Origin of the sequence: Providencia rustigianii (assembly GCF_900637755.1) — a bacterium.
Lineage (GTDB): Bacteria > Pseudomonadota > Gammaproteobacteria > Enterobacterales > Enterobacteriaceae > Providencia > Providencia rustigianii.
The window spans coordinates 922,744-980,414 of sequence record NZ_LR134396.1; the positions used below are offsets into that span (position 1 = coordinate 922,744).

The following is a 57,671-nucleotide window of genomic DNA, read 5'->3' on the forward strand; positions in this document are numbered from 1 at the left end:
CAGCTCAAAGTGTTGGTATTTCCAATGGAGCAACTTATGGGAGTACTATGTTTGCAGATAAGACTAAAAAATTAGCTTGGGCAACAGCGGCGAGCACTTTAAAAGCTGGACAAGTATTTACTGCAGATTTGGATGTTAGGCCAACTCTCAGTGCTGCACTAAAAACTAGTTCAGGTGATGCTCATTTAGATGGTTATGCAACGTTAGCATTCGCATTCTCTCTTTAAAATAAATGTGAAATGAATAGGTATAATTTTATATCTATTCATTATGGATGATTATAATGATTCAAAAAATAAAATTACTAATATTATCATCGATATTTGTATCGCCATGGATAATGGCAAATACCTCTGCAAATATAAAAATTATTGGCGATATTAAGCAACCAACCTGTTTAGTTAACGGTAATAAACAGTCTGATATTATCTTTGAGATTGCAGATATATCACCAAAAGATTTGAACCAAACTTCATATTTTGTGTTGAAAACAAATGTCAGTAAAAATGTCACGGTTTCATGTGATGCGGAAACCTATTTAACATATAAAGCAATCGATACATATATGAATACACCGTGGGCAACATTTACAAGCCCTGACTATTTTAATATGGTTTCATCAGATAATCCGGATAAATCAGTAGGTGTCGTTCTGTTCACTACATCGGATGTCACTATTGATTCAAAGTCAGCATTTATTGCTAGGGATGGATTAACGACGGACAATACAGTTATTAGAAAAGATATCTTAAATGGCTGGGCAACTAAAAGTTCAACAGTATTTGCCAACAGGTTAACTGCAGGAAAAATATTTTCAGCTAATTTTACTGCAGCTAGTGGCTATCTAAGTTCTATTAATCAATTTAATACGGATGGTATTGATTTATCTTCTAAAGTTAATTATCAGGCAGAGGTTGTGCTAGCTTTTAACTTTGGTATTTGATTTTTAAATATAGTTATTGATTGAGGGATGTATGCGTTTATCTACTGTAGCAATAACTAAAAAAATAATTTACTTTATTTTTTATGGTTTAGTTTTTAGTGGGTCGGTGTATTCGCGTACATTTCAAGATAGAAGTCTCGTTGATGTTATCGAATCACCTCCTACATGTGAGATAATTACTCCAGATGGTGGGCAATATCAATTTAATCAGTTACATGCTCGTCAATTTGATTTTATTAAAAAAATAGATATTCCTGAAATAGTAAAAACATGGCAAGTCTCATGCAATGTACCAACGCAGTTACTTGTACAATTTTCTGATAATCGAAGTGATACTTCATTAATAGGAAATGAAAGTTACTTTGGATTAGGGCGTGTTAACAATCAAGGGTTATTAGGTAATTATCAATTAATTCTCGATCAAACTAAGGTAGACGGTCAATCTGCTGAACTTGGATTGATAGAGAGTTCCTCATTATCTAAAAATGTGCAACGTATTTCGGTGCTAAAAAATAAGCGATATGGATGGCTAACAAATGGACAAACCTTATCGAGTGGGCGATTTTTTTCAGTAAACATTGCTGTTAAACCAATACTAAACAGTCTGAAAGAAACAAATGGCCCTATTATTGAAGCTACTGAATTAGATGGAAGCGCAGATATTATATTTTCATTTGGAATATAGTTTTATTTTTTTTGTTATTTACCTTGGAAATAAAAACAATAATGAATAAGAAAAATAAATTTTATTATTGTCAGTCATTTCTATTTTTTGCTGTGATACATGCTAATAGTTCTGTTGCGTCAGAAGGAATAAAAAGTAAAGAGAATACTTCACCTGCTTCGATTAACTTTGATATAGATTCATTGAAGTCACTTGGATATGGGGCTGAGGTCGCTGAATTTTTTATGAAGGGTAATCAGTTTCTACCTGGGCGTCACGATGTCACAATAAAATTAAATGGCAGCAATGAATATACTGAAAATGTTGAAATTAATGACACCGGAGAACTTTGTCTTACTAGTGAATTAATGAATAAATTCAAACTCAAAAAAGTGAATTTAAGTGAAGGATGCAATACATTTCAGCGGGTTTATCCAGAAGGGAAAATAACGCTACATCCGAATTCATATAAGATGGATATAGTGGTATCTGAAACTCACTTAGATCCTAAATTACAAGGAAATGAATTAACCTATGGTGGATTCGGCCTCTTAAGTAACTATCAATTATATGGGATGTATATTAGTGGCAATTATGGACAGCAATTTACCCAAGGTGAGTTTGAAACAGGGATCAATTGGAAAAATTGGATATTAAGAAATAATAGCAGTATGTCTGCTGGTGAATCAAAATCACAATACCAATTTAATGAAACTGTTTTGTCAAAGAGTATTGAACCTCTTCAATCGAAACTAGATATAGGTCAGCTAAATACTCAAGGTGTATTTTTTGGGGGAACTCCGATTGATGGTATTCAAATCTATTCGGATAGCTCTTTGCAATCAGCCAATGCTTTAGTGGTGCCAGTAACGGGATTTGCGAGTTCTCCATCAACCGTTGAAATACAGCAAAATGGTCGATTGTTATACCGAACGATGGTATCAGCCGGTGCTTTTGAACTAAATAGAATTAATAACGTTGTTATCGGAAGCCCCTTAGATGTCACGGTGATACAGGATAATGGTGAGCAGCAGAAATTTCAGGTAGTGACTGCAAACCAATTGAGCCAAGCTTCATCATCAACATCTTATTCGTTGGTTTCTGGGCGGTACCGTAGCCGAGATAATCAACAAACTGAAAAACCGATGATGACCAGTGCAGAGCTCAGTCATCAATATGGTGACTCAAACTACGCAGCAGGTGCTCTTTATTCAGATAAATTCCAAGCTGTCAGTGGGCGTATGAGTTCATATTTTAATGTGTTAACGCCTGTTTCTACTGGGGTCGGTATACAAAGCGCTCGAAACAGTGAGAAACGTGGAGAGCAAATTGATTTTAATACCAATATTAATTTTGACAAAATCTCGGTTGGGGCTTCTGTTTTGTACCGTACTAACCAGTTTCCTACATTGGACAGTTCGCTATTAAAAAATGATTTTACCCAAGATACGCAAGAAAAATTGAATGGGTGGTATAGCGGTGAAATACAAACATCCTCATCACTGTTCGCCAGTTGGGGAGATATTAAATGGGGGCGTTTTAGTGGGAATATTAACCACACCCATTTTTATGGAAATAAATCAGATACCATTTTTTACTCTGCGAGTTATGGCAGAAAAATAGCAGATATTTCTTTAACGGTGAACTATCAAACGGGTGATGACCAAGATAGCCGTTTTTTTATTAATGCATCGATGCCATTAGGTAAGAAAAAGAATATCAGCATGCAAAGCCAGCATGGCCAAGATAAAACCATGGTAATGGCGAATTTTAATCAGCAAGTGAGTGATAATTTAAGATATTCAGTGGGCGCTGGTCGTAACGATGATACGAGTGTGTTAAATGGAAGTATCAACAACACGAATGCTTATAGCAATATTTCTGTCAGTGGTTCGATGTCACAGAATAATACACGTTCAGTGATGGTCGCAGCTTCAGGAGGCTTAGCTTATTCCGATGGCTTATTGGCGACATCATCAGTACCGTTAGGTGACACTTTTGGTATTGTTTATATTCCGGGTGAGCCGGGGGTTAGAGTCAATACATTAGGAAGTGGAACAACCATAACGAACCATTTTGGGACAGCGGCAATTTCATCTTTACCGATGAACCAAAAATCGACAGTGCAGCTGAATACTGAAAAATTACCACTGAATGTGCGTTTAGATACCACTTCATTTGATGTTGCCGCCGCAAGGGGGTCAGTGATTACTAAACGTATTAATTCAACCAAAATGAGACAGTTATTATTGAGTATTAAAATGGAGAATGGTGATGCCGTTCCTTTTGGTGCCAGCGTGTTAAATGAGAAAGGTGATTATATGGGCGTTATTATGGGAGAAGGTAATTTACTGTTAAGTAATGAACAAATCGGAAATGATATTATCTTACGGTCACCTAATTCTAATGATTGCATCATTAAATATACAGTACCGAAAGAATTCTCCGCTGAGTCACTTTATGAAGAGGCAGATGCTCTCTGTCATTAATTTTATTATATTAAATGCAATTTTGAGGTTGTAATGAAAAAATTAGGATATACACATTTTTTGTTTTTATTTTTATTAATGAGCTTTTCTGTAAAAGCGAGTTTTCAACTTGAAACTATGACTATTATTTTAGATGCAGGTGAGGAGCGAAAAGTATTTAGTGTTAAAAATACATCGCAAGAGCCAATCTTATTATCAACTAAAGTCTCAGATCTTGATGGTTCAAAACCAATGGCTAAAGATATTATGGTGTCACCACCCATTATTCGTATTGAACCCAATGAAAGCCAGCAAATTAATTTTGTCTTAAAAAAAGGTTTAGAATTAAAACAAGAAGAAATTCTTAGAGTCTCTTTTCAAGGTGTGGGAGTTGCTAAACAGAATTCTGCCAAAATGCCGATTAGGCAAGATATTGCTATGTTAATTACACCTGCAAATATGTTACTAAGCCAAACGTCATGGAAAAATATGACGGTTAATCAAAACAATAACCAACTCATATTAAAAAATACCGGTGATCAAGTTATTCGACTATCTCCATCGGTAACCGCTTTACCTAATAATGAGGCTTATTCAATTGAACAGTTTTATTTAAGACCAAATGAAAGTAAGGTGATTGATGTTAAGGGACGTGTTCAAGAATTAGTTGTTTCACCTTTGAGTCGTTATGGATTTAAAACTAAAAATGATGAAGTGATAAAAGTAACACATAACTAATTATCTTGTTAATTATGTTAGCAACTAAATTTATTTATTAAGAGTTTTATATATAGGTTCTGTAAAATGAAGAATTCAGATGAAAATGGCCATTTTGGCGATAATTTTTATTCTTCCATAGCTGGAAGGGAGTTAAGAAGAATTAGAAAAATGAAAGGTTTTTCAGGTGCTAAAATTGCGAAGCAACTTGGAGTTTCACAGCAACATTATTCTCGATATGAATGTGGGAAATGTCGAATATCCATTGATACCCTTTTGATTTCTTTAGCTATATTGGATTTTGATTTTAGTGATTTTTTTAATGAAATGAAATTTATCATAAAAAATGATAAAAGAGAATATCCTATAGATATCAAGTTAAACGATACACATAAAGATATTGAAAAATATTTTGAAAAACAAAACTAGCCCCAATTATGGTTTGTTATTATATATCCATAAATAAACTTCAAAAATTTAATTTTTTATAATGTTATCTTTTTCGTTATTAACTTGGTCAATTAATCCGCCAATTAGGCGGATTTTTGTTAACTATTAGCAATGGATAATTAAAGGTGATAAGGAGATTCAATCAGTGCTATTGAATGGTGGTAATGTACTCGGCATTCCAAACATATTCTCCTGCTTTATTTGGGCATAGTCCTTGCAAACGAGTTTCAATTTTCTTCTCTTTTTGTCCCATTGGCATTTGAATAGTTTTGGGAGTGGTATTAAGAATATTTTGGTTATCGAGGTAAATACTAAAACTATCAGGTAGATCATTAGATTTTACCGTTAACTCCATTCTTTTACTTTGCCCCATATATCCCACAAAGCCTACAGTCAATGGAATAACGGCTTCCAGATTGTCATTGGGTGAGCAGGATTTTAAATCAACAATTGCAGGTGCGCTGATATAGGGAAATGCTATGCTCGATGCATGTAATTTAATAATGGTATAGGTGACATTTGTAGGTCTAAATAGTACTTGGCTAGCGGAGTTTGTCACTATAGAACAATAAAAAAGCCATGTTTCATTGTCAAATCCTGACAGGCTGTTTATATATGCAATTCCACTAATTGAATTATTACCGCCAAAGAAATTTTTTACGCTAGCACTTCCATTAAGTTTAATTTTTCCATCATTAAAAGTTTCTGCATAGATTCCTAACCCTTCACTATAGAAATCATTTTTCATTTCCTCAATGCTTGACCAGCATGCTGTTCGTAATGGGCCTGATGTTCCATTAGGATTACTGTAATCTACCATAAACGAGAGTGAGTTATTTCTCCCTTGAACTTGAATATCTTCAATATATTCATCTTTAGTTTCTTTTAGAATAAATGTCGTCTCCGCATAAAAAGACAATGGGAATAACGAAATAATAAAAATAAATAACTGGCGCAATGTTTTTGACCTTACTGGTTAATCCGCAATTTACATCGGCTCGATAGTGACCGTAATCTGTCCATTAACATCACCAACAGGATTACTTGAGGTGGAAGCCACCTGCGGAACGACGGTGATTGTTGTCACATTCCCATCTTTGGTGTTATCCCTTTCCAAGGTTGCAGTTGTAGACGATAAATCAAGATAATCATCATTGAATTTTAAGCAGTAGCGCATAAAGTCAGCATCAGTTTTAATACAGGATGCATCAGCCTCTTTGACTTGAAAGGTGTATTTATATTTATCGGTTCCAGAACATGTAGCGGTCAAATTAAAGGTTTTAGAGTAAGCCGTTAGGTCTTCCCCAGTTAATTTTCCGTTAAATGCAGAACTCGGAATATCATTTAAAGAAACGGTATCGGGTGCATCAAGTGAGCAGCCTGCCAAAACAGTCGCTTTTATTTTAACTAACGCACTTGCACTTTCAGCGATGGCTAAATTGATATTTGCGCCACCAACAAAGGTGACTGCCAAAATTAAATTAAAGAGTTTATTGGTAATTAAATTCATATTAAGCCTTTTATTTGAACGAATATTTAAAATAGTTTTGTTATTTACCAATGGTTATTGGCAATTAACATCGAATCGAATGAATGATTGCAGATCTGCATTCTCAGGTAGAGAGTAGGTCGCTTGGCACTGATTCTCATTATCATGCCCCCATTTAGCGTTTAACTTGCCAGAGGATTCGAGCCCAGATAAATAAACCTGACCATCATCATTCACAATTGCGGTTTGGTGCCCAATTGAAACTAAGGTACCGAAAGGCAGATTTTTGCCATTTTTGACAATGTGAACCAGTGCACGAGCACCTTGACGAGTCACAAAGTTTGCTTTGACGATAGCACCACGAGTGGGCACAGTCGTAAGAACGCTGTTTTCAATTTCCGTTTGTTCATCTAACTCACTGCTATCTAATGCAATGCGGTTTAAACGATAGGGGGTAGCGTATGGTTTGACGGTGTAACCGAACCAGTCGGTTTTAACACCGCTAGTATGTTCTACGGGAATATCGCTTGCACCCGGTGCGGAAATTAGAATATTGGTTTCGCCAAGAGGTTGGCTAAAGATGACACCATCAGAATGTAAGGTCACCCCTCCAGAAATACCCGTTGATATTTTGCGGTAGTCCTTACCGTAGCTATAACCGACTTGTGTATTTCCATAACCACCTTGGTAGGCCAAATTAAGATTTCCATCATTCCCATTACTTGAGGAATAACCTTGAGCGACGTTCCAATTAAGATTTTGTTGAGCTAGCAAGCTCCCACTTAAACTGGTCTGCTGGATTAACTCTCCTTGGTTATCGTGGTTAGCGCTATAAGAGGCATACATTGGAGGTGCTCCTTGAGGTAACCATTTTTGCAATGGGAGGGACACTGTTAAGAAAATATTCCTATCAGTCGTTTTAACGTCGTATTGATCAATATTTTTATTTAACCCATATGAAAGCGTGTAATTAATATCGCCAATTTGGCTACTCAACCCTGATTGTATGGAAACTGAACTGCCATTTCGTTCCCAAAAACTTTGCCTGACCCCAGTTAAATAAATGGAACCAACGCCAGTTATCTTTTGTGAGATATTGGTCTGTATTTTCTCACGCTTATTATCGTAAAGATTAAAATAGTCGGTATTGTTGGTTTTCAGCTCCCCGTCAGTGCCAAGGGTTTCATTCTGTGATAGCCAACCGGACATCCGATTTAGCGATGTTTCTTGTAGGGTATAGTAGCCTCGGGTTGAATATCGATATCCCGTGAGTTGAAGATTAGTACCGGTTTTAGGGAATGCTCGTGCATATAGAAATCGCAATGATTGCCCTTGATAGCGGCTTCCATCCGTTAATTGGCTATTTGCATGTGTGATATCTGCTGAAAATGCGCCCCATGCACCAAAGTTAAAACCTGTACCGAATGCACCAGACAGATAATTTTTGGCATATTGAACTCCGCCATAGAGCGTAGTTAATGAAGAAGCACCCCAGATGATCGTGGTTTCTCCAAATTGGGTTGTATCATACTGGTCGTTGTCGGAGCGAAATTCACCTGCGGTCAGGCTATAACTTATTCTACCGTCTCGTAATAACACAGGAACAGAAGCATAAGGCACGATAAATGATTGAATATCACCACTCGCTTCAATAATACTGACTTGCAAGTCACCACTTGAGCTCATTGCGTTTAAGTCAGTAATAGCAAATTCTCCAGGTGCAATGTTTGCTTGGTAGATTAAATAATCGTTTTGGCGAATTTCAATGGTCGCATTACTGTTTGCCACTCCGCGGATAATCGGTGAAAACCCTTGTTGACTTGAAGGATACATCGTTTCATCAGTTCTTAATTGCGCCCCACGAAAAGTCAGTGAATCGAAGACGGTGTTATTGGTAGAACTATCCCCTATGACTAAACGGCTTCGCCAAGGAATGATCCCGCGTTCGACATAGCTGTTGAGGTATTGCCAGTGATTTTCTTGATTGTGTTTGCTTTTATAGCTGGTCCATGTGCGGTTATCACGGTATCTCCAGCTCCCTAAATTGACGCCATTTCTTAGATTCAAGTAGATATTTTTACTGAAATCGTGCTGATATTGGTTATCAGTGATACCTAATGTATAGCTGGTAAATAATGCATTAATACCGTCATCCCATTGGTTAGTCGGGATTTCATCTTTGGCTAAATTATTTAACGCAATCTGTGGAATACTGATTTCTAACTTCATTTTCGGGAAGTCAAATTCCGTACTCGCATTAGGGATCAATTGTGCCAGAGGAATACATTGAGGGTTGTTAGACTGTAGCAATGAAACGCTATCGATATTGACCCCAAGCTCAGCCAAATCATGCTTAGTTAACACGGGAACTAATCCTGTTTGGTCTGCTGTGAACTTGGGCAACTGGCTATCTGGTTTTTGGCAATCTTGGGCTTTGACAAAGGTAATATTTCTTCTGTACTTGAGATTGCCATTCAATGAAACATCAACATCATAGGTTCCTGGTAATTGTGAGCCTTGGCTTTCAAAAGTGCTTAAATCAGCGATATGCTCTGAATCGATAGATATCAACGAGGGCGGAAAATAGTAATTAGCTCCATCTTGAGCATAAGTATTTTGCATTATAAAAAGGCAGATAAATAAGCATGAGGGTCTCAAATGGTTATTCATGATTTTTTTGTTTTTTTTGAGTGAAACGAACATAGAAAACCTTATTTCCATTTGAAATAAAATAAATTGGCTCTTAATTGAAAATGGCTGGTTTTGGTGATGTGATTCCACCAAAATCATTGATTGAGCTAAATGTCAGTTTACTGGCATCAAATCCTGCTGGTGCATTAACATCAATATGACTAAATGGTGCAATCATGGTTGATGGTAATTCATGATTTCCTGAGCGAAGGTCAGTTAACGTCATATAGTAAGGTGATGGATTAGATATTTTAATTTTTTTATTATCAATCTTACTAAATCGAATTAAGTCAACCGCTTCTTTAGATGTGATTTTTAATCCTTTAGGTCTGGCGAAAAGTTTAACTCGGGTTACAGCTGCGAGAATTAATGCATTTTTATCGGCCAGCTCATTTCGATCAATAGAAGGAATTGCTTTTACATTAAAATAGAATAAGGATTCTTTATCTGTAGGTAATTTTTCACCTGCATAAACTAGGCGTATGTGGTTTTCATTCCTTGGTGCACTAGTAAATAATGGCGGAGTGGAAATGAAGTCATTTATTTTATTTCCGTTTGCATCTTCAATCCATGTTTGAATTAAAAATGCTGATTTATCTGAGGTATTACGAATGCTAGTGGTAATTTGTTTACTTTCTTGAGGATAAATAATTCGGGTACTATCAAGTGTAATTCCACCAGCAAAACAAAAAGAAGAGATACCAAAATAGAATAGCGAAACCAGCCATTTATAAAAATGACTTGTTTTAGGTAATGAAAACATAAAAACTCCGGAAATAAATGATGCGCACCCGCTATGATACGGGTGCTAAGACGGAAGTATTACTGATAAGTGATAGTGAAGTCGGCAGATGCATTAGCTGAACCCGCAGTGACTTTATCCGCTAATGCGATGTATTGCGCTTGGAAGCGTAATGTACTATCACCTTCATTCAGCTTAATAACATCCGTTGCTTTTAAACCATCAACATTGACTAATTTACTGTTCTGTAAAATTTGGATACCCACGCCAGTTGCAGTTGTTTGTCCACTTTGAGACGCGACAGGTGCAAGGATTTTTTCTTCGTCGGGGACAGTAATACCAGTAAAGGTCAGAGCGACATTTTTGAATGTTTCAGTTGCACAGCCCGTTAACTTAATATCAAAACCAACAGGTGATGAAACCGAAGATTTTCCAGTAAAGGCATCTTGGCGGTATTGACCTAAATTCACAGTTTGTGAAGCGTCATCATTATCAATAACGCAAGGGGTATTCACAATGGTACCTGCAAAAGTAACAATACCACCACCAACCGTTACAGGGGCTAATTCCTCTGGAATGACCGGCTCACCATCTGCAAATACATTTGCAGATAAAGCGAAAGAAATAGGTAATGCGATAGCGATTAACTTAAGTTTCATTATATTAATTTCCATTAGATAAAATTTAAAAGAGATTTGATTACTTTTTTGGTACCTGCATTAAAAATGACGCATGCACTCCGAAAAATACATTTATATATTTTTGAGATTGCCTACATGAATTACACCGTCAGTTTCTAACTCATCAATAAGTAAATAGAAAAGCCTATTTTGTTCTGGTTTTATTATCTTGTTACTAAATTCATCAAAAGGGATATTTAGCGCATTTAAAATTATTAAAATATTTTCAATACTTAATGTTGATATTCCTCTTTCATATCTTGATATTTGTTGTTGGCTGACTGATATTAAAGATGCTAATTCCTTTTCAGATAATCCTTTGCTTACCCTTGCATTCCTAATAAAGTTTCCTATTTTTTCGTTTAGTTTCATTATATTGATAATTAGTTAATTACCTAAATTGGTTAAATAAGGTTTGTATAATTGAGTGATTTCAAAGCGAGGCGAATTGTAGATAGGTTAAATAATGATGTAAATACTCTAAATGTGATGAAATATAATGTTACATTAACTTGAAATAAAATCTCTATAATATGGGGGATCTTTTTACTCTTTTTGTGAGTTATTTTGATGGTAAAAGAAAATAATTATTGGGTAATGAACCAGATTAATAAATGAAATCTATTTACTGATCCCTAAATGAAATAAAATGATACAATATATAATATTTATTTTCATTTTACGCTTTTATTTACTCATCATAAGAGTATTTTGGTTTAGGGATATTAAAATACACCCTATTTTTTCAATGATGAAATCTTGTAAATATCAATAAATACAATTAGTTAGTTGGTTGATGTCAATTGTGATTGAATATTTATAGATCATTTAATGAAAATAAAATCCCCACCGATTAAATAATTTAGAGTGAGGATTTATTCTATTATAATGCTTAATGCTTAATGCTTAATGCTTAATGCTTAATGCTTAATGATGAATGAGATACATTAATTGTTGTTGAGCTTTAGCAAGTCCAGCCTCATAGCCTTCGGGTTTCATATCCAGTCCTTCTGCATAGATAAATTGCACGTTATCAATGCCCATTAATCCTAAAACAGATTTCAAATAAGGTGTAATTGCATCGGTTTCTTGCCCATAGTGGATCCCACCTCGCGCGCTAAATACCAGAGCTTTAACATTTTCAACTAAGCCTAGAGGGTATGTTGCTGTATAGCGGAAAGTTTCTCTGGCTCTCACCACCAAATCAAACCAATTTTTTAATTCGGTGGGCACATTGAGGTTATACATGGGTGCGCCAAGGATCAGTAAATCACTTTCTTTGAGTTCTGCAATGAGTTGGTCAGAAAGCTCAGATGTATTTTTTAAATCATGATTGCTAATTTCTGCACCTCTTAAGGCCGCAAAACGGGCTTGATTCAGAACGGGTAATGGGTTTTCTGCTACATCATGCTCGATAATACAGTCTTGGTAGCCTTGGGCTTTACGTTCATCAATATATTGTTGAATTAAGGTGTTTGTTTGTGATTGAGCACCGTTAATACTGGATTTGATGACTAAAATTTTCATGGAATTCTTCCTTATCAATTTAAGATGTAGCCAGTATATCTGGCTTGATAAGTTGACAATGAGTGATATTATTTCCCTATATTGTTTCCATTTGAGCACCAATATGAACAAATTAGATCTAAACTGCTTACCTATCTTCATTGCTGTAGTTGAAAGCGGAAATTTTACCGCAGCATCTGAGTTGCTACATGTAACGCGTTCGGCTGTGAGCAAAAGTATTTCACGTTTGGAAAATAGCCTGGGTGTTGCACTGTTTCAGCGTACGACTCGTCAGCAAGTATTAACGGATGATGGAATGGTGCTTTATGAATATGCGAGTAAGGCATTAAATTCACTACAAGAAGCTTCAAATTTCTTAGAAAGTGGTAAACGTCATGTAGAGGGGAAAGTCTGCATCACAGCACCTCGATTATTGGGAAACTTATATGTTATCCCGCTACTGATTGAGTTAATGAACCTTTATCCTAAGCTAGAAATTGAAACGTTATTGAATGACCGAAAGATGGATTTACAGCAAGAAGGGATTCATATTGCTGTACGAGTGGGAAAACTTCCGGATTCAAATCAATTAATTGCCCATGAAATTGGTCATCATAAAATGATCCTTTGTGCTTCTCCTAACTACCTCACTAAAAATGGAATTCCGCAAAAAATCTCTGAATTAAATTCTCACCAACTCATTGCTTATACACAGGTAGGGCAAGTTTTACCTTGGCAACTTTATGATGACCAACAGCAGGAATATCTGTATTTACCTACCAGTAAATTTATGATGGATGATATGCAAGCGATTATGTCTGCGGTGTTGCAAGGGGGAGGAATTGCATATTTGCCACAATGGTTAGTGCAAACGCACATTCAATCAGGATCATTAAAAACAGTTTTATCTGAGTACCAAAGTGCAAGTTATCCTATTTCAGTTGTTTGGCTCACAACGCCTTTTTTACCTTTAAAGATCAGAGTCATTATCGATACTATTCGTGAAAAATTACCCTTGATTTTGATGTCTGGATGATATTTTTTTCATCATCATAAACAGTGAGCCTCCTCACAGAGTGATGGTTTTTATTTGAACAGATCTTGCATGGTGTGAAATTTTAATTCTATATTCGATATATGATATGAAATTTAATTTCTTAATCAGGTGCAACTATTCAGCTATAAACAACACATCATTCAGCGATCAACACATTATAAAATCGATAAAGTGAGGCAAGGTATGAAATTAGCAACTTTACTCGCGACAATGGCGATGTTAGTCACAGCCAGTGTTGCAGCAAAAGAGTACCAAATACACCATACACAGCAGATTAAATCCTTGGAGGATGCCCAAAAATCAGCGAGTTGGGAACAGGCAGAAGTGCTAACTGATTTTATTTATCCATGGGAAAAAGAGACGCCGCCAAAAACAGATTTTCGTGCACTCTGGAATGATGATGCCCTTTATTTTCGTTTTATCGTGGATGATAACGACATTCAACTGGGGGATAATCCCGATAAAGATCAGGCTGTATTAGATTCAGATCGTGTGGAATTATTCTTTGCCACTAGCCCTGAACTAAAACCTTATTACACCGCAGAAATGGATCCGCAAGGGCGCACATTCGATGCAAAAGCTAATTTCTATCGTGAGGTTGACCCAAGTTGGAACTGGGAAACCTTGAAGACGGTAGGAAAAATTACCCCTGAAGGTTATGTATTAACGGGTAAAATTGACCTTAATGAATTGACTCAGCTGGGTTTGTGGCAAGACGCGGATCAGAAAACATTAATGTGTGCCATTCTTCGCGGTGAATTTAGTGCCGGCGAACCTAAGCAGGTACGCAAATGGATTAGCTGGATTAAGCCAGATTCCGTGAAACCTGATTTTCATATTCCTTCCGCTTTTGGTAGCTGCAAACTCGTCAAATAAATTTCATCCGGTGGTGTAATCCACCGGTTTTTCACTCTCTTTTACATCGTTGTTGTGAAACCAGTCACGTAAATCGTCACAGGTGAACAACTTATTATGATTAAGATTGAAATTAAAATTCATAAATAGTAATTTTTAATGAAATATTATTTCAGTCAGGAGTGAGTTGATGACAGTCATCGAAAATACGCTCAGTAATTGTTTACAAAACGAACTCAATCAGGACACGTTACAGTTTTCTCGTTTAGATACGTTGTCCATGTTGACAGTGATTAACCAGGCAGATAGGACTGTTGCAACTTCACTGCAATCGGTACTGCCGGAGCTGGCTCAGGTTGTTGATGTGATTGCCGAACGTTTAAAGCAAGGAGGCAGAATATTTTATGTCGGCGCGGGTACTAGCGGACGACTCGCTGTTCTGGATAGTGCAGAATGCCCTCCAACCTTTGGAACATCGCCCGATATGGTGCAATCGATTATCGCTGGTGGACATTCAGCCATGCTAAAAGCGGTTGAAAATATTGAAGATTCAACTGAAGCCTCTATTCACGAGCTACAACAACGTGGTGCGACGGAAAAAGATGTGATTATTGGCATTGCCGCCAGTGGGAGAACGCCGTTTACCTTAGCTGCGATCGAATATGGTAACCAAATTGGTGCATTAACGGTGGCAATCACTACGCGGGGACATGGTTTACTCAGTGATTTAGCCCAATATGCGATTGCACCAGATGTAGGAGCTGAAGTGCTTTCTGGCTCAACGAGAATGAAAAGTGGCACGGCACAGAAAATGATATTAGGCATGCTGAGCACTTGTGTGATGGGGCGTTTAGGGCGAATACATACCAACTTAATGGTTGATGTGGTGGCGAGTAATATCAAGTTACTGCGCCGTGCAGAACGTATTGTTGGCGAAGTTTGTGGGATTGATATGCCAACGGCGGCGGCGCTATTAACACAGGTTGATTACCATCCTCGTCGCGCAATTTTAATGCATGAACTCAATATTAGTGCCCAACAAGCGACAGAAATTGTTCAGCGAAACCCCAATACCAGTTTGGATTCGATGCTAAATACCCACGGTAAATAGCCTAAAAATAACATAAACAGCGTCATGACTCAGTCAACACCGGGGAAATACTATGGCCAATAAAATAGAGCATCTGGAAGTACTCGCAAAAGAAATAGAAAAATATGCGGGTGGATTCGATAACATCGCAACACTAACCCATTGCATGACTCGTATTCGTTTGGTTTTAAAAGATAATAGTAAGTTTAATTCAGAAGCCTTGAAGCAAATTGAAGGCGTAAAAGGTGTCGTTTTCAATGGTGAACAACAGCAAGTGATTGTGGGTATGGGAACCGCGGCAAAAGTTTTTTCAGTGATGAATAAGCGAATGCAAGGCCAAGGTCTTGCCAGTGAGAATAATGCGGAATCTCTACCGGAGAAAAAACCGTTTTCGATTCGTCGTATGCTCAACACTCTCGCGGCTATCTTTGTTCCCACGATCCCCGCATTGATAGGGTGTGGTCTCATCATGGGAATGATTAATATTGTTCGCCTTGTGGCTCCGGGTGTAGTGGAGCAATTCCCTGAATTATTTAAATTGTTAAAACTGATTGGTAGCGCGGTCTTTACGTATTTATCCATCATGATTGGTGTGAATACGGCGAAAGAGTTAGGCGCATCCACATCAATTGGCGCCGTGATGGCTGGATTACTGGCAATGCCGGGATTGGCGGATATCACGCTATTCGGTGAAAAACTTCAGCCAAACAGCGGCGGCATATTTGCGGTTCTGATGGTGGTTGTATTTTCGTCTAAATTTGAGGTGTGGTTTAGAAGTATCATTAAAGAAAGCTTGGATCTCATTGTGACGCCATTTGTGACTATTTTAGTGTCAGCGATGGTTGCATTAGTGGTCTTCCAACCGGCAGGGCATTACCTAAACCAAGTGTTAGCGCAAGGTGTCTCTGTCGCACTGCTTAACAGTGGTGGGGGGGCAGTGGCAACAGGGGGAATATTAGGCGGAAGTTTCTTATTCTTACTTTTGACTGGCTTACATCAAGGTTTGATCCCAATCCATGCTGAAATTTTACAAACTTTTGGTTTGAACTATTTATTTCCAATCTTAGCGATGGGCGGTATGGGGCAAGTCGGTTCCTGTTTCTGGGTATTCTTAAAAACTAAAAATCCACGCTTGAAGAAAACATTAGTGGGTGCATTACCCGTTGGTATCTTTGGGGTGGGGGAGCCATTATTATTTGGTGTTTCATTACCTCTCGGTAAGCCATTCATTGCTGGATGTATTGGTGGGGCTGCGGGTGGGGCGCTAATGGCGTTCTTCCATGTGGGCATTATTATTCCATTTGGTACTGCGGGATTATCATTAATTCCATTGGTTGGAGATGGGCAAATACTTGATTTTCTGATTGCGGTTGTAGGCGCATGGATTGTCGGTTTCATTGCCAGTATGATAATAGGCTTCAACGATCCAGAAAAATAATAAGAAGGAATAGTCATGTCAGCTCTGACGGTAAAATTGGAAAGCTTATTGACGAGAGGCAAAGGGACTGAGCAGCGTATCGCCAAGTTTTTGCTTGAATGTCGTGACAGTCTTGTCGCGATGAATGCCGCTGAACTTGCTCAAGCCGCAGGCGTCAGCAGCGCTTCAGTCATTCGCTTCGCTCGCCAAATGGGCTACCGTGGCTATCCTGAATTCAAAGTAGATTACTTATCTGATGAAAAACAGCATAAAGCTGAAACGCTGTATGGCAATTTGAGCCGTAATGATGGTACGGCTCAAATTATCGCGAAATCAGGGCAAATGTTTATTTCTGCTATTGAAAAATCATTGGAATTACTCGAGCCTGTCGCTGTGGACACCATTGCTCAAAAACTGGTAGAAGCAAAGCGTATTGTGGTGTTTGGGATCGGCTCTTCGGCAATTGTCGCCAATGATATTTTTCATAAGCTCATTCGTGTTAATAAACCGGTTTTATTTAGCACGGATTTACACGTACAGCTCAGCTATTCTGCCAATTTAAATGACGGTGATTTGGCGATCGCGGTTACTGCCAGAGGCAATACCCCTGAAATTAATCGCATGCTGAAATCGGCACAGGAAAGTGGTTGCACCACGGTTGCCTTAACCCGCTTCGGGCAAGACGAATCGGCGCGTATCGCAGATTTAATCTTGCCTTATTACTATGATGAGCAGCATACCCAGCTTGGGGTGATTACGCCGCAAGTGTTACAGATGGTAATTTTCGACACGCTATTTTTTAAGTATTTAACACTCGCCAATGAAGATACGGATATCGCCTTACAAAAAGGTCGACAAGCCGTGACACAGGCAGGATAACTATGATTGTCACTGAATTAGCCATCGGCGCATTGATTGGCTTAATTATTAGCACCACAGGGGTAGGCGGTGGTGTGATTGTTTTACCCATACTCACTTACTTTTTTGGGCTTAATGCCTTAGCCGCAGTAGCAACTGCAAATTTTTTATCGATGTTGATGAAAATATCTTCGTCATATATGCACTTTCGGCTGGGTAATATTCCAATGAAAGGCGCATTGATTGTGCTGGCCATTATGCTACCAAGTACCTTTTTATCGAGCCTATTTGTGACTTGGCTGGGAAGTATCCCTGAATATACACAACAGGTTGAGTGGGGAATTAATTTACTGGTTGCTACGGCGATTATTTTTTCTCTGTATCTGTTTATCCAACGGATGTTTTTTCTTAATCCACTCAAAAAATTAGCGGTGAAAGAAAATCAACTTCGGGCGATGGCATTTCCTGCGGTGATGGCAGGGATTGTATTAGGAGCGACAGGTGTTGGGGGCGGAGTCGTGGTATTGCCGATGTTACTGCGTTATATGAATTTAAACATTAAGCAGGCGATTGGGACATCCATCATTGTCACGACTGTTTTATCAGGATCTTCAGCATTGGCCTATGCACAAGATGGCTACACTGATTTAAAACTGGCACTAATCTTATGTGCAGGTGCGTTATTGGTGATGCCTTTAGCTAAATATCTGTTAGTGAAGTTATCTGAGCGTACTTTCCAATACATGACATTATTACTGATTTTGTGCAGTGCCGTGATGATGACATGGAAAGTGATAATGCCGTAAAAATAGCCCCTCTGGTGCTGTTGAGGGGGCTTTTATCTATTCTACTTTTTTACTCTTTAAGCGACACATAAAATATTTCTATCATTATTATTAAATAAAATAGAATACTATTTATATATTTTTAGAGCCTAATTTTTATTGATAAATAATTTTTATGGAATTTACCCTCTGATTTTTTCTAAATGATTTTTTAAATAAAAAGAGGGTTAATTAATCAAAGTGTGCTTTTTCGATATCTCCCCGGGGTAATTTTTAATTCTCTTTTAAATGCTCTATTCAGCTCCTGTTGGCTATCAAAACCATATCGAAAAGCAATGTCGATAATATTGTCATTCGTCTTTTTTAAATCAGCCATTACGTTTAATAACCTACTTATCAACATATATTGACCTAGACTGACACCCACGATGTCTTTAAAAACCCGTTGAAAATGCCACTTGGAATAACCCGCTTTATTCGCAATATCAGATATATGTAGTTGCCTTTCTGTATTTAAACTAATCCATATTAAAATATCATGGACAACATTTTTATTTATCGTTTGATTACTCATAATAAACCTTAAATTGGTGATTTTTTAATTTAAAAGTAATTATTCACTATATTTAACTGAAAAAAATAAATTTCAAGTGTATTTAAAACCTTGGAGTAGGTACAGAGTCAATGACTTATTTTTAATTTTTAAAGGTTATTGACATTACAATGGCGGTAACCTTTAACCTTGCCAAGAATTTATTTGTTTAAAAATAAAGTTAATAAATTAATCATTTAATTAGGCAGGGTTCATAATGAAATCGAAGATTGGAATATATGGAATTCTTATCGCGACCATGGCAATGAGTTCGCTCACCAATGCTCAAGAAGAGAATGAAAAAAGTAGTACGCTAGCGGCAGCTGCTGCATTTCCTAAAGTACCTGTTTCTGAAGTTATTCAACGAAATATAACGCCATACTCAGAATTTACTGGGTATTTGTTGTCGCCAAAAACGGTTGATTTACGTTCTCGTGTGGGAGGGCGGATTAACTCCGCCGAACTACCCGAAGGGCAGTTAGTCAAAAAAGGCGAGCTGTTATTTCAAATCGATCCTCAGCCCTTTAAATTAGCACTCTCTAAAGCTGAGGGGGAGCTTAGTCAAGCTGAGGCTTTAGCGACACAAGCCAGTCGCCATTATCAGCGTATTAAAGGGTTAGTGGATAAAGGGGCTGTTTCTCGTAAAGATTATGATGATGCACTTTCAACGCTATCAGCAAATAATGCATTGGTTAAGTCAGCAAAAGCTGCGGTGGAATCGGCTAAATTAAATTTATCGTATACAAAAATCACATCGCCTATTGATGGACGGGTTGATAGAGCGTTGGTGACAGAGGGAAACTTAATTACTGGTGGGGATACCACATCAGCAACCCGCCTAACAACTATTGTTTCAGTTGATCCAATCTACGCGTATTTTGATATTGATGAGGTGACTTACCATAAATTGCTGGGCGTAAAATCGTTATCAGCGGCGCAAGGCAACTCATCGATGCCTGTCATACAAATATTATTACCAAATGCTCAAAATGGATCCTTTTCAGGTAATTTGAATTTTATCGGTAATCAAGTTGATAGAACCACGGGGACAGTCAAAGTCCGTGCAGCTATTACTAACAAAGATGGCAAATTAATGCCGGGTTCATTTATTCGAGCCCAGCTTCCTATTGGTGAAAATTCAGAGTCTATTTTAATTGATGACCAAGCGATTGGATCGAATCAAGGGCAAAACTATGTTTTAGTTTTAGATGAAAACAACAAGGCAGAATACCGCCCAGTAGTTCTTGGGCGGATGGTGGATGGGCTAAGAGTTATTGATGATGGTCTGAAAGCGGGAGATAAAATTATTATTAAAGGTCTAGTCAGGCCTGGCATGGAAGTGACGCCTAATCAGATTCCTATGGATTCTTTAATAATTAAAACAAAGCCAAAAATATCACAGAATAGCAAGAATGAGAGTTCGAGTGAGAAGGAGGATAAATAATAATGAAATTTCCTCATTTTTTTATTCAACGACCTATTTTTGCGATTGTATTATCGATATTCATACTCATTGCAGGGATAGTAAGCTTTTATAAATTACCGTTAAGTGAATATCCATCTGTGACGCCACCGACGGTTCAGGTGATTGCCAGCTATCCCGGAGCAACACCTAAAGTGATTGCCGATACGGTAGCTTCCCCAATTGAGCAAGCCGTGAATGGCGTTGAAGGCATGTTATACATGAGTTCACAAATGTCCACTGACGGGAAGATGGTATTAACTATCTCTTTTAGGCAAGATGTCGACCCTGATATTGCTCAAATTCAGGTGCAAAACCTTGTATCCAGAGTGATCCCTCGTTTACCTCAAGAAGTGCAGCAAATCGGTGTTATTACGGAAAAAACGTCACCCGATGTTCTGATGGTTGTCCATATGTATTCCCCTAATAATGTGTATGACCCACTATTTATTTCAAACTATGCGTTGCTGAATGTGCGCGATGAAATTGCACGACTGCCGGGGGTTGCTAGCGCGGTGGTTTGGGGGGAAGGTGAATATGCCATGCGAGCATGGATAGATCCCACAAAAGTGGCATCGTTAGGATTAACGGCGAAGGATATCGTTGATGCTATTCGTGAACAAAATGTTCAAGTCGCAACAGGTTCGATTGGGCAGCAGCCCGACTCTACGGCGTCATTTCAAATTAGCGTCAACGCACAGGGACGCCTGACCACTGAAGAACAATTTGGCAATATTATTATTAAATCAGGGGAAAATGGGCAAGTCGCTTACCTCAAAGATGTCGCCAGAATGGAACTCGGATCTGATAATTATTCATTGCGTAGTTTGCTGGATGGTCAAAATGCGGTGGGTCTACAGATTGTAATGAGCCCAGGTGCAAATGCTTTAGACGTTTCTGATTCAGTTAGAAAAACCATGGCGCGTTTACAAACAAACTTTATCGAAGGAATAGACTATAAAATCGCCTATGACCCGACTGTATTTGTGAGCGCTTCACTAAAATCGGTCGCAGTGACTCTATTGGAAGCGACCATCCTCGTGGTTCTTGTGGTGGTGCTTTTTTTACAAAGCTGGCGGTCGTCGGTTATTCCGTTAGTCGCAGTGCCTGTTTCTTTGATTGGTACTTTTGCATTTATGTACCTTTTTGGCTTCTCTCTCAACACATTATCGCTATTTGGCTTAGTGATTTCGATAGGGATCGTTGTCGATGATGCGATAGTGGTGGTCGAGAACGTTGAAAGACATATCATGGATGGGTTAGCGCCAAAACAAGCCGCAATAAAAGCCATGGATGAAGTCACTGGACCGATTCTGGCGATCACCTCGGTGTTAGCCGCAGTATTTATTCCGACGGCATTTTTATCTGGTTTGCAGGGGGAATTTTATCGTCAGTTTTCATTAACCATAGTTATATCAACGATTATTTCAGCGATTAACTCACTCACACTATCGCCAGCATTAAGTGCTATTTTACTTAAACCACATACGAAAGGGATAAAACAGGACTGGCTGACACGTATTATCAATGCCATATTTGGACGCTTTTTCACCAAATTCAATGGGTTTTTTAATGCGTTATCTAATAAATATGTGCAGATAATCCGTCGCTGTATTCGCGGTAGTTTGATCGTGCTGGTTCTGTATGTGGGGTTTGTTGGTCTGACGGCGCTAGGTTTTAAAACTGTACCGAATGGGTTTGTTCCCGCCCAAGACAAATATTATCTGATTGGTGTTGCTCAGCTGCCATCAGGTATGTCTCTGGATAAAACTGAAGCCGTGGTAAAAGAGATGTCCCGTTTAGCTTTAATGGAGGAAGGGGTTGAGCATGTGGTTGCATTCCCTGGGCTGTCAGTTAATGGACCTGTAAACTTACCCAACTCTGCATTAATGTTTGCTATGTTAAAACCGTTTGATGAGCGAACCGATCCTGAATTATCCGCAGATGCAATCGCAGGGCGGTTAATGGAGAAATTCAGCCAAATACCTGATGGCTTTGTGGGGATTTTTCCACCACCGCCAGTACCGGGGTTAGGTTCTATGGGCGGCTTTAAAGTTCAAATAGAAGATCGCGCTGATCTTGGTTTTGATGCCTTAGCGAAGGTACAAGAACAAGTGTTAATGAAAGCATCGCAAACATCAGAATTAGCTGGAATGATGGCAAGCTTCCAAACTAATGCTCCACAAATCGATGTTGATATCAACCGAGAAAAAGCTAAGTCTCAAGGCGTGATGTTAACGGACATTTTTGATGCGTTGCAAATCAACTTAGGGTCACTGTATGTGAATGACTTTAACCGATTTGGGCGAACATATCGGGTGATAGTGCAGGCGGATACGCCATTTAGAATGGATCCTAAAGATATTGAACTGATCAAAGTGCGTAATAAAGAGGGCGAAATGATCCCATTAAGTGCCCTTGTCACCATCACTCGAGTTAATGGCCCAGATAGAGTTATTCATTATAATGGTTACCCGTCGGTTGATATTACGGGGAATGCGGCGCCAGGATTTACATCTGGACAAGCGACGCAGGCGATGGAAAAAATCTTGCAGGAAACGCTACCGGAAGGAATGGCGTTTGAGTGGACAGACCTCACTTATCAAGAAAAACTTGCTGGAAATTCTGCTCTTTATATTTTCCCATTGGCGGTACTGTTTGCATTCCTCATTTTAGCCGCTCAGTACAATAGTTGGTCTTTGCCTTTCTCAGTGTTATTAATTGCACCAATGGCGCTATTGTCAGCGATAGCGGGTGTGTGGTTACTTGGCGGTGATAATAATATTTTCACGCAAATCGCGTTTATTGTATTGGTCGGTTTAGCGGCTAAGAATGCGATTTTAATCGTCGAATTTGCTATCGCACAAGAAAAGCAAGGTAAAGAGATGCTTTCCGCCGTATTAGAAGCCGCATACTTGCGATTACGTCCAATTTTAATGACCTCGTTGGCATTTATTGCTGGGGTTGTCCCTTTGGTATTAGCAAGCGGAGCAGGGGCAGAAATACGACAAGCGGTTGGGATAGCGGTATTTTTTGGCATGCTAGGTGTGACATTCTTTGGCTTAATTCTGACACCTGTTTTTTATATAGTCGTGCGCAAGCTTACCAGCAAGACACTCACCAAGAATTAACGGTAATACGACAAAAGACATTAGGCAAGGAAGCCTAATGTCTCCTTCAATCAAAAATATATGAGATAAATTTAAAATAAAGCTTGACCTTCCCTCTATGGTAAACCTTAGCCTCTGACTCATGATGTTTCCTTAGAGAGAGAACCTATGACTATCCAATCGAAGTCTTCTATGAAAAAAATTAGCTTGCCAGTAGAGGGAATGACCTGTGCTTCCTGTGTTGGTCGAGTTGAACGCGCACTAAATGCAGTTCCTGATATTGAAATGGCAACTGTAAATTTAGCTACTGAACGTGCAGACATTACATTTAAAGGTGATGTTGATGCAACCGTTGCCATCAAAGCGATTGAAAGCTCAGGATATAAAGTGAGTGAGGAAGTCACTGAACTCGCAATCGAAGAGATGACGTGTGCATCTTGTGTTGGCCGCGTTGAAAAAGCATTGATGCAAATACCGGGTGTATTAGAGGCTAGTGTCAATTTAGCGACAGAGCGAGCTCGTGTTCGTCATCTTTCTGGTGTTGTCACCGTTTCTGATATAGAAGCTGCGGTTGTGCAAGCGGGGTATAAGCCTCGCCGTTTATCTGAGGGGGCATCGGATGGAAATGACCAATCGGAGATACGTCGTGAGAATGAAGAGCGCTCATTACGCCGTGCATTATTAATGGCGGCAATATTTACTTTACCAGTATTTATTATCGAAATGGGATCACACTTTATTCCGGGAGTACACCATTGGGTATCTGATGTTCTTGGTCAGCAAGTCAATTGGTATATTCAATTTGCATTAGCCACTATCGTTCTGTTTGGCCCTGGGCTGCGCTTTTTCCAAAAAGGGGTTCCCGCGTTATTACGTGGTGCGCCTGATATGAACTCACTGGTAGCGGTAGGTACTGTTGCGGCTTATGGGTACTCAGTTGTGGCGACGTTTATTCCGCAAGTGCTGCCTGTAGGAACCGCGAATGTCTACTTTGAAGCGGCCGTGGTAATAGTGACGTTGATCTTATTAGGTCGAACATTAGAAGCTCGAGCTAAAGGTAAAACGTCACAAGCAATTAAACGCCTAGTTGGCTTGCAAGCAAAAACAGCTCGCGTAGAACGTAATGGAGAAACTATTGAAATTCCTCTCAATCAAGTGATGATGGATGACATTGTGTTTGTTCGCCCCGGGGAAAAAATTCCAGTCGATGGTGAAGTCATTGAAGGAATGTCATATGTAGATGAAAGTATGATCACAGGGGAACCGGTTCCTGTATTGAAGGAAATGGGTTCTGAAGTCGTCGGTGGAACCATTAATAAAACCGGAGCATTTAGTTTCCGAGTCACTAAAATTGGTTCAAATACGGTATTAGCGCAAATCATTCGTTTGGTTGAAGAAGCTCAAGGTTCAAAATTACCAATCCAAGCATTAGTCGATAAAGTGACGATGTGGTTCGTTCCTGCGGTAATGACTGGTGCAGTGATCACCTTCTTTATTTGGTTAATTTTCGGTCCAGAACCAGCTCTGACATTTGCGTTAATCAATGCGGTTGCTGTACTCATTATTGCGTGTCCATGTGCAATGGGATTAGCAACTCCGACATCGATTATGGTAGGAACTGGGCGTGCAGCGGAATTAGGGATCCTATTTCGCAAAGGGGAAGCTCTACAAGCCTTACGTGATGTGACTGTCGTTGCATTGGATAAAACAGGCACCTTAACCAAAGGAAGACCGGAACTGACGGATCTGATCTCTGCAAATGGCTTTGAAAATGACGAAGTACTGGCGTTAGTTGCTGCCATTGAAACGCGTTCAGAACATCCAATAGCAGAAGCGATTGTTGCTGCGGCGAAGGAAAAATCACTGACACTAGCATCAATCGAAGCATTTGAAGCGATTCCTGGATTTGGTGTTTCGGCAACGGTAGGTGGACGCCGTGTTTCAGTGGGTGCTGACCGCTTTATGACGCAACTTGGCTTGGATGTGAGCGATTTCCAACAAAACGCACAGAAACTTGGTGAACAAGGAAAAAGCCCACTTTATGCAGCAATTGATGGTCAATTAGCCGCAATTATTGCGGTTGCAGATCCAATCAAAGAGAGTACTCCAGCGGCAATTAAAGCATTGCACGCGTTGGGACTGAAAGTGGCGATGATCACCGGGGATAATGCAGCAACGGCATCGGCCATTGCAAAACAGCTTGGTATTGATGAAGTGGCTGCGGAAGTACTTCCGGATGGAAAAGTGGCGGCTCTTAAACAATTCCGTAGTCGTGGTAACAAGGTTGCTTTTGTGGGGGATGGTATTAATGATGCTCCTGCATTGGCAGAAGCTGATGTTGGCCTTGCTATTGGTACGGGAACAGATGTTGCGATAGAAGCCGCTGATGTTGTCTTGATGTCTGGTGATTTACGAGGTGTTGTTAATGCGATTGCCTTGAGTCAGGCAACTATCAGAAATATCAAACAAAACCTGTTCTGGGCATTTGCATATAACGCCCTGTTAATTCCGGTCGCTGCGGGTCTGCTATATCCGATCAACGGCACGTTACTTTCACCAATTTTGGCAGCAGCAGCGATGGCTCTCTCAAGTGTGTTTGTTTTAGGTAATGCTTTACGCTTAAAACGATTCCAAGCTCCAATGAAAGAGAATGCGGCGTAATGCCTATACAAGCTAGCCCTAAGGGGCTGGCTTTTTCTAGAAAGATAGAACTGTTTTTTGTGAATTAAACGCGATGATTGGTCGAAGAGGTGAAAGATGAATATTGGTCAAGCAGCAAAACTCTCTGGTATTTCTGCCAAAATGATCCGCTACTACGAAGAAACGGGATTACTGGCAAAAGCGAAGCGTACGGATTCTGGATACCGTCACTATAATCAATCCGATATTAACAGTTTTCAACTTATTCGCCGTGCTCGTAATTTGGGATTTTCGACGGAGCAGATTTCAGTTTTACTCTCTTTATGGCAAAACAGCGAGCGAACTAGTGCCGATGTAAAAATGATGGCAACGGCTCATCTTGCTGGTTTAAAAAGAAAAATTAATGAACTGCAAGAAATGGTGGTCACGTTGGAAACACTAACTGAGCATTGCCGTGGCAACGATAACCCTGATTGCCCAATTATTGAAAGCTTGGTGAATCCAAATGAGCACCTTCCGACATCAGAAGCTCAAAATACCAAATTTAGTTCTCATGTAATGAGATAAAAAACGGTTGACCTTCCAATGTTGGGAAGCTTTATAGTTATGACTCAACCATAATAAGGAGTTAGATATGATTAGCTTTACTATCCCAAAAATGACGTGTGGTGGCTGTGCAAAATCGATTACTAAGATTATTTTGGATATCGATGCAAAGGCTCAAATTGATGCGGACCCTGCGACCAAGCAAGTGCAGATTGATAGCATCATCGATGAGCGTGTTTTCCGAACTGCGCTAAGTACAGCGGGCTATCCTGCTGATAATAAATAAAGTATAGGTCAATTACCTTCATCATATAAACAGCACAATGTGGTATCTCACCATTGTGCTTACCTGCCAGTGACGTTATCTGAAAGTACTTTCCAGTACATGACATTATTACTGATTTTAAGCAATGCCGTGATGAGGACATGGAAAGTGATAATGCCGAAAAAATAGCTCCTCTTGGTGTTTTTGAGGGGGCTTTTATCTATTTATATAATACTTGTGATTAACTCATTACTCTTCTTATGCAATGTAAAAAATGCTTAATCATGTTTTTTACTCTTTTCTATGTATGTCATTCCAACAGATATTTATCATTTTAGCTTCATTTGATCTTATCAATAGTTTCAGCTCTTAATTGACTGAATATCCTATTCTTATATGAAAATATAATTGTATAAATTACATGTGATAATCAAGTTAAATTTAATTTAATGTTTTTTCATAATGGTTGCATTTTGTCTTTTTATTGATACTTTTTAATTACTTGGTAATAAATGTTGCTAAATGTATATCTAAATACCGATCAGTAAAGAATTGATATTTTTTGTTTTTTTATATTATTTAATATCGAAGGAAGTTAATTTGTAATTAAAAATATTAAAAAATATTAATGTCAATATATAACCCTTAAATATTAGTCTAAATATGAATTTATTTGGATTATATTACCATCTATTTTTGATGCTTTAAATGTGACTATTTTGTAAACGTTTGTAATATATTAAATTTAATGATTCCATTATGCGATTAATGTTTTTTTTACATGTTAATTAAAATAGCCACTAACTTGGCTTCTATTGTCTTTACCCTAAATATGATCCAAAATTAAAAAACTGATTAATATTTTTTGATTCTTTATTCTTATTTTGGGAGTTTTTTATGTCTGTGAAAATATCAAAGAAGAATGAAAATCAAAAGATTGGATTAATAGCCTTGGTTGCTATTGTTGTTAGCTCAATGATTGGTAGTGGCGTCGATGGGCTACCACAAAATATGGCTGAAAATTCAGCTGTAGGTCCAGTGGTCATTGCTTGGCTAATTTGTGGTTTTGGGATGTTTTTTATTTCCCGTGTATTTATTGTGTTATCCAATATTCGCCCTGATTTACAGGCTGGTATCTATATGTATGCAAGAGAGGGATTCGGACCTTTTATTGCTTTCATTGTAGCTTGGGGATATTGGCTTATGACCATTTTTAGTAATGTTGCCTTTGCTATTATGGTTATGGATACCCTAAATTATTTTATTCCTGGTGATTTTAGAGGTGGAAATAATATCCCATCCGTTATTGGTGCATCTATTTTGGTTTGGGGGTTTAATTTTCTTGTCCTATCCGGAACTCGTGTTGCAGGCGTTGTGAATATATTAGGTACATTTGCGAAAATGATACCTCTAATTGTCTTTGTTTTTACGGTGGCTTATTTTTTAAATTATAATGAGTTAACCAAAAATATTTGGGGGCATAGCCCTGAGTTTTCACATCAAAAATTAGGTTCTATTTCGAGCCAAATATTCTCTCCATTGGATGTTGCTCTTTGGTCGTTTATTGGTGTTGAAGGTGCTGTTGCATTATCCGGTAGAGCCAAAAATAAAAAAGATGTTGGTAAAGCTACTTTTATAGGCTTTGTTATCTCGCTATTTATCTGTATTTTGGTTTCAATATTACCTTTTGGTATCTTTAGTCAAAGCACTCTGAGTGAGATCGCTACCCCATCGACTGCGGGAATATTAAAATCATTAACAGGGGATTGGGGTGAATGGTTAATTAATATTGGCGTTCTAGTCTCAGTATTAACGAGCTGGTTAGCTTGGACGATGATTTGCGCTGAGATACCTATGGTTGCAGCACAAGATGGCACTTTCCCGAAAAAGTTTTCTCAGAAGAATAAAAATGGCTCTGCATCAGTTTCACTATGGGTGAGTAGTGGATTTATGCAGGTGGTTATTTTCCTAGTCTATTTTTCTAATCATGCATGGCTAGCGATGTTAGCAATTTCTGCCCTAACAGTTTTACCTGCATATTTAATGTCAACTGCCTATTTATTTAAGCTTTGTATCACGGGTGAATACAGTAAATATACAAATAAAAACTCCACAATTGCATTAGTGACCAGTGTGATAGGAATTTCATTTTGTTTATTAATGTTTTATGCCAGTGAAATGAAATACCTTACGATGGTACCAATATTATTAACAGTCGGATTACCTTTGTTTATTTGGTCAAGAGTAAAACATTTTAAAGATAAACCTATTTTCACTCGAGTGGAATTAAATATTTTTATTTTTTTAATTATGCTCGATATATTGATTATTATTCTTTTTATGAATGGTATCGTTAATTTTTAATTAACCCTATAAATAAGCTTATGATTTGTTTTCCTACCTCATTCATTAAGGAATGGGTATCAATTTATGATTGTCAATTTTTGCAGTAAACAATAAAATAAAATGGAGATATATTTTGAAATTTAATCATAATATTTTATTTGTATCATCTTCTTATCTAAAAGAAGATCACCCAGCCAAACAAGCTCTTGAGCGCCTTAAAGCTGCTGTAATAGAACGTGATTTTAAGGTTTTTATCGCAGATAAAATTCAGGATGGAATACGATTAATTCAAGAAAACCCTAAATATAGTGCCGTGGCTATTTATTGGGACGACAATGATCCTAATATGGCGAAGAATTGTGTACAGGTTGTAGCCGTATTACGTAAACGAAATCCAACGACACCGCTCTTATTAGTGTCGGAGGAAAATATTACAGATAATGTTCCTCTAGATGTCTTAAAAGAAGTTAGTGAGTACATTTATTTATATTCAGAAACGCCACCATTTACGGCTAATCGTATTTATACGCTTGTACATCGTTACGCCGAAAACCTCTTGCCACCCTATTTTAAAACACTGAAAGATTTTACTGAGGATGGTGATTACTATTGGGATTGCCCGGGACATATGGGGGGCATGGCATATTTAAAACATCCAGTAGGTATTGAGTTTATTAATTTTTTTGGCGAGAACATGATGAGGGCCGATATTGGTGTCGCCACCGCAGAAATGGGTGACTATCTGATTCATGCTGGTCCCTCAAAAAAATCAGAAGAAATCGCGGCTGAACTTTTTGGTGCTGATTGGACTTTTTACGGTGTATCAGGCTCATCAGGTTCTAACCGTATAGTCGCACAGGGTGCTGTTGCTGCAGATGAAATTGTCATCGTCGATCGCAACTGCCATAAGTCGCTTAATCATGGTTTAACATTGTCGCAAGCCCGTCCTGTATATTTAAAACCAACTCGTAATGGTTATGGTCTTATTGGCCCTATTCCGAATGAGCGTTTAAAAAAAGCAAGTATTGATAAGCTCATAGCTCAAAGCCCATTAAGTCAAGGTGCAGCAACATCTGAAGCGACTTATGCAGTCGTGACGAACTGCACGTATGACGGCTTTTGTTATAATGTGAACGATGTTGTTAAATATCTCGGCGAAAGCGCCCCTAGAATTCACTTTGATGAAGCTTGGTATGCTTATGCACGCTTCCATCCGTTATATAAAAATCGTTTTGCTATGGGGGTGGAGGATACACCAAATCGTCCTACTATTTTTGCTGTTCAATCAACACATAAAATGTTGCCATCGCTCTCAATGGCTTCCATGATCCATGTGAAAAAAAGTGAACGTGCTCCCCTTAATTTTGATGATTTCAATGACTCATTTATGATGCATGGAACTACCTCACCTTACTACCCAATCATTGCATCCATTGATGTGGCCGTTAGTATGATGCAAGGTCAATCCGGTACATCATTAGTTCAAGAGTCTATAGAAGAAGCGATAGCGTTCCGTAAAGCTGTTGTATCCGTGAAACGTCAATTAAAAGAGCAAGAAGGTGAGTCAGCTTGGTTTTTTGATGTATTGCAGCCTACGGAGGTCAAGAACCAAGAAACAGGACAAAAATACAGTTTTGAAGATGCACCGATTGAATTACTGAGTCAGGACCCAAATTGTTGGGGTTTACGTGCTGGAGATAAATGGCATGGGTTTACTGATGAGGATTTAGCCGACACAAACAGTATGCTTGATCCAGTAAAAGTCACTATTACTTGCCCTGGAATTTCGCCTGACGGTAAATATCAAGATAGAGGGATCCCCGGTTATATCATCACAAAATTCCTAGATGACCGCCGTATTGAAATAGCACGTACGGGGGATTATACCATTTTGATTTTATTTTCTGTGGGGATTACCAAAGGTAAGTGGGGAACACTGCTCGAAAGTTTATTGTCATTCAAAAAACTCTATGACAATGGCGCACTTGCTATTGACGCTATTCCATCATTAAAAAATCATTCATCGAATTACGATAAGTTGACCCTTAAACAACTCTGTCAGGAAATGCATGAAAAAATGTGTGATCTTGATTTAATGAAGCATATCAATGATGCGGTTAATACCGATCCTGAACCTGTTTTAACACCTGCGGATGCCTATCAAAAAGTGGTTCGCTATAAGTCCGAACACATTCGTTTAGATGATTTTTCTGGGCGTATTGCCGCCAGTATGCTTGTTCCATATCCTCCTGGAATTCCAGTCTTGATGCCCGGTGAACGTTTACCTAAAGGAAACCAAGGAATTATTGGTTACTTACGTGCACTTCAGGAATTTGATAAGCACTATCCGGGGTTTGAGCATGAAGTTCAAGGTATCAATGTCGATGATAATGGTGATTTTTGGGTTAGGGCCATTATTGAAGATGACCGCAAAGCAGTAGAGGTTCCTAAGCATATAACCTTTAAACGTCATGTGACTTCAACCATCAAAAAAGGTCGTCAGTAACTTTAGCTTAAAGTACTGGTGACGAGAGCCATCAGTACTTTATAAAAGCTAAAAATATATTTATTGGCGTTTTTTTAACGACTTTTAAAAGGCTCTATTTATGGCAAATCAACCTTCAGCAACATCAAGTAGCACAACAGACGCCTCCTCTTCTGGAGGAACTAAATTAGGGTTAATTGCATTAATTGCAATTGTTGTTGGGTCAATGCTTGGTGGTGGCGTATTCAGCTTACCGCAAAATACAGCCGCAAGTTCTGCAGTCGGTCCTGTAATTATTGCGTGGGTGATAGCTGGCATTGGTATCTATTTTATTGCTAATTCATTTCGTATTCTGTCGGATCTCCGCCCTGATTTACAAGCAGGGGTTTACATGTATGCACAAGAAGGATTCGGTTCTTTCATTGGTTTTAGTGTGGCGTGGGGATATTGGCTAATGACTGCGTTTGGTAACGTCGCCTTTGCAGTTATTTTGATGGATGCATTTGATCAATTTTTCCCCGGGGTATTTACTGACGGCAATAACCTTAATTCAATTATTTGTGGCTCAGTTTTAATTTGGGGTTACAACTTCCTTGTATTATCAGGGACTAAAGTTGCTGGTTTTGTGAATACCTTAGGAACAATAGCCAAGCTAGTTCCTCTCATTTTATTTGTTATTATCTTGGGCTTATTAATTGATTACACTCAATTATTTAATAATTTTTGGGGGACTGCGCCTCAAGTTGTTACTCAAGTTAATCAACATATAGAGCCGGCTTCTTTAATGTCGCAAATATTAGCGCCTATGACAGTAACACTTTGGGCATTTATTGGTGTCGAAGGTGCAGTTGTATTATCGGGGCGAGCTAAAAACAAAAAAGATGTTGGTAAAGCAACGTTATTAGGGTTCTTAATTGCTTTAATTATTTATATGTTTTTATCTATATTGCCTTTTGGTGTAATGCCGCAAGCTGAATTATCATTAGTTGAAAACCCTTCTACTGCCGGTGTTCTTGGGAAAGTTGTTGGTGATTGGGGAAGCTTATTAATGAATATTGGCCTGATCATATCTGTATTAGCCGGTTGGCTAGCATGGACAATGCTTTGTGCTGAAATTCCAATGGTAGCAGGACAAAAAGGTGCATTTCCTCGAGCATTTGCACGTACTAACAAGAAGCAGGCAGCAAGTGTGTCTCTTTGGGTTAGTAGCTTCATTATGCAGGCCGCAATGTTATTAGTCTATTTTTCCAGCAATGCTTGGAATACCATGTATAACATTAGTGCCTTGATGGTTGTACCTGCCTATATTACAACAACGCTTTATATGACTAAAATATGCTTGAATAAGGAATATAATCAATATTCTCAAAAAGGTCGTAATATCGCCTTGGTGAGCGGTGTGATTGGTGCATTATTTTGCTTATTCATTCTTTATGCAAGTCAAATTCAATATGTTGCACTTATTCCTATTTTATTAACTTGTGGCTTACCTATTTTCATTTGGTCTCGTAAAGAGAAAAAAGATAACTTACCTATTTTTAATAAGATGGAATTAATCTCTTTAGCTATATTATTAGCTTTAGATTTGATTGTTGTTTTCTTATTATTTAAAGGGGTTATTTCCATTTAAATCTTAGTCTTATTTCAAAGGTTACTCTTTTTATAAGAGTAACCTTGTGATAAATAAATTATTAATGACTTTTCAATTTATTCAGTAATTATCTGAAGGGTTTTGTATTTGAAAATTAAGGTAAACAGAATGAAAATATTAATTAAATCTACAGGCGCTGCACTAGTTCTGATGACTTTTGTGAGCCAAGCGGAAGAGTTTATACCTAGTGGCTCTATTGGGGTAACACAAACATTTTATGGCAATGCGGGTAGCTATAAAACAGCAACATCGCACCCATCATTACTGTTCAATTACAATTTTTATCCTAAGTGGAGTATGGCTTTACAGTGGGATAGAACATGGAATATGTACCATTATGACGGTTCAGAAAAGCAACAAGATAACCGGTTTAGTGGTCCAAAAGGTACATTAAATTATAACTATGGTGTGATTAATGGATCAAAAGTGAAATGGAACTCTTCGCTAATGCTTGAGAATGAGGATGATTTTGATGGTACCAACCAAACCTACGCATTGATGCAAACAGCATTCGATTTTTCTGAATACATTCCTAAAAATGATTATATCCAAGCGACTCAATTTGCATTTTCACCTATGTATATTTATGGATGGAATACCCAAGGACCGTCAGGACATGTTAATACAGGGATTTTAAGTTTACTTACTAATTGGCAGCTCCCCGCAAATTTTTCGATTACACTGAATGCTTATGCTTTTAGAGAATGGTATGACGGAAATATGCTCATAACTGATGGAACTCAGTCCTACAGTAATGCAAATTATTATATGTTTTTGGCATGGTTAAATTATTCGAATACCTTATATCAATTTAATGATAATACTTCATTGTCATTTAATTTTGTTGGTGGATTAGATCCGTATATATCCTCGAATAAAAAAGCAGCTTGGGATCCATTTATTGCAGGAAATCAAATGTCTGAATGGTTATCGCCAACAATTATGGACGGTAATTATAAAAGTACTTATACCTTGTTTGCGCTACCCCAGCTTAGTTTAAATTATCAATATAATAAGGCACTAAATTTATCTGCATTTGTTCAAGCCAAATATTCTAACCAAGTCTGGGGTTCAACTGAAAAAGATTGGGAGCTACAGCCGCAGGGAGGCGTGGGTATTCGTTATGCCTTCTAGTAAAACATGCTCATATTTAAATATGAGCATGTTTTTGTTCTAAATTGTACCTGGCTTATGCTTTATAGGGGAACAATATGGCAACGTATTCATAAGGTTTAGGCAAATCAAAAAAAATTCTAATGGATTTACCTATTCCAATTTTTAGAATGCTGGTTTTTTGGATAAAAATAGTGATATTCACTAATTTTTAAATTAAAAAATATGGCTATATTTTAGAGGTTTTTAATAAAATAGATTCTGGATATCAGCGATTCTGAGTATTTATTTCTATAGATATCAGCTGTATATCAAAGAGTTAAAATACGTTCTACAATTAAAGACATTAATTTTGATGCATCGACATCAGTAATAATTTTACATTTAGATTCATTATTCATAGTTTCCGAACAGTGATTAGTAGCAGTAGATATGGTGGCAAAACTATGACCAAATAGTCTTTTGGATTCATATTCAATAGTAATTGAACCGTCAACACCTGAAAAAATTTCAGGTTGAATGAGGTATGCGATAACGCAGGGGTCATGCAGAAAAGGATCACATTCGGCATATCTTCGGCACATCTCTGCCACTTTCTGGGCAATAACATCACCTTTTTCCAAAGACGTGCACAAACCTGCTCTTATATCAGCTTTACTTGTTACATCCAAACCAAGCATAGTAATATGTCGTGCGCTATCAAAAACAATATGAGCAGCATGGGGATCTACATAAAAATTAAATTCAGCTGCTGGTGTTATATTTCCCTGTGTAAATGCGGCTCCTCCCATAACTACAATATCTTTTACATTATCAACTAATTTTGGTTCTTTAATGATAGCTATTGCGATATTAGTGAGAGAAGCCATTGCGCATAATGTTACTTCACCTGGATTTGACATTACTGAATCAATAATAAAGTCTACCGCATGACCTGAATCATTTTGGTATTCTGGCGTAGGTAGGAGCACCCCAGCTAGCCCATCTGTACCATGAACATGAGTTTTATTTCCAGTTTTGGTCATTAATGGACGATCGCAGCCTTTTGCTAGAGGAATATCTAGCCTATTCGCTAATGTAAGTAATTTTTTTGCATTACTGTGAACCTTTTCTAACTCTACATTCCCAGCGACTGTTGTTATCCCGATGATTTCTATTTCTGGTGACGCTATCGCGAGAAAAATGGCCACTGCATCATCAACTCCAGGATCACAATCTATTATTATTTTATGCATTTTTACTCCTTGATTTATATTTTATTAATTAGAAAAGTGAAAGTATTAATAATTAAATCTAAAGTGACTATATATTTAAATTGTCTAGATATTGGAAGATATGAAAGATAAAGTTATAAGGACTGAAACAATAAAAATATAGAGGGTTTATTCTGTGTATTTCCAAAAAAAACATCTTTATTGGAATGATTGCATTATCAATTCTTGATGCTATATCATCAAGAATGGCAGTCTATTTTTTGAAGTCAAGAAAGTGTATAGTTAAAAATAAAAATCACAACAAATATAAATTACTCCATAAGTATTACAATGTTAGTGTATTTTAATCTTGGCTAAAGAATTTAATTTCTTCATCTGAAAATAATAAAAATTTTTGATGAAGATATTCCGGTTAAATTTTAATTTTTAATTAATTATATCGGTTATAAAAAAAGGATTTTAAAATCAATCTTTTATTGCACAATTGATTACATTAATAATTAAAAAAATTTAAAATATAATAATCTAAAATAAGCTATTTTGTTTGTCTTTTTTTTAAATAATTCTAAAAGTGTGAATTTCATCGCATTTATAAACTTATTGCTCAAAGTCCATTAAGTAAAGGTGCCGCAACATCAGAAGCGACTTATGTCGTCGTGGCTAACGGTAAGTATGGCGGCTTTTATTATAATGTGAACGATGTTGTTAAATATCTTGGCGAAAGTGCCCCTAGAATTCACTTTAATGAAGCTTGGTATGCTTATGCACGCTTCCTCCCATATATAAAAATCGTTTTGCTATGGGGGGGAGGATACACTTAACTGTCCCACTATGTTTGCTGTTCAATCAATACATAAAATGTTGCCATCGCTCTCAATAGCCTCCATGATCCATGTGAAAAAAGTGAACGTACCCCATTAATTTTGATGATTTCAATGACTCATTTATGATGCATGGAACTACCTCACCTTATTACCTAATCATATCCTCAAATAAAAAATCAGCGTGGGGATCCAATAAGCTTTTTGATTGAAATTACGGGGCACTAAATTTACTCATAAAGCTAACTTCGCGTGAATTATGTGTAATCGAAAAACAGGCTCCGGTTGGCGTCTGTTAATAATAAATAGTAATTAAATTATATTTTTTATTATAATTGGATATAATTAATTTGTTATTAATAGTAGAGTTAGAATATGAAAGTATGTATGGGGGGCACAGTTTGATGAAGATAGTACTTACATTGAATGAGGCCAGTTTGAATATATATTATTTTTTTTATTAAAATTTAAATGGATACGAATTGTTTTAAGTGGATATTTATTACATTACCGTTATTTACTCTGAAATGGAGTAATATATCAATATAAGTTCGGTTGTTTATCGATTAATTGTCACTTTATGACAATATAATAAACTGAAAATCATATATTATCATGTCTATTTTGGATTAATTTGCTGGAATATCTAAATATTCACATTCTCTAATCAATTCTTTGATGTTGTTACTATTTAAAATTATTATACATTATATGAATGTACTATTGTATTGAGTAATCAATGATATAAAGTCTAACTAAATATTTAATTTATGATGGGATGGCTATATGAAAGATCTAATTTTAGGGGGGAGTGTTTTTATACCCGGTATAGCCCTTATCTTGCTTTTGGGTTTTTTTTTGTGGTTGTCTATAAGGGCTATCTATATTGGTTTGGTTATGAGGAATGAATATGCTGGCAGCCTTTTTGATATTTCAATGTTGTTTTTTTGCATATTAATAATACATGTGATTGCTAATTTATAATTGGTTATAGAATGAATATTAAAAAGTACTTATTAGTTGTAATATCCATATTTATTATTATCTCATCTATTTATGTGTTATGGAATCATTATGCATTGAGCCCATGGACCCGTGATGGCAGAATTAGAGCTGAAGTGAGTGAAATAACAGCTGAAGTTTCAGGTAAAATTGAAAAACTCTTAATTGTTGACAATCAAGAGGTGAAGAAAAATGAGCTACTATTAGTTGTTGATCCAACTGATTACGATATTAAATTACGCGAGTCTGAAATTGAACTTAATGAGCTCATTGTTCAATATAATTTTGCTAAGAGCCAACTTGCGAGACGTAGTAAACTTAGTCAAGTTGCTATATCAAAAGAGGAGCTGGAAGATGCAAAATCAAGGCTGGATAGTTTAACGAAAAAAATTGAGCTATCGAAAGTTAAAATTGAAAAAGCAAAGTTAGATTTATCAAGAACGGAAATTAGATCACCAGTAAATGGTTTTATAACAAACTTAAATTTAAGAAAAGGTAATTATATCAGTGCAGGTGCGCCATTATTCGCTATTATTGATGAAGATTCTTACTATGTTATCGCTTATTTAGAAGAAACAAAAATGCGTAACGTAGCTGTAGATAATAATGTAACGGTAATACTTTACAGTAATAATGAAGAACTTAAAGGAAAAGTACAAAGTATAGGCCGAGCAATTGATGATAACAACTCTAGAACGGGTAATCAGCTTCTTGAAAATGTAGAGCCTAATTATCCTTGGGTTCGGTTAGCACAACGAGTTCCAATTAAAGTTTCCTTAAATAATATTGATGGGGTACACCTTATTCCTGGAACAACCTGTACCGTATTTATTGAAGATTAATATATGAATTCAAATTGGATTTTTGCAATAAAATTCACATTGGCAATTTTATTGGCTTGGTATGTATCTTCATACCTCGGTTTTGATAAGCCATACTGGGCAATGATGACTGTTGCAATTATTGGATACCCTGACCGGTCATTAAGTCTTGCTAAAATGGGAGCAAGATTAGTCGGTAGTTTTATCGGTGTTATAGCCGTAACCTTGATTGCTAATATTAGCCTCAATGATCAATGGTTATTTACATCATTAATTATAATTTGGTTATCAGCATGTTTATTTTTAACGTTAACTTCACGCTATATGATGCCATACATGTTTTCGTTATCAGGGTATACTTCAGCCATTATAGCATTTGGTACATCGGTTTATCCTTTACCGATGACAATTTTTGAATTGTCCCAAGAGCGGTTAATTGAAGTGACAATAGGTATTATCGCTTATACCTTCGTTATGTATATTTTACCGTCCAAACAACATATTTTTCAAACTCAGCTAATTAAGAAAAAAATTCAGAGTGAGAAGAGAAAAGTACTTTCTGAATTATTTAAAGGTCATAGGGGTAATACCATTAAAGAAGTAAAGGAAGTTATTACATCGAGTATATCTTATGATGAGTTAAGTCAATATGAGAGTAATTTTATTTCATTTAAGAAGTCAAGTAGCCAACTATTTAAATTACCATTATTTATAACTTTTATTATTATTGGGTTGGAAAATAAAGATATTTTAAAATATAAAGGCTATAGCGAATTCTTAAATATTAAAAGTAAGAGTAATATTAAGCAGGATTATAGCTACTACGAGTTTTTTGATTGGAAAGATATTATATCAAACACAATGAGGTTAGTTTTTGGTCTCGTGATCAGTGTTATCTTCTGGTTTAATACTGCATGGGATTATGGATATATCCTAGCTGTACTTGTTAGTATTTCATTTACTTTTGGTGTGACTATACCAAAAGCAAATAAACTTGCATTTGTCATTTTTATAATTGCATTACTTGTTGTTTTAATTGGTTATATTTTGAAATTCTATTTTTTAATTCAAGTATCAAGTTTTTCTCAAGCTGCATTGGTTATGTTACCTATTTTTCTTTTATTAGGTATTCTTAAAACAGGTGGTAAGTTATCTTTTTTGATTTCACATGTTATGTGCATATCAATTATATTTATAATTAATTTCACTAACCCAATGAATTTTGATTTTGTAAGCTTTTCAAATACTTCTATTGCTCTTGTATTTTCTATTGTTATAGTAACTCTTATGTTGTATATCATTCCTTTAAGTACTGATGAGCAAGTGGAAAAAAGAAAAACTCAATTTATATTGAGAAAAATAAGTGAGTTTGAGGGAGATAAAGATGAAATTTCAAAATTAAAAAATACAATTATTATTAATGTTAACTCATTCTCTAAAAAAGAAAATATAATTAAGATGTATGTTTTTTTATCATTATTATGTGTCTATGAAATGGCAAATTTACAAGAATCAAAGGATCTTTTAATGGCTGTTATTTTTGGGATTTTAAATGACGATGATAAAACAAAAATCTTATTCATATTAGAAAGCCAGAATAGTAAAAATGATGATGCAATTATTCGTTATACTAAAAATATTCTTAATTTTTTATAATAACTTTAAACTAAAATGAGGTGGTCATGTTTGATTTATTAACAGCGCTGGGTATTGGGCTTGCTGTTTTATTACCTTTATCTAATCCATTGACAACGGTTGCATTGTTTCTTGGTTTATCGGGTGAAATGACCATAGAAGGTCGCCAAAAAGTCATAAAAATGACACCTATCTATGTCTTTTTCATTATGATAATTTCATGGTATTCAGGCCAAGCCATCATGAATACTTTTGGTGTATCAATTCCGGGATTACGTATTGCTGGTGGCTTTATTGTTGCTTACATAGGCTTTAGAATGTTGTTTCCTATTGTTACTAGCAATATAAGTGATGATGATAAAAAAGTTAGCGATAGCAATTCTAGCGTTGCATTTGTACCATTAGCAATGCCGAGTACTGCAGGGCCCGGTACTATTGCGATGATTATTAGTATGGCTTCTTCAGTCATTACTAATGAGAATGCCTATCCGCATTGGGTGATATTGATTGCACCTCCTTTAGTATTTCTTATATTTTCGATTATTCTTTGGGCATGTTTAAAAAGCTCGACTATTATCATGAAATTTTTTGGCAAATCGGGTATTGATGCAATATCAAGATTAATGGGATTTTTATTAGTTTGTATGGGTGTACAATTTATTATTACAGGTATAGGCGAGCTAACTCGGTCAGGTTTTTTTAGCTAATTTCATCAACTGTAAATAACGGCTATATACATCATAATTTAGGTCACATAGGTATATATTAATATGTGGCTTGAAGTATTTTGGGGAAGAAATATATGGTTGGGAGTGAAGTGAGTTGACCCCCAGTAGAATTAACACTTTGGGATAGTGGGAGTTTTGCTAGATTTAAAAAGCAAAAACCCGCAATTAAGCGGGTTCTTTAAATAGTGGTGCCGGACTCGGAATCGAACCAAGGACACGGGGATTTTCAATCCCCTGCTCTACCGACTGAGCTATCCGGGCAACGGAGCGTATTAAACCTGATTTAAGAGGGTGAGTCAAGGCAGATCCTAAAACTTTTGATTGAGTGCGCTTTTTTTCAGCATTTGAGTTAAATTTTAAACAAATCAACATGAAAATACGTAATGAAATAGCCAAAATGCCAGCAAAGAGAAACACTTGCTGGCATTTTTTAATGGCATTTTAGTGAGCGAAACTAGCGCAAATAGTTTTTCTGAGCTTTATTCACTTTAATGAGATAGTTACGCGACTCTGCAGCAGGGTGTTTAGTGGATAACGTTTCATACACTTCACCTGGCTCTAAATTATTTATTTTCTGAGCCGCTTGTTTCTTATCATTATGGAACACGCGCAGAACGCTGCCTGCACCACCATTATAAGCAGTGATCACCGCATAGCGGCGCGATGTTGGATTGCGGATATCACCGAGATAGCTATTTTGTAAAATAGCTAAATAGGCTGTACCCGTATCAATATTTTTCTCTGGGTCAAACAGGTAGCTGCGGCTTGGTACGCCAGATTTTCCTTGAGAACGGAACACATCTTTACCCGCAGTATTTTGCATTATCTGCATCAGACCCATTGCATCCGAACGACTTACTGCATACGGGTTGAAGCTGGATTCAATCTGCATAATTGCCAAAATCAGCGACTCATCAACACCATACTTAGCGGATGATTTCTTAATATATGGTAGATATTTATGGGCTCGTTTATCTAAGTGGTTCGGTACTAACTGCATAGTGACCGACCAAACCACATTCATACCAGATTGCCTGCGCTGCATTTTATTGCTGATCAGATAATCTGCAAATTTAGTTGCACGCCATTCCCAGCGAATAGGCTCGCCAGTATTATCCATCACTTGCCCAAACAAGAATGGCTCTTTACTGTGTGGAATATCGTTAATATCGGAGTAGAGGTCGATAGAGTTTGGGTCATCGCCCATTAATAATGTGGTAACAATCGCTTTTTTCAGATGTTCTGAAGGCTCGACTGCCGCAATTGTTTCGACCGTGATGGTTCCTGCATCAAAATTAATATGGCTGCGGGTACGATATTGGTCGGTATATTTCACATAGTCCTTTGGACCGGCAATCAGAACTTCTTTTATCCCCCAAATATTTTCAATATTGTGGGCAAATTGACCCATTAAAATATCGAACCCATTGGTATCTTTGACATAGTCAGGATTAAAGTCAGATTTCTGTTTACTGGAACAGGAAACGATAAGTGGTATCAACAATGTGAGGGCAAATAATTTTTTCATACGATCCACAATATTAATGCAAACTAGCGATTATCTCGTCCATATACTCTAAATCACCCAAGTTGCATGTCGGTAGCAAACCGAGCCATGCAACTTGAAGAACTATAAATATAGACCTAAAAATTATTTTTCAGGGGTATATCCATCAATTTTAATATCATGACCTTCAAATAAGAACTTAACCATTTCCTGTTCTAGCATTTTACGGTCATCAGGATTCATGGTATTTAGTTTTTTCTCATTGATCAGCATGGTTTGTTTAGTCATCCATTGAGCCCATGCCTCCTTCGAAATTTCATTAAAGATACGCTTTCCTAATTCACCAGGATAAAGCTGAAAATCTTGCCCATCAGCATCACGTTGTAAGAAAGTGCAAAAAATGGTTCTACTCATTTAATTTTTCCTCGAATATCAGGTAGTAAGGCTAGTTGTTTTAATAAACTTTCAACCGGAGCTGCAAGACCGATTGTTGCGCCTAGGTGTAAGTTATACCAGAGTCCTGTGCCTTCATCCATGGCAGAGTTAAATGCCTGAATATTAACTTTTACAGGGATAATATCTAAATGAAAATGGCTAAATGTGTGGCGAAATGCAATTAATTGTTCTGGCGTGTCATATTTCATTCCCGAATCCGCCAGCCAAGCTGAAAGCTGCTCACTGTTTTCAAATTGTGGGAATGCAAATAATCCCCCCCAGATCCCAGAGGGTGGACGTTGTTCTAACCACACCTTATCGTCGTGCTGTAGGATTAAAAACCAAGCGCTTTTCTCAGGGATCTTCTGTTTCGGTTTTTTCCCCGGATAGGATGCCCAAGAGTGATTGGCATAAGCGACGCAACCACTATTTAATGGGCACAATTCACATTTCGGTTTGCTACGTGTACAGACCATCGCACCAAGATCCATCATGGCTTGGTTAAAGTATTCAACTTCAACCGCAGGGGTAACTTTGGTACTAATTTCCCATAACCGATTTTCGACCTCTTTCTTACCCGGCCAGCCACCGACGGCATAGCAGCGAGCCAGCACGCGTTTTACGTTACCATCGAGGATTGGAAAATGCTGTTGCTGAGAGAGCGAAAGAATCGCGCCTGCGGTAGAGCGTCCCACTCCAGGTAAGGCATTCACTTCTTCAAAAGTCGTAGGAAACTTGCCGTTGTATTGTGTGGCAATCACTTGCGCTGCTTTGTGAAGATTACGTGCTCGGGCGTAATATCCCAGCCCTGTCCAGAGGTGTAAAACCTCATCTAATGGGGCATTAGCTAACGCAGTGACGTCAGAAAAGCGTTGAATAAATTTTTCAAAATAGGGAATGACTGTGCTGACTTGGGTTTGCTGCAGCATCACCTCGGAAAGCCAGACATGGTAAGAGGATTTTTCCTGCTGCCATGGCAAGGTTTTTCGTCCATATTTGTGATACCACTTGAGCACTGCACTTGAAAATTGTTGAGCTTCCATTGATTCGTTATTTTTATTGGTATTTCAGTCATGGGGAGGATTGCAACATAGACCGAGGTAGCTGTAAACCGCTTCGTGTGTAAAGTTATCCAATTATCAACTGCAAGATCCCTGAAGTTTTGGTAAACTCGCGTACTCGCTATAATTTGGCGAGAATTGATGAACACAATTTGGATTTTTTTATACTCTTGTTGGCACATTATCTAATTGGACAACGAATTTTTTAGAACTTTATTATGATCAATAACGTTATCTCCCCCGAATATAATGAAGATGGGCGTGTTATGCGCCGTGTCCGTAGTTTTGTCCGCCGTCAAGGGCGTCTGACAAAACGTCAGGAAGAAGCATTAGAAAGCGAATGGGCTGAAATGGGTATCGATTTTATTAACGAACCTTTTGATTTCGCTAAATTATTTAATAATTCAAATCCGGTTATTTTAGAAATCGGTTTTGGAATGGGTACTTCGTTAGTCACTATGGCGGAGCAGAACCCAGATAAAAACTTTCTCGGTATCGAAGTGCATGCACCGGGTGTGGGCGCTTGTTTAGCATCAGCAAAAGAAGCAAATGTGACTAACCTGCGCGTCATGTGCCACGATGCGATCGAAGTCTTAGACTTTATGATCCCTAACGGCAGCTTGGCGATGGTTCAGTTATTCTTCCCTGATCCTTGGCATAAATCGAAGCACAGTAAACGTCGTATTGTGCAGGTGCCTTTTGCAGAAAAAATTCGTACTAAATTAACGGACGGTGGTGTATTCCACATGGCAACAGACTGGGAGCCTTATGCAAAACATATGCTTGAGGTAATGAACAGTGTTGCAGGTTATGAAAACGTATCCGTTTCAGGGGACTATGTGCCTCGTCCAGAATCAAGACCAGAAACAAAGTTTGAAAAGCGCGGCCAGCGGTTAGGGCACGGTGTATGGGATTTAATGTTTAAGAGGATTTAATGATGGCTAAACAACAACGTAGTCGCCGTTTACGTAAAAAATTACGTTTGGATGAATTCCAAGAATTAGGCTTCATCGTAAAATGGAATTTTAAAGAAGGTACGCCAATTGAAGAAGTGGATAGCACAGTTGACCAACTGATTGCTGAAGCTATCGAACCAAACGGTTTGGCATTTGAAGCTAGCGGCTACTTGAGCTGGGAAGGTATTGTTTGCCTACAAAAAATTGGCAAATGTACTGAAGAGCACCGTCAAATTGTTGAAAATTGGCTAAAATCAAAAGGGATGAACGACGTTGTTGTTTCTGAACTGTTTGATGTTTGGTGGGAATAATCACTAATTTGATTATTGATTAAGGCATCCAATTGGATGCCTTTATTTTCTAAAGTAAACCATTATGAAGTAACCATTCTGGAGTAACGCATTTGAGTGCCCAGTTTTCTGACCAATTACTACATGATATTTTGGATCAAGTTCGCCCGTTGATAGGTCAAGGGAAGGTTGCGAACTACATTCCAGCTCTTGGCTGTGTTCCTTCACATCATCTGGGTATTGCGGTGTATACCGCAGAAGGCGATATTTTTACTGCTGGTGATGCACGGATACGCTTCTCCGTTCAGTCTATTTCTAAAGTCCTAAGCCTAACGCTGGCGATGACGCGCTATGAAGAGCAAGAAATTTGGAGCCGTGTCGGCAAAGAGCCGTCAGGTTTGCCTTTCAACTCATTGATTCAAATAGAAATGGAAAAAGGCATTCCCCGTAATCCATTTATCAATGCGGGAGCGATTGTGATTGCGGACATGCTGCAATCCCGTCTTAGCGCTCCGAAACAGCGAATGCTGGAGTTTGTTCGGAAATTAGCTTGCGAACCTAATATTAGCTATGACATTGCTGTTGCTCGCTCGGAAATGGAACATGCTAGCCGTAATGCGGCAATCGCGTATTTAATGAAATCTTTTGGTAATTTTGAAAATGATGTTTTAACTGTGTTAGAAACTTATTTTCATTATTGCTCTCTAAGTATGAACTGCGTTGAGCTGGTGAAATGTTTCTCCTATTTGATGGCTCAGGGGGAAACAGCTTGCTCAATTGACCCGATAATCACGCCGTTACAATCTAGGCAAATCAATGCGCTTATGATGACTTGTGGCATGTATGATGGCTCTGGAGAATTTGCATTTCGAATTGGAATGCCCGGTAAATCAGGGGTCGGTGGCGGTATTGTTTGTGTGGTTCCAAATCAGTTCACAGTGGCGGTTTGGGCGCCGGAATTGGATTTAGCGGGAAACTCTTTGGTGGGATGTGCCGTCTTAGAATTACTTGCGAAACGAATTGGACGTTCTGTTTTTTAATTATCGTTCTATCAATAGAAAGATAATCAACGAGGAGATTTTATGTTGCGCCGTACTTTCATTGCATTTTCATTACTGGCATTTGCAGCTACGAGCCAAGCGGCTGATTATAATTGTGCCGTGACGCCAAAAGACGATATTTTTATGACGCCAGATAGCGTCCAAGTTGTTGGGCAGAGTGGGGATTTAAAAATTACGCCAAACGGCGATGTTACCCTGAATGGTAAAAATGTTGTGCTGACCGCTGAACAGCAGCAGCAAGCATTGCGTTACCAGTCGGCTATCCGACAAGACCTTCCATGGATAAAAAAAGAGTCTGAGCAGAAATTGTCTGCATCCAGAAAGTCACTGGATAAAGTGGTCGCAAAAGTGGTTGGCAACGAGAGTAATATTCGTAACCGTTTAACGAAACTCGAAAAAGATTTAAATGGTCAGATTGACCAGATCATTGAAACTCGTCCAAATGGCTATGTTTTCCATCATCAAGGTATTAAGAAGGTAGAAGCTAGCGGACGTCAGCTAGTAAATGAAAGCTTAGGTGGCATCTTACAAGACAGTATCAATGAGATGGGTCGTAAGCAGCTAATGGCTGGTGGTGATACCAATGCACTGTTGCAAGGTATGCTAGGCGGTTTAGGTGGCTTACAGCAGGAAATTGAAGGCGAATGGAAAAACCAAGAAAATAGTTTCCAGCAGTTTGGCCAGCAAGTTTGCACCAAAGTAACGTCATTAGAGCAGCAACGAATCAGCTTACTTAATTCAATCAAAGCTAACTAGTTAACTTCTATCTCTAATTTTAAAAGCAGCAATCAGGAAATGGGTTGCTGCTTTTTTATATCAAAAATAAAGGATAAACTATGATGCAAATAACATAAACGAAAACAATAGTAATAATCATTATCATTTAATTGACTTATTAGTAACTCTCCTTAGAATGCGGGTTTGGCTTAACGACTAAATCGGTGTCATTCATATGAAAAAATTTATTCCAGCTGTACTCGTTTCTATCCTGTCATTCTCCGCACCTTACGCACTGAGTGCTGAATCTACTGCATTTACACCTAACGCAATCACTGCACAAGGTACGGATAAAGTGACTGTTAAGCACCTCTCCGGTGAAACTGACGTGGTTAAAAAACCACAAAAAGTAGTGCTATTTGATTTCGGTATTTACGACTCAATGCAAAAGCTTGGGCTAGGGGATAAGGTTGTTGCATTGCCAACGGCTAATGCACCCGCTTATGTGAAGGCCGGAATTCCTGCGACAATGAAAAATGCGGGTGGCATGAAGCAGCCAGATTTAGCTGAAATTGAAGCACTAAAACCCGATTTAATTGTGATCACGGGTCGCCAAGGCAAATCTTATGAAGCGCTGTCAAAAATTGCGCCGACATTGAATTTAGGTTCTGATAGCAAAAATTATATCGATTCGGTAAAAGCGAACATCAGCTTAATTGGCGAATTGTATGGTAATCAAAAAGAAACTGCGGAGCAGTTAGCGCAATTGGATAAAACTATTGCAGCAGCGCAACAAAAAGCAGCGGCTTCCAACAAAAAAGTATTGGTTTTACTGCATAACGACGGCAAGTTAATCCCGAATAACCAAGCGGTTGTTTATGATGTAGTTAAAGCTCAACGTGCTGAATTACCGCTTCAAGCAGATGCTGATAAATCAAAACGTCGTGTCGTGGACACCAAAACTATTGCTCAAGCGGATCCGGATGTCATTTTAATTGTGGATCGTAGCGAAGCGATTGGTGCAGGTAAGCTGGATAAAACGGTATTTGAAGACAAAAATATCCAAGAAACCAAAGCGTATAAAGATGGCAAAATTACCTATCTGCAATCTGATCTGTGGTATCTCTCTGGTGGTGGCTTAGTCAGCTTAACCGAACAAATTGATGCAGTGACTAAAGCACTGTAATTGATAAAATCAGTTATTATTCTCAAGAGAAAGCCAGCATTCAGCTGGCTTTTTTCATACTGAAAATTATTCGTTACCTACTCATCCCCTAAAAATAGCTCCAGCAGAGAGTTTAAGAATAATTTACCATGTTCAGTAATTTGCCATTCATCAGCGGTTTCCGTGATATAGCCTTTGGCTAACGCTTCATCAATAGCTGAACGTACCACGGACTCAGGCAGTCCTGTATATTCCGTAAATTCACTACGAGGCATTGATTCGAGTAACCGGAAGCGGTTCATAAAATATTCGAATGGACGGTCTTCATTCTCAACATTGTAACGGTTATCGAGATAACGACCTTCCATATAACCCCGTGGGTGTTTGGTTTTTACCGTGCGTAAAATTTGCCCATCGGTGGACGTGATTTTCCCGTGAGCACCGCAACCAATTCCGAGGTAATCCCCAAATCGCCAATAATTTAAATTATGCTGACATTGATAGCCGGGCTTTGCATAAGCCGAAGTTTCATATTGCTGATAGCCTGCAGCTGACAGCAATTTATGACCTTCAGTGTAGATATCCCACAGTGTGTCATCATCAGGAAGGCTAGGAGGTCGCGAACCAAATTGAGTATTTGGCTCGATAGTTAGCTGATACCAAGAGAGATGCGGTGGCGCGAGCTCAATCGCTTGGCGTAAGTCAGATAACCCTTCATCGCGAGTTTGAGAGGGGAGACCGTGCATCAAATCTAAATTGAAACTACGTAAATGCAAGTTAGTTGCCAGTTTGGCTGCACGTTTTGCTTCATCAGGACCATGAATGCGCCCAAGCGTAATCAGTTTATCGTTGCCAAAACTTTGAACACCAATAGAGATTCGGTTGATCCCTGCGGCTTGGTAGCCAGCAAAACGTTCGGCTTCTACTGTTCCGGGGTTGGCTTCCATCGTCACTTCGGCGTCAGGATCAAGATTTACACGCTGACGAACGCCATCCATCAGCATCTGCATGGATTTAGCACTGAGCAAGCTTGGCGTTCCACCACCGATAAAAATCGTTTTGACTGGGCGGGAGCCTATTAGCCCCACGTCGCTATCAAGATCGTGCAGTAAGTGCTCGACATACTCAACTTGGGGGATCTCCCCCTTCATTGTATGTGAATTAAAATCACAATAAGGGCACTTTTGTACACACCAAGGAATGTGGATATACAGGCTTAACGGGGGAAGCTTAAGCATTTTTTAGGGCATCCAACATCATGGCTAAGGCTTTACCGCGATGGGACACCGCCTGTTTTTGTGCCTTAGTTAACTCCGCAGAAGTACAGCCTAATTCGGGTACATAGAAAATAGGATCGTAGCCGAATCCACCTTGACCTTTAGCTTCACGGGTTAATATGCCGTGCCAGCGACCGTGAAAGACTAATGGAGTAGGATCCTCTGCATGACGCAGGTATACCAAAACACAGTTAAATTGTGCCTGACGTTGGTTATCAGGAATATCTTTCATGGCATCGAGAAGCTTGTCTAGATTTTGCTGATCACTTGCCTCTTCTCCAGCATAACGCGCGGAGTAGATCCCTGGAGCTCCACCTAATGCATCGACGGAAATACCTGAATCATCAGCAATTGCAGGTAAGCCTGTTTGTGCTGATGCGTGGCGAGCCTTGAGAATAGCATTCTCAATAAAGGTCAATCCGGTCTCTTCTGCGGACTCAACCCCAAGGCTGGTTTGTGCCACGATATCCATACCGAAATCCCGCAGTAAATCGGCTAATTCATTCACTTTGCCCGGATTACCGGTCGCTAAAACTACTTTTTGCATCTTTTACATCTTCCCTTACATAATGCCAATAGAGAACAGCATGGCGGTTAATGATGGGTCAATCATTAAAGAGACATCAACACGCAGGTAGTTCAGGGCTATCAAAATAAACATGACAATCATGGCTGAAAAATCTAATCCGCCCATCGCAGGAATAATGCGGCGAATTGGCGCCATTAGAGGCTCAGTTAATTGGAATAGCAGGTAATCAATGGGATTACGACCTTGGCTAACCCAGCTTAAAATAGCGCGGATTAGGATCATCCAGAAAATCAGCTTACCAATATAAGTTAGTAGTAAAATCAGCGCCATAGGTAGCAAAGTAAGCCCTATCGCTGGGAGCATATTGGTTGCCCACATCCCAAAGATAATATCGGCAATGGCGAGCACAAATGCGACGAGTAACGTAGCTGTGTCGATAGAACCCACGGATGGAATTAGGCGACGTAGTGGCCCAACAATCGGCTGAGTTGCTTTGACGACAAACTGTGAGAATGGGTTATAAAAGTCTGCACGAACACACTGCATCCATACTCTGAGCAAAAGCACAAAGATATACAGTTGGAATAGGGTGGTAACAATAAAAACGAGAGTCTGCATGGCTTGTCCCAAAAATTAATTAAAAAAGTTTTTCCATCTCTTCCGCTCTATCAATCGCGCTTTGCATAGCTTTAGCGACAGTTTGCGGTAGATTACCATTATAAAATTGCTCTAAAGCCATAGCGGTAGTGCCGCCTTTAGAGGTGACTTGTTCACGTAATGTAGAGAATGCAGTGTCACCCTGTGATTTAGCTAGCGCAACGGAGCCTTCAATGGCATTAAGCACTAATTCACGAGCTTGTTTTTCATCGTAACCAAGTTGCTCTGCTTTTTGCTGCATCGCTTCCATAAACAGGAATAAATAGGCTGGAGAGCTACCAGTTACTGCAATGATATTATTAATTTCTTTCTCTTCAGTACACCAAGTTGTACTGCCAACACTTTCCATTAACTGCTGGGTAAACTGTTTATCATCTTCAGTGACATTCGATTGAGCAAACAGGCCACTGACACCTTTACCTACCAGAGATGGGGTATTTGGCATAATGCGAACAAGGTGTAATGGGTGTGCAAAATAGTCATTATAACGATCTGCTGGAATCCCTGCGGCGATGGTTAAAATAAGTTTATTGTCCAGATTTTCGAGCTGCTGTAATGGTTCACAGACCTCTTTCATCATTTGAGGTTTTACTGCCAAAACAATCACTTCAGCTTGCTGCGCAGCGGTTAAATTATCATTGGTACTGATAATGTCGTATTGCTGTGCCATCTTATCGCGTCGCACGGGGGTCGGGGAACATACGGTGATCATTGATGCTGGGTAACCATGAGCCACGAGACCCGCAATAATGGCATTTGCCATATTCCCCGCGCCAATAAAGGCAATTTTGCGATGTTGCATGTTGTTCTCCTAAAATTAATTATGGTATTGACGAGCACCAAAAATGGCGGTACCAATGCGAACAAGGGTCGACCCGCAGTGGATAGCAGCGGCCATATCATCAGTCATTCCCATCGACAAAGTATCAACGGTAGGATAGTTATTTTTCAATTGTTGAAAAGCCTGCTCCATTTGTCGAAACGCAACACATTGGCGCTCATAATCAGTTTCGGGTGCCGGAATAGTCATTAAACCTCTCAGCACCAGATTCGGTAACTGAACGACTTGCGCGGCAAGAGCGTCAACGTCTTCAAGTTTGATGCCTGACTTACTGTTTTCATCGCTAATATTAATTTGGATAAGTACATTCAGTGGGGCTTTATTTTGCGGGCGTTGTTCATTTAAACGCTGAGCGATTTTAGCTCGGTCTAATGTGTGGAACCAATCAAAATGCTCTGCCACTAAACGACTTTTATTGGACTGTAATGGTCCGATAAAGTGCCAAACCAGATCGGTTCTATCAGCGAAATATTGGATTTTCTCAACGCCTTCTTGAACATAGTTTTCACCAAATTGGCGAAGACCGGCGTCAATAGCCTCTAAGATGGCTTCACAAGGTTTGGTTTTACTGACGGCTAACAGTGTAATTTCTTGTGGGGAGCGGTGACACTCAGTAGCAGCAAGATTGATGCGAGCGGTGACTTCCGCAATATTATTTTGAATGGTCATTTTTATTCGATACCGTTTTTCAGTTGCTTTCGGTGAATATTCAGAATTAACCCTAGTGTAAAGCAATTTGCGGGAGAACGGCACCTTTGCAGCAACTGAAAGGGTAAAATAAACGTAAAGATGTGTTTTCTAGTAATTCTGCTCAAACCAACTTTCTAAAATCACGACCGCAGAGGCTGAGTCGACCTTACCTTTACTTAAGGCGCGATATCCACCTTGTTCAAATAGACCCGCTTTGGCTTCAACGGTGGATAACCGCTCGTCGTGTAATTTCACTTGCACACCAAAACGTCCGTGAATGCGGTTAGCAAAGTTACGCGCTTGGCTGGTGACTAATTGCTCGGTGCCATCCATATTCAGTGGCAGTCCCACAATCACTAATTGAGGTTGCCACTCTTTAAGTAGTTTTTCGATTTGTTGCCAATCTGGTCTGCCATCATTCGCCTTTAACGAGGTGAGGGCGCGGGCGGTTCCTGTAATTTCTTGTCCTACTGCAACACCAATACTTTTGGTGCCAAAATCGAAGGCAAGTAACGTTCTTGCTGACATTATGCGTGCCCCGCTTGCATAGAAATAGTGTGGATATTGATCCCCAAAAGGTTGCCTGCCGCTTTCCAACGCTCACTCAGTGGCGTATCAAAAATCAACTTAGGATCAGCATTGACGGTGAGCCAGCTATTTTCCATGATTTCACGTTCCAATTGCCCCGGTTCCCAGCTCGAGTAGCCTAATGTCACCAATGAATTCATCGGATGTTGCTCATTGCCCAAGGTCTCTAAAATATCTTTCGATGTGGTTACCATAATATGGTCATTGAGACGTAGACTAGCCGCATATCCAGTGACTGGCGTATGGATAATAAAGCCGTGTTCTTCCGCAACAGGGCCTCCCGCGATCACCATTTTTTCAAGGTTTCGAGAATTAATATGTTCAGACACTGAAATCTCGAGTTTTTTCAGCATCGAAAACACAGAAAAATCTTCAATGGGTTTGTTAATCACTAACCCCATAGCGCCATTTTCGTTGTGTTCGCAGATGTACACGACGGATTGGTGGAAATAGGGATCCGTGAGTGACGGCATAGCAATTAAGAAATGGTTCTGTAAATTCATAAATGGCAAGCTCAGCGTTTTAGGTTCCTATATAAACTATAACGGATATAGAAAATAACACTAAAGGCAACCCAGAGGGCTGCCTTGTGAGTATTATTTCTTTCACGAAATCACTTATTTTTGTAGACGGCGCTTAATCGCATCCATCAACATACCCGTAATTGAAATATCAAATGCGGCTTCAATTTCACGGGCACAGGTCGGGCTGGTCACGTTAATTTCCGTTAGACGGTCACCGATAATATCTAAACCAACAAAGATTAAACCTTTCTCTTTCAGTGTTGGTGCGACGGCACGAGCAATTGCCCAATCACTTTCTGTTAATGGGCGCGCTTCGCCACGACCACCTGCGGCAAGGTTACCACGCGTTTCACCTTGTGCTGGAATACGGGCTAAGCAGTATGGAACGGGTTCACCATCAACGACTAATACACGTTTGTCACCGTCTTTGATTGCCGGTAAAAAGTTTTGCGCCATGCAATAGCGAGAGCTATGTTCGGTTAAGGTCTCAATAATCACGCCAACGTTGGGGTCGTCTTGCTTCAGGCGGAAGATTGACGCGCCACCCATCCCATCTAAAGGTTTAAAAATAACATCTCCATGCTTTTGATGGAATGCTCTCAGTTTGTCTGAGCTGCGAGTAACAAGGGTATCTGGGGTCAATTCAGGGAACCATGCGGTAAATAGTTTTTCGTTACAGTCACGTAGGCTTTGTGGTTTATTGACGATTAAGCAACCCGCTTGTTCTGCGCGTTCAAGAATGTAGGTCGCGTAGATATATTCAGTGTCAAATGGGGGATCTTTGCGCATCAAAATGGCATCAAGGTCACCTAATGCAATATCTTGCTCAGATTTGAATTCATACCATTTGTTAGGATTTTCTTCGACGGTAACGATTTTGGTGGTTGCGCGAGCTTCGCCTTGGTGTAAGTAAAGGTCATTCATTTCCATATAATGGATTTCGTAACCGCGACGTCCTGCTTCCAGCATCATTGCAAAACTAGTGTCTTTTTTAATTTTAATGGACGAAATAGGGTCCATTACTATGCCGAGCTTGATCATTTTATCTCCTTAACCCAAGTCACCTAAGCGCACTTGCAGTGCGGTTATAGCGGTTAGCGCCGTCGTTTCTGTTCGTAATACTCTTGGCCCCAACAGGATATCAGTGAACTGATAATTCGCTGTCATGGCGATCTCTTCTGTTGATAACCCACCTTCGGGACCAATCAGCAGTCTAACGTGTTTTAAATCTGCGGGGAGTGTATTCACACTGTGTGATGCCCGCGGATGTAAATTAATTTTAAACGCTCCGTCATTTTCTGCACACCAAGCTTCAAGTGATTGGACGGGACGAATTTCTGGAATACGGTTACGGCCACATTGTTCACAGGCTGCAATAGCAATTTTCTGCCATTGCTGTAATTTTTTCTCAAGCCTTTCTCCATCAAGACGAACGCCGCAACGTTCTGAAAGCAGCGGAGTGATCGTATTAACGCCTAATTCCACAGACTTTTGGATGGTGAATTCCATTTTTTCTCCACGGGACATAACTTGCCCAAGGTGGATATCTAATGGGGACTCGCGGTCATCAAGGGTACTACTTTCAATGTGGACAAAAACACTTTTTTTTGTCGCTTCAGTAATTTCAGCGCTGAAGGTATGGTTGCTGCCATCGAATAACTCGATTTTTTGCCCTACAGACATGCGAAGAACTCGCCCCACATGGTGTGCTGCATCATCACAAAGAGAAATGGTGGTATTGGTTTGTAATGGCTCTGGGTGATAAATGCGTGGGATGCGCATGATTTTTCCTTAGTCGATAATCAAGATAACTGTTGCAGGATATGGGGACTCAATCCCAAAAAGCAAGAGCAAGAGGATAGTTTATAACTAAAACGAGGTGTTTTTTGCTTAGTCTGTGCCTTGAGGTTGAAAGTCATTTAACCGTCGATAAAACCGACGGTTAACCACGAAATTATGGTGTTGGTTTTTCCTTTAAGCCCCGTATATTGAAAGGCAGTTTTACATAGGTTTAAGGAAAAACCATGGATACGTTCTTGAATGGGTTATGGGTAACTGGTTTGTGTTTTATCTCTAGCGGGTTAACGTCGAAATTACTGTTGCATATCCCCAATCGTTATTTAGGTCTTCCGAGTATTTCCATTAACGGCATAACTTTATTGATAGCTTATTCTGGTGTAGGTGGCGTGGGGCTGCTTTTAGGATATTCATCATTTTCTATTCTGATGCTGTTTTTATTCCTCAATTTGGCTCTTCCTCTATTTTTTATCGATTTAAAAACAGGCTATTTACCCAATATTTTAACCTACTCATTGTTATGGGTAGGGCTGCTTTATCAGGGGATTTCACTCAATGGAAATCTGATTTCTGCATTTTACGCGTTGATATTGAGTTATGTCCTGCTGGTGGTAATGACCACTATCATGGAAAAAATACGTAAACGTCCACAAATGGGGCGAGGGGATTTCAAATTAATTGCGGCGTGTTCAGCGTGGCTAGGATTGCTGGATTTACCTTATTTTCTAGGGTTATCTGCCAGTTTGGGAATAGTGCATTTTATAGCTCTTTGCATCAAGACCAAGGGAACTCTCGTTTCCAGCATTCCCTTTGGTCCAGCGATTATTTGTAGTGCAATGGTTTGGTTATTTTTCTCCATGTCGCCTAATTAGCGGCAGAAACCAAGGAATCTAAAAGTTTCGACCATTTATCCGGCTCGCCTAGGTAATTTTGCAGAGGGACTCGTAGCCATTTATCTTGTTGCTGAATTAATAGCGTTGGAAAGCCAGATGCCCCAGATTGGCTGAGCAGTTGCTTGCTATTTTGAATATGGGTATTGGTTTCCGATTGTGTACATTCAGCATAATCTTGCTGGAATTTCTGGTTATCTAAGCCAATTTCCTGTGCGATTTCGGTTAATACCTCGGGTTGTCTTATTTGGCGTCCGGCAACGTAGTGGGCTTGCTGCAGCGCTTTCAACATCTCGATGCCTTTATCTTGCTTTGTGGCTGCCAAAATAGCGGTTTGAGGTGGTGCAGAATCCATAACCACATTTGGTTGATGCAACATATTTATGTAGCCATCACCAAAAACTTGGCCGGTCATTGCGGCAATGCGTTTGTCTGATTGCAGAATGTATTGGCGGAATTGGTCATCAAGATGCAATAGTGCATCGCCAGCTAGCATACCGCCACCATGTAATTCTAATTGGATATTAGGGTGGTTTGCTGCAATGGCAATTAAAGGTGCCGCGGCATAGCACCAGCCACAGTAAGGGTCATAGATATAGTGTAGGGTTATTGTATTCATGTTTTTATACTCTTAATAATCGGTTTCTTTAATCATATGCAAGCTGACGGAAAATCGCTGATAAATCTGTGCGATTTCCGTGACAGCTTAAAAATTAATGGCTTATTGTGGCCACTGCATTTCACCTTTAATGACTTTAGCACTTAATTCTAAACTGGATTTATCATCCAATTTCGGGTGGCTGGTTTCCATTTTTTTGATCAGTTCAGCGGAGTTTTTGCTCTGGCTGTTCGCTTTCTCGAAGTCAGTTAAATACTGTTGGGTAAAGGTCACGGTAGATAAATCCATTTTTGATTTACCTGTAAAGTGCCCCGGAACAACGGTAGTTGGCTTCAGCGCTTTAATGCTTTCTAACGTTTGCTGCCAGTTTTGGCGAGATTGTGGAGTTTGGGTATCGGCAATCCAAACATGAATATTGTCAGAAACCACCACACCACCAACAACCGCTTTTAATGAAGGAACCCAAACATAACTTCTATCTGGGGATGCGCCATCCAGCCCTTTGATTTCTAATTTTTCACCGTCGACGGTGAAACTATTGGCTTGGATCACTTCAGGCACGACGACTTTGCTCGGCGCTTCATTTTTCAAAACATCACCCCAGTACGCCAACTTGCCATCTTTAGTGGCGTTGATTGCATCCACTGTTTGTTGTGTCGCAACGACTTTGGCATCAGGAAAAGCTTTAGTGAGTGTTTCTAAACCAAAATAGTAATCTGGATCAGAGTGGCTGATATAAATAGTAGTGAGTTTCTTATTCAGCTTTTTAATTTTATCCACTAATTGTTGCGCATCGTTATTTTGGAACTGAGCATCAATGAGCACCACTTCTTTATCACCACTGATGATTTCAGAGGAAACAGGAAATACGCTGTTATTGCCTGGGTTATAAACCTCTAAAGTTAAGTTTGTTGCATGTGCAAACTGGGTGGCAGAGGCAAGTGTGATAGCAGTAAATAAAGTCGATAATTTCATGTTATATCCTAATGTTGTGTAAGGTTGTGTGCCTGATTTGGCTTGGTGTGTATATTAAATTGCAATTGAGTTAAGAAAAACGCCATAATCAGGTCATCTTTGTTGCATAAATCGGACAAATAGCATGGATAGACTGAAGGCAGTGCAGGTTTTTATTACTATCGTCGAGCAAGGGAGTTTGAGTGGGGCAGCAGATAAGCTGGATATGTCCCGGGCAATGGTGACTCGCTATTTAGCTGAAATGGAGCA

Annotated in this window: 56 protein-coding genes and 1 tRNA gene (2 of these 57 only partly in view); 33 read left to right on the plus strand and 24 right to left on the minus strand. The window is 38.7% G+C overall.

Annotation, left to right across the window (positions count from 1 at the left end; genetic code table 11):
- From EL244_RS04105 to EL244_RS04130, 6 genes are all read left to right on the plus strand, one after another.
- Positions 1 to 227, plus strand: partial view of a fimbrial protein gene (locus EL244_RS04105; protein WP_126458960.1) — the final stretch only. Its footprint begins 400 nt before the window's first position; the window shows 227 of its 627 coding nt (coding positions 401-627); the start codon falls outside the window, past its left edge; it ends in the stop codon at positions 225 to 227.
- 56 nt (positions 228 to 283) lie between these two features.
- Entirely contained in the window at positions 284 to 943 is a 660-nt protein-coding gene (locus EL244_RS04110; protein ID WP_126458962.1) for a fimbrial protein, read from the plus strand.
- A gap of 31 nt (positions 944 to 974) precedes the next feature.
- Positions 975 to 1,628, plus strand: coding sequence for a hypothetical protein (locus EL244_RS04115; protein WP_126458965.1), 654 nt, complete (start codon positions 975 to 977; stop codon positions 1,626 to 1,628).
- A gap of 224 nt (positions 1,629 to 1,852) precedes the next feature.
- Positions 1,853 to 4,096 (plus strand): fimbria/pilus outer membrane usher protein, encoded by a 2,244-nt coding sequence (locus EL244_RS04120; protein ID WP_232004564.1) that lies wholly within the window; start codon positions 1,853 to 1,855, stop codon positions 4,094 to 4,096.
- A 33-nt stretch (positions 4,097 to 4,129) separates the two neighbouring features.
- Entirely contained in the window at positions 4,130 to 4,813 is a 684-nt protein-coding gene (locus tag EL244_RS04125) for a fimbria/pilus chaperone family protein (protein WP_126458971.1), read from the plus strand.
- A gap of 66 nt (positions 4,814 to 4,879) precedes the next feature.
- Positions 4,880 to 5,221, plus strand: a complete 342-nt coding sequence (locus tag EL244_RS04130) for a helix-turn-helix domain-containing protein (RefSeq protein ID WP_126458974.1) — start codon at positions 4,880 to 4,882, stop codon at positions 5,219 to 5,221.
- Positions 5,222 to 5,390: 169 nt separating this feature from the next.
- On the opposite strand, the gene EL244_RS04135 is transcribed toward EL244_RS04130, so the two are convergent.
- From EL244_RS04135 to EL244_RS04165, 7 genes are all read right to left on the minus strand, one after another.
- Complete coding sequence (locus EL244_RS04135) at positions 5,391 to 6,200, minus strand: hypothetical protein (protein ID WP_126458977.1); 810 nt, start codon at positions 6,198 to 6,200, stop codon at positions 5,391 to 5,393.
- A gap of 30 nt (positions 6,201 to 6,230) precedes the next feature.
- Complete coding sequence (locus EL244_RS04140) at positions 6,231 to 6,752, minus strand: hypothetical protein (protein WP_126458982.1); 522 nt, start codon at positions 6,750 to 6,752, stop codon at positions 6,231 to 6,233.
- A 54-nt stretch (positions 6,753 to 6,806) separates the two neighbouring features.
- A complete protein-coding gene (locus tag EL244_RS04145) occupies positions 6,807 to 9,353 on the minus strand; it encodes a fimbria/pilus outer membrane usher protein (RefSeq protein ID WP_230084800.1) in 2,547 nt (848 codons plus the stop codon).
- A 121-nt stretch (positions 9,354 to 9,474) separates the two neighbouring features.
- Complete coding sequence (locus EL244_RS04150; protein WP_126458985.1) at positions 9,475 to 10,185, minus strand: fimbria/pilus periplasmic chaperone; 711 nt, start codon at positions 10,183 to 10,185, stop codon at positions 9,475 to 9,477.
- Between the two features lie 59 nt (positions 10,186 to 10,244).
- Complete coding sequence (locus EL244_RS04155) at positions 10,245 to 10,823, minus strand: fimbrial protein (protein WP_154600430.1); 579 nt, start codon at positions 10,821 to 10,823, stop codon at positions 10,245 to 10,247.
- 93 nt (positions 10,824 to 10,916) lie between these two features.
- Positions 10,917 to 11,216: a helix-turn-helix domain-containing protein gene (locus EL244_RS04160; RefSeq protein ID WP_126458991.1), complete on the minus strand. Its 300-nt coding sequence runs from the start codon at positions 11,214 to 11,216 to the stop codon at positions 10,917 to 10,919.
- A 555-nt stretch (positions 11,217 to 11,771) separates the two neighbouring features.
- Positions 11,772 to 12,371: an FMN-dependent NADH-azoreductase gene (locus EL244_RS04165; RefSeq protein ID WP_039855572.1), complete on the minus strand. Its 600-nt coding sequence runs from the start codon at positions 12,369 to 12,371 to the stop codon at positions 11,772 to 11,774.
- Positions 12,372 to 12,474: 103 nt separating this feature from the next.
- Here EL244_RS04165 and EL244_RS04170 point away from each other — a divergent pair, with 103 nt between their 5' ends.
- The 6 genes from EL244_RS04170 to EL244_RS04195 all read left to right on the plus strand — a co-directional run bounded on the left by EL244_RS04170 (position 12,475) and on the right by EL244_RS04195 (position 18,433).
- Positions 12,475 to 13,386, plus strand: coding sequence for a LysR family transcriptional regulator (locus tag EL244_RS04170; RefSeq protein ID WP_126458994.1), 912 nt, complete (start codon positions 12,475 to 12,477; stop codon positions 13,384 to 13,386).
- Positions 13,387 to 13,590: 204 nt separating this feature from the next.
- Positions 13,591 to 14,283 carry a carbohydrate-binding family 9-like protein gene (locus EL244_RS04175; protein WP_126458997.1) on the plus strand — a complete coding sequence of 231 codons (693 nt, stop codon included), beginning with the start codon at positions 13,591 to 13,593 and terminating at the stop codon, positions 14,281 to 14,283.
- Between the two features lie 169 nt (positions 14,284 to 14,452).
- Complete coding sequence (gene murQ, locus EL244_RS04180; RefSeq protein ID WP_126459000.1) at positions 14,453 to 15,373, plus strand: N-acetylmuramic acid 6-phosphate etherase; 921 nt, start codon at positions 14,453 to 14,455, stop codon at positions 15,371 to 15,373.
- Between the two features lie 52 nt (positions 15,374 to 15,425).
- Entirely contained in the window at positions 15,426 to 16,790 is a 1,365-nt protein-coding gene (locus tag EL244_RS04185) for a PTS transporter subunit EIIC (RefSeq protein ID WP_126459003.1), read from the plus strand.
- A gap of 15 nt (positions 16,791 to 16,805) precedes the next feature.
- The gene (locus EL244_RS04190) at positions 16,806 to 17,648 is read left to right on the plus strand and encodes a MurR/RpiR family transcriptional regulator (RefSeq protein ID WP_115164016.1); all 843 of its coding nucleotides are present in this window, start codon (positions 16,806 to 16,808) and stop codon (positions 17,646 to 17,648) included.
- Between the two features lie 2 nt (positions 17,649 to 17,650).
- Positions 17,651 to 18,433: a sulfite exporter TauE/SafE family protein gene (locus EL244_RS04195; RefSeq protein WP_006815670.1), complete on the plus strand. Its 783-nt coding sequence runs from the start codon at positions 17,651 to 17,653 to the stop codon at positions 18,431 to 18,433.
- A 214-nt stretch (positions 18,434 to 18,647) separates the two neighbouring features.
- Here EL244_RS04195 and EL244_RS04200 read toward each other — a convergent pair whose 3' ends face one another.
- Positions 18,648 to 18,986: a helix-turn-helix domain-containing protein gene (locus EL244_RS04200; RefSeq protein WP_126459006.1), complete on the minus strand. Its 339-nt coding sequence runs from the start codon at positions 18,984 to 18,986 to the stop codon at positions 18,648 to 18,650.
- Positions 18,987 to 19,221: 235 nt separating this feature from the next.
- On the opposite strand from EL244_RS04200, the gene EL244_RS04205 reads away from it, so the two are divergent.
- The 9 genes from EL244_RS04205 (at position 19,222) to EL244_RS04250 (ending at position 34,643) form a co-directional block, all read left to right on the plus strand.
- Positions 19,222 to 20,448, plus strand: coding sequence for an efflux RND transporter periplasmic adaptor subunit (locus EL244_RS04205; RefSeq protein WP_126459009.1), 1,227 nt, complete (start codon positions 19,222 to 19,224; stop codon positions 20,446 to 20,448).
- Between the two features lie 2 nt (positions 20,449 to 20,450).
- Positions 20,451 to 23,597, plus strand: coding sequence for an efflux RND transporter permease subunit (locus EL244_RS04210; RefSeq protein ID WP_126459012.1), 3,147 nt, complete (start codon positions 20,451 to 20,453; stop codon positions 23,595 to 23,597).
- 147 nt (positions 23,598 to 23,744) lie between these two features.
- A complete protein-coding gene (locus EL244_RS04215) occupies positions 23,745 to 26,237 on the plus strand; it encodes a heavy metal translocating P-type ATPase (protein ID WP_126459015.1) in 2,493 nt (830 codons plus the stop codon).
- Positions 26,238 to 26,333: 96 nt separating this feature from the next.
- Positions 26,334 to 26,783 carry a Cu(I)-responsive transcriptional regulator gene (cueR, locus tag EL244_RS04220; RefSeq protein ID WP_126459018.1) on the plus strand — a complete coding sequence of 150 codons (450 nt, stop codon included), beginning with the start codon at positions 26,334 to 26,336 and terminating at the stop codon, positions 26,781 to 26,783.
- A gap of 67 nt (positions 26,784 to 26,850) precedes the next feature.
- Positions 26,851 to 27,048 carry a heavy-metal-associated domain-containing protein gene (locus tag EL244_RS04225; protein ID WP_126459021.1) on the plus strand — a complete coding sequence of 66 codons (198 nt, stop codon included), beginning with the start codon at positions 26,851 to 26,853 and terminating at the stop codon, positions 27,046 to 27,048.
- An 876-nt stretch (positions 27,049 to 27,924) separates the two neighbouring features.
- Positions 27,925 to 29,391 (plus strand): basic amino acid/polyamine antiporter, encoded by a 1,467-nt coding sequence (locus tag EL244_RS04235; RefSeq protein ID WP_126459024.1) that lies wholly within the window; start codon positions 27,925 to 27,927, stop codon positions 29,389 to 29,391.
- Positions 29,392 to 29,506: 115 nt separating this feature from the next.
- Positions 29,507 to 31,879: an Orn/Lys/Arg family decarboxylase gene (locus EL244_RS04240; protein ID WP_126459027.1), complete on the plus strand. Its 2,373-nt coding sequence runs from the start codon at positions 29,507 to 29,509 to the stop codon at positions 31,877 to 31,879.
- 100 nt (positions 31,880 to 31,979) lie between these two features.
- Positions 31,980 to 33,488, plus strand: coding sequence for a basic amino acid/polyamine antiporter (locus EL244_RS04245; protein WP_006815667.1), 1,509 nt, complete (start codon positions 31,980 to 31,982; stop codon positions 33,486 to 33,488).
- A gap of 129 nt (positions 33,489 to 33,617) precedes the next feature.
- Positions 33,618 to 34,643, plus strand: a complete 1,026-nt coding sequence (locus tag EL244_RS04250; RefSeq protein WP_126459030.1) for a FomA family porin-like outer membrane protein — start codon at positions 33,618 to 33,620, stop codon at positions 34,641 to 34,643.
- A gap of 290 nt (positions 34,644 to 34,933) precedes the next feature.
- Here EL244_RS04250 and EL244_RS04255 read toward each other — a convergent pair whose 3' ends face one another.
- Positions 34,934 to 35,857: a nucleoside hydrolase gene (locus tag EL244_RS04255; RefSeq protein WP_126459033.1), complete on the minus strand. Its 924-nt coding sequence runs from the start codon at positions 35,855 to 35,857 to the stop codon at positions 34,934 to 34,936.
- Positions 35,858 to 36,435: 578 nt separating this feature from the next.
- On the opposite strand from EL244_RS04255, the gene EL244_RS18110 reads away from it, so the two are divergent.
- The 5 genes from EL244_RS18110 (at position 36,436) to EL244_RS04275 (ending at position 40,822) form a co-directional block, all read left to right on the plus strand.
- Positions 36,436 to 36,657 carry a hypothetical protein gene (locus EL244_RS18110; RefSeq protein ID WP_269471789.1) on the plus strand — a complete coding sequence of 74 codons (222 nt, stop codon included), beginning with the start codon at positions 36,436 to 36,438 and terminating at the stop codon, positions 36,655 to 36,657.
- 10 nt (positions 36,658 to 36,667) lie between these two features.
- A complete protein-coding gene (locus EL244_RS18115) occupies positions 36,668 to 36,757 on the plus strand; it encodes a hypothetical protein (RefSeq protein ID WP_268243883.1) in 90 nt (29 codons plus the stop codon).
- Positions 36,758 to 37,652: 895 nt separating this feature from the next.
- Positions 37,653 to 38,501, plus strand: coding sequence for an efflux RND transporter periplasmic adaptor subunit (locus EL244_RS04265; RefSeq protein WP_126459036.1), 849 nt, complete (start codon positions 37,653 to 37,655; stop codon positions 38,499 to 38,501).
- A 3-nt stretch (positions 38,502 to 38,504) separates the two neighbouring features.
- A complete protein-coding gene (locus EL244_RS04270) occupies positions 38,505 to 40,136 on the plus strand; it encodes an FUSC family protein (protein ID WP_126459040.1) in 1,632 nt (543 codons plus the stop codon).
- A 26-nt stretch (positions 40,137 to 40,162) separates the two neighbouring features.
- Entirely contained in the window at positions 40,163 to 40,822 is a 660-nt protein-coding gene (locus EL244_RS04275) for a MarC family NAAT transporter (protein ID WP_126459043.1), read from the plus strand.
- 207 nt (positions 40,823 to 41,029) lie between these two features.
- Here the strand turns inward: EL244_RS04275 and EL244_RS04280 are convergent.
- The 4 genes from EL244_RS04280 to mutY form a co-directional block, all read right to left on the minus strand.
- Positions 41,030 to 41,104: transfer RNA gene (locus EL244_RS04280), tRNA-Phe, on the minus strand.
- Positions 41,105 to 41,297: 193 nt separating this feature from the next.
- Positions 41,298 to 42,371: a membrane-bound lytic murein transglycosylase MltC gene (gene mltC, locus EL244_RS04285; RefSeq protein ID WP_006815660.1), complete on the minus strand. Its 1,074-nt coding sequence runs from the start codon at positions 42,369 to 42,371 to the stop codon at positions 41,298 to 41,300.
- A 123-nt stretch (positions 42,372 to 42,494) separates the two neighbouring features.
- Entirely contained in the window at positions 42,495 to 42,764 is a 270-nt protein-coding gene (locus tag EL244_RS04290; protein ID WP_006815659.1) for an oxidative damage protection protein, read from the minus strand.
- Positions 42,761 to 43,828, minus strand: coding sequence for an A/G-specific adenine glycosylase (mutY, locus tag EL244_RS04295; protein ID WP_039855566.1), 1,068 nt, complete (start codon positions 43,826 to 43,828; stop codon positions 42,761 to 42,763). Before mutY ends, EL244_RS04290 begins: the two co-directional genes overlap by 4 nt.
- A gap of 236 nt (positions 43,829 to 44,064) precedes the next feature.
- Here mutY and trmB point away from each other — a divergent pair, with 236 nt between their 5' ends.
- The 5 genes from trmB (at position 44,065) to EL244_RS04320 (ending at position 48,056) form a co-directional block, all read left to right on the plus strand.
- The gene (gene trmB / locus EL244_RS04300) at positions 44,065 to 44,781 is read left to right on the plus strand and encodes a tRNA (guanosine(46)-N7)-methyltransferase TrmB (RefSeq protein WP_006815656.1); all 717 of its coding nucleotides are present in this window, start codon (positions 44,065 to 44,067) and stop codon (positions 44,779 to 44,781) included.
- A gap of 2 nt (positions 44,782 to 44,783) precedes the next feature.
- Positions 44,784 to 45,113, plus strand: a complete 330-nt coding sequence (locus tag EL244_RS04305; RefSeq protein WP_039855660.1) for a YggL family protein — start codon at positions 44,784 to 44,786, stop codon at positions 45,111 to 45,113.
- Positions 45,114 to 45,205: 92 nt separating this feature from the next.
- A complete protein-coding gene (gene glsB, locus EL244_RS04310; RefSeq protein WP_115164852.1) occupies positions 45,206 to 46,132 on the plus strand; it encodes a glutaminase B in 927 nt (308 codons plus the stop codon).
- Positions 46,133 to 46,174: 42 nt separating this feature from the next.
- On the plus strand, positions 46,175 to 46,909 hold the full coding sequence (locus tag EL244_RS04315) for a DUF2884 family protein (protein ID WP_112836296.1): 735 nt from the start codon (positions 46,175 to 46,177) through the stop codon (positions 46,907 to 46,909).
- Between the two features lie 196 nt (positions 46,910 to 47,105).
- Positions 47,106 to 48,056, plus strand: coding sequence for an ABC transporter substrate-binding protein (locus tag EL244_RS04320; protein WP_126459046.1), 951 nt, complete (start codon positions 47,106 to 47,108; stop codon positions 48,054 to 48,056).
- A 77-nt stretch (positions 48,057 to 48,133) separates the two neighbouring features.
- Here EL244_RS04320 and hemW read toward each other — a convergent pair whose 3' ends face one another.
- The 9 genes from hemW to rsmE form a co-directional block, all read right to left on the minus strand.
- Complete coding sequence (gene hemW / locus EL244_RS04325) at positions 48,134 to 49,273, minus strand: radical SAM family heme chaperone HemW (protein WP_126459047.1); 1,140 nt, start codon at positions 49,271 to 49,273, stop codon at positions 48,134 to 48,136.
- Positions 49,266 to 49,859: an RdgB/HAM1 family non-canonical purine NTP pyrophosphatase gene (rdgB, locus tag EL244_RS04330; protein ID WP_115164026.1), complete on the minus strand. Its 594-nt coding sequence runs from the start codon at positions 49,857 to 49,859 to the stop codon at positions 49,266 to 49,268. The genes hemW and rdgB overlap by 8 nt, the downstream gene beginning before the upstream one ends.
- Before the next feature lie 15 nt (positions 49,860 to 49,874).
- Complete coding sequence (locus EL244_RS04335; protein WP_126459049.1) at positions 49,875 to 50,459, minus strand: YggT family protein; 585 nt, start codon at positions 50,457 to 50,459, stop codon at positions 49,875 to 49,877.
- A gap of 19 nt (positions 50,460 to 50,478) precedes the next feature.
- Entirely contained in the window at positions 50,479 to 51,300 is an 822-nt protein-coding gene (gene proC, locus EL244_RS04340) for a pyrroline-5-carboxylate reductase (protein WP_126459052.1), read from the minus strand.
- 15 nt (positions 51,301 to 51,315) lie between these two features.
- Positions 51,316 to 52,008 carry a YggS family pyridoxal phosphate-dependent enzyme gene (locus EL244_RS04345; RefSeq protein WP_126459055.1) on the minus strand — a complete coding sequence of 231 codons (693 nt, stop codon included), beginning with the start codon at positions 52,006 to 52,008 and terminating at the stop codon, positions 51,316 to 51,318.
- 129 nt (positions 52,009 to 52,137) lie between these two features.
- On the minus strand, positions 52,138 to 52,557 hold the full coding sequence (gene ruvX, locus EL244_RS04350; protein WP_006815645.1) for a Holliday junction resolvase RuvX: 420 nt from the start codon (positions 52,555 to 52,557) through the stop codon (positions 52,138 to 52,140).
- Complete coding sequence (locus EL244_RS04355) at positions 52,557 to 53,120, minus strand: YqgE/AlgH family protein (RefSeq protein ID WP_006815644.1); 564 nt, start codon at positions 53,118 to 53,120, stop codon at positions 52,557 to 52,559. The genes ruvX and EL244_RS04355 overlap by 1 nt, the downstream gene beginning before the upstream one ends.
- A 114-nt stretch (positions 53,121 to 53,234) precedes the next feature.
- Positions 53,235 to 54,182 (minus strand): glutathione synthase, encoded by a 948-nt coding sequence (gshB, locus tag EL244_RS04360; RefSeq protein ID WP_126459058.1) that lies wholly within the window; start codon positions 54,180 to 54,182, stop codon positions 53,235 to 53,237.
- Between the two features lie 9 nt (positions 54,183 to 54,191).
- On the minus strand, positions 54,192 to 54,923 hold the full coding sequence (gene rsmE, locus EL244_RS04365) for a 16S rRNA (uracil(1498)-N(3))-methyltransferase (protein WP_039855559.1): 732 nt from the start codon (positions 54,921 to 54,923) through the stop codon (positions 54,192 to 54,194).
- Positions 54,924 to 55,165: 242 nt separating this feature from the next.
- Here rsmE and EL244_RS04370 point away from each other — a divergent pair, with 242 nt between their 5' ends.
- Complete coding sequence (locus EL244_RS04370; protein WP_126459061.1) at positions 55,166 to 55,810, plus strand: prepilin peptidase; 645 nt, start codon at positions 55,166 to 55,168, stop codon at positions 55,808 to 55,810.
- Here EL244_RS04370 and EL244_RS04375 read toward each other — a convergent pair.
- Positions 55,803 to 56,447, minus strand: a complete 645-nt coding sequence (locus EL244_RS04375; RefSeq protein WP_126459064.1) for a DsbA family protein — start codon at positions 56,445 to 56,447, stop codon at positions 55,803 to 55,805. The genes EL244_RS04370 and EL244_RS04375 overlap by 8 nt on opposite strands.
- A 102-nt stretch (positions 56,448 to 56,549) precedes the next feature.
- Entirely contained in the window at positions 56,550 to 57,422 is an 873-nt protein-coding gene (locus tag EL244_RS04380; protein WP_126459067.1) for an MBL fold metallo-hydrolase, read from the minus strand.
- 124 nt (positions 57,423 to 57,546) lie between these two features.
- Here EL244_RS04380 and EL244_RS04385 point away from each other — a divergent pair, with 124 nt between their 5' ends.
- Positions 57,547 to 57,671 carry the start of a LysR family transcriptional regulator gene (locus tag EL244_RS04385; protein WP_006815638.1) on the plus strand. 790 nt of this gene lie beyond the right edge of the window, so the window shows 125 of its 915 coding nt (coding positions 1-125); its start codon is at positions 57,547 to 57,549; the stop codon falls past the right edge of the window.

Bases quoted from the DNA above. Each gene is read 5' to 3' on its own strand.
- EL244_RS04145 (WP_230084800.1), bottom strand. From the start codon at position 9,353: ATGCAAAATACTTATGCTCAAGATGGAGCTAATTACTATTTTCCGCCC.
- EL244_RS04150 (WP_126458985.1), bottom strand. From the start codon at position 10,185: ATGTTTTCATTACCTAAAACAAGTCATTTTTATAAATGGCTGGTTTCG.
- EL244_RS04250 (WP_126459030.1), top strand. From the start codon at position 33,618: ATGAAAATATTAATTAAATCTACAGGCGCTGCACTAGTTCTGATGACT.
- trmB (WP_006815656.1), top strand. From the start codon at position 44,065: ATGATCAATAACGTTATCTCCCCCGAATATAATGAAGATGGGCGTGTT.
- EL244_RS04255 (WP_126459033.1), bottom strand. From the start codon at position 35,857: ATGCATAAAATAATAATAGATTGTGATCCTGGAGTTGATGATGCAGTG.
- rsmE (WP_039855559.1), bottom strand. From the start codon at position 54,923: ATGCGCATCCCACGCATTTATCACCCAGAGCCATTACAAACCAATACC.
- EL244_RS04265 (WP_126459036.1), top strand. From the start codon at position 37,653: ATGAATATTAAAAAGTACTTATTAGTTGTAATATCCATATTTATTATT.
- murQ (WP_126459000.1), top strand. From the start codon at position 14,453: ATGACAGTCATCGAAAATACGCTCAGTAATTGTTTACAAAACGAACTC.
- EL244_RS04120 (WP_232004564.1), top strand. From the start codon at position 1,853: ATGAAGGGTAATCAGTTTCTACCTGGGCGTCACGATGTCACAATAAAA.
- EL244_RS04110 (WP_126458962.1), top strand. From the start codon at position 284: ATGATTCAAAAAATAAAATTACTAATATTATCATCGATATTTGTATCG.
- EL244_RS04290 (WP_006815659.1), bottom strand. From the start codon at position 42,764: ATGAGTAGAACCATTTTTTGCACTTTCTTACAACGTGATGCTGATGGG.
- EL244_RS04210 (WP_126459012.1), top strand. From the start codon at position 20,451: ATGAAATTTCCTCATTTTTTTATTCAACGACCTATTTTTGCGATTGTA.
- EL244_RS04115 (WP_126458965.1), top strand. From the start codon at position 975: ATGCGTTTATCTACTGTAGCAATAACTAAAAAAATAATTTACTTTATT.
- EL244_RS04170 (WP_126458994.1), top strand. From the start codon at position 12,475: ATGAACAAATTAGATCTAAACTGCTTACCTATCTTCATTGCTGTAGTT.
- EL244_RS04165 (WP_039855572.1), bottom strand. From the start codon at position 12,371: ATGAAAATTTTAGTCATCAAATCCAGTATTAACGGTGCTCAATCACAA.
- EL244_RS04245 (WP_006815667.1), top strand. From the start codon at position 31,980: ATGGCAAATCAACCTTCAGCAACATCAAGTAGCACAACAGACGCCTCC.
- EL244_RS04195 (WP_006815670.1), top strand. From the start codon at position 17,651: ATGATTGTCACTGAATTAGCCATCGGCGCATTGATTGGCTTAATTATT.
- mltC (WP_006815660.1), bottom strand. From the start codon at position 42,371: ATGAAAAAATTATTTGCCCTCACATTGTTGATACCACTTATCGTTTCC.
- EL244_RS04215 (WP_126459015.1), top strand. From the start codon at position 23,745: ATGACTATCCAATCGAAGTCTTCTATGAAAAAAATTAGCTTGCCAGTA.
- rdgB (WP_115164026.1), bottom strand. From the start codon at position 49,859: ATGCAAAAAGTAGTTTTAGCGACCGGTAATCCGGGCAAAGTGAATGAA.
- mutY (WP_039855566.1), bottom strand. From the start codon at position 43,828: ATGGAAGCTCAACAATTTTCAAGTGCAGTGCTCAAGTGGTATCACAAA.
- EL244_RS04305 (WP_039855660.1), top strand. From the start codon at position 44,784: ATGGCTAAACAACAACGTAGTCGCCGTTTACGTAAAAAATTACGTTTG.
- EL244_RS04335 (WP_126459049.1), bottom strand. From the start codon at position 50,459: ATGCAGACTCTCGTTTTTATTGTTACCACCCTATTCCAACTGTATATC.
- proC (WP_126459052.1), bottom strand. From the start codon at position 51,300: ATGCAACATCGCAAAATTGCCTTTATTGGCGCGGGGAATATGGCAAAT.
- EL244_RS04175 (WP_126458997.1), top strand. From the start codon at position 13,591: ATGAAATTAGCAACTTTACTCGCGACAATGGCGATGTTAGTCACAGCC.
- EL244_RS04140 (WP_126458982.1), bottom strand. From the start codon at position 6,752: ATGAATTTAATTACCAATAAACTCTTTAATTTAATTTTGGCAGTCACC.
- EL244_RS04270 (WP_126459040.1), top strand. From the start codon at position 38,505: ATGAATTCAAATTGGATTTTTGCAATAAAATTCACATTGGCAATTTTA.
- EL244_RS18115 (WP_268243883.1), top strand. From the start codon at position 36,668: ATGTTTGCTGTTCAATCAATACATAAAATGTTGCCATCGCTCTCAATA.
- EL244_RS04315 (WP_112836296.1), top strand. From the start codon at position 46,175: ATGTTGCGCCGTACTTTCATTGCATTTTCATTACTGGCATTTGCAGCT.
- EL244_RS04370 (WP_126459061.1), top strand. From the start codon at position 55,166: ATGGATACGTTCTTGAATGGGTTATGGGTAACTGGTTTGTGTTTTATC.
- EL244_RS04345 (WP_126459055.1), bottom strand. From the start codon at position 52,008: ATGACCATTCAAAATAATATTGCGGAAGTCACCGCTCGCATCAATCTT.
- EL244_RS04380 (WP_126459067.1), bottom strand. From the start codon at position 57,422: ATGAAATTATCGACTTTATTTACTGCTATCACACTTGCCTCTGCCACC.
- EL244_RS04185 (WP_126459003.1), top strand. From the start codon at position 15,426: ATGGCCAATAAAATAGAGCATCTGGAAGTACTCGCAAAAGAAATAGAA.
- EL244_RS04200 (WP_126459006.1), bottom strand. From the start codon at position 18,986: ATGAGTAATCAAACGATAAATAAAAATGTTGTCCATGATATTTTAATA.
- hemW (WP_126459047.1), bottom strand. From the start codon at position 49,273: ATGCTTAAGCTTCCCCCGTTAAGCCTGTATATCCACATTCCTTGGTGT.
- EL244_RS04190 (WP_115164016.1), top strand. From the start codon at position 16,806: ATGTCAGCTCTGACGGTAAAATTGGAAAGCTTATTGACGAGAGGCAAA.
- EL244_RS04160 (WP_126458991.1), bottom strand. From the start codon at position 11,216: ATGAAACTAAACGAAAAAATAGGAAACTTTATTAGGAATGCAAGGGTA.
- EL244_RS04235 (WP_126459024.1), top strand. From the start codon at position 27,925: ATGTCTGTGAAAATATCAAAGAAGAATGAAAATCAAAAGATTGGATTA.
- EL244_RS04320 (WP_126459046.1), top strand. From the start codon at position 47,106: ATGAAAAAATTTATTCCAGCTGTACTCGTTTCTATCCTGTCATTCTCC.
- EL244_RS04355 (WP_006815644.1), bottom strand. From the start codon at position 53,120: ATGAATTTACAGAACCATTTCTTAATTGCTATGCCGTCACTCACGGAT.
- EL244_RS04205 (WP_126459009.1), top strand. From the start codon at position 19,222: ATGAAATCGAAGATTGGAATATATGGAATTCTTATCGCGACCATGGCA.
- ruvX (WP_006815645.1), bottom strand. From the start codon at position 52,557: ATGTCAGCAAGAACGTTACTTGCCTTCGATTTTGGCACCAAAAGTATT.
- EL244_RS04125 (WP_126458971.1), top strand. From the start codon at position 4,130: ATGAAAAAATTAGGATATACACATTTTTTGTTTTTATTTTTATTAATG.
- EL244_RS04375 (WP_126459064.1), bottom strand. From the start codon at position 56,447: ATGAATACAATAACCCTACACTATATCTATGACCCTTACTGTGGCTGG.
- gshB (WP_126459058.1), bottom strand. From the start codon at position 54,182: ATGATCAAGCTCGGCATAGTAATGGACCCTATTTCGTCCATTAAAATT.
- EL244_RS04130 (WP_126458974.1), top strand. From the start codon at position 4,880: ATGAAGAATTCAGATGAAAATGGCCATTTTGGCGATAATTTTTATTCT.
- EL244_RS04155 (WP_154600430.1), bottom strand. From the start codon at position 10,823: ATGAAACTTAAGTTAATCGCTATCGCATTACCTATTTCTTTCGCTTTA.
- EL244_RS04225 (WP_126459021.1), top strand. From the start codon at position 26,851: ATGATTAGCTTTACTATCCCAAAAATGACGTGTGGTGGCTGTGCAAAA.
- cueR (WP_126459018.1), top strand. From the start codon at position 26,334: ATGAATATTGGTCAAGCAGCAAAACTCTCTGGTATTTCTGCCAAAATG.
- EL244_RS04275 (WP_126459043.1), top strand. From the start codon at position 40,163: ATGTTTGATTTATTAACAGCGCTGGGTATTGGGCTTGCTGTTTTATTA.